The organism is Bacillus sp. EB106-02-03-XG38, assembly GCF_058792175.1.
In genome coordinates, this window is record NZ_JBYTED010000003.1 from 391,555 (window position 1) to 449,225 (window position 57,671).

Annotated in this window: 55 protein-coding genes, 1 pseudogene and 3 other annotated features (2 of these 59 only partly in view); of the genes and pseudogenes, 49 read left to right on the forward strand and 7 right to left on the reverse strand. The window is 37.2% G+C overall.

Annotated features, from left to right (window positions below):
- The 25 genes from ysxE to pheA all read left to right on the forward strand — a co-directional run.
- Positions 1–697 carry the 3' portion of a spore coat protein YsxE gene (gene ysxE, locus AC3WTI_RS16515; RefSeq protein ID WP_087957070.1) on the forward strand. Its footprint begins 329 nt before the window's first position, so 697 of the gene's 1,026 nt are visible here — the last part of the coding sequence; its start codon lies beyond the left edge, outside the window; it ends in the stop codon at positions 695–697.
- A gap of 170 nt (positions 698–867) precedes the next feature.
- Positions 868–1,099: a binding site (T-box leader), on the forward strand.
- 38 nt (positions 1,100–1,137) lie between these two features.
- A complete protein-coding gene (locus AC3WTI_RS16520; RefSeq protein WP_087957069.1) occupies positions 1,138–3,783 on the forward strand; it encodes a valine--tRNA ligase in 2,646 nt (881 codons plus the stop codon).
- 97 nt (positions 3,784–3,880) lie between these two features.
- A complete protein-coding gene (locus AC3WTI_RS16525) occupies positions 3,881–5,182 on the forward strand; it encodes a bifunctional folylpolyglutamate synthase/dihydrofolate synthase (RefSeq protein ID WP_087957068.1) in 1,302 nt (433 codons plus the stop codon).
- Positions 5,183–5,347: 165 nt separating this feature from the next.
- Positions 5,348–6,307: a stage II sporulation protein B gene (locus AC3WTI_RS16530; protein ID WP_087957067.1), complete on the forward strand. Its 960-nt coding sequence runs from the start codon at positions 5,348–5,350 to the stop codon at positions 6,305–6,307.
- Between the two features lie 373 nt (positions 6,308–6,680).
- Positions 6,681–7,256 carry a Maf family protein gene (locus AC3WTI_RS16535; RefSeq protein ID WP_087957066.1) on the forward strand — a complete coding sequence of 192 codons (576 nt, stop codon included), beginning with the start codon at positions 6,681–6,683 and terminating at the stop codon, positions 7,254–7,256.
- A 47-nt stretch (positions 7,257–7,303) separates the two neighbouring features.
- On the forward strand, positions 7,304–7,981 hold the full coding sequence (gene radC, locus AC3WTI_RS16540; protein ID WP_087957065.1) for a DNA repair protein RadC: 678 nt from the start codon (positions 7,304–7,306) through the stop codon (positions 7,979–7,981).
- A 157-nt stretch (positions 7,982–8,138) separates the two neighbouring features.
- Entirely contained in the window at positions 8,139–9,158 is a 1,020-nt protein-coding gene (gene mreB / locus AC3WTI_RS16545) for a cell shape-determining protein MreB (RefSeq protein WP_000466737.1), read from the forward strand.
- Positions 9,159–9,199: 41 nt separating this feature from the next.
- Complete coding sequence (mreC, locus tag AC3WTI_RS16550; RefSeq protein WP_097840799.1) at positions 9,200–10,051, forward strand: rod shape-determining protein MreC; 852 nt, start codon at positions 9,200–9,202, stop codon at positions 10,049–10,051.
- Between the two features lie 14 nt (positions 10,052–10,065).
- The gene (gene mreD / locus AC3WTI_RS16555; protein WP_087957062.1) at positions 10,066–10,611 is read left to right on the forward strand and encodes a rod shape-determining protein MreD; all 546 of its coding nucleotides are present in this window, start codon (positions 10,066–10,068) and stop codon (positions 10,609–10,611) included.
- Between the two features lie 35 nt (positions 10,612–10,646).
- The gene (gene minC, locus AC3WTI_RS16560; RefSeq protein ID WP_087957061.1) at positions 10,647–11,333 is read left to right on the forward strand and encodes a septum site-determining protein MinC; all 687 of its coding nucleotides are present in this window, start codon (positions 10,647–10,649) and stop codon (positions 11,331–11,333) included.
- 2 nt (positions 11,334–11,335) lie between these two features.
- Positions 11,336–12,133, forward strand: a complete 798-nt coding sequence (minD, locus tag AC3WTI_RS16565) for a septum site-determining protein MinD (RefSeq protein WP_087957060.1) — start codon at positions 11,336–11,338, stop codon at positions 12,131–12,133.
- A gap of 133 nt (positions 12,134–12,266) precedes the next feature.
- Positions 12,267–13,013 carry a stage IV sporulation protein SpoIVFA gene (gene spoIVFA / locus AC3WTI_RS16570; RefSeq protein ID WP_097840798.1) on the forward strand — a complete coding sequence of 249 codons (747 nt, stop codon included), beginning with the start codon at positions 12,267–12,269 and terminating at the stop codon, positions 13,011–13,013.
- Complete coding sequence (gene spoIVFB, locus AC3WTI_RS16575) at positions 13,006–13,866, forward strand: stage IV sporulation intramembrane metalloprotease SpoIVFB (RefSeq protein ID WP_087957058.1); 861 nt, start codon at positions 13,006–13,008, stop codon at positions 13,864–13,866. Before spoIVFA ends, spoIVFB begins: the two co-directional genes overlap by 8 nt.
- A gap of 67 nt (positions 13,867–13,933) precedes the next feature.
- Positions 13,934–15,322: an Rne/Rng family ribonuclease gene (locus AC3WTI_RS16580; protein ID WP_087957057.1), complete on the forward strand. Its 1,389-nt coding sequence runs from the start codon at positions 13,934–13,936 to the stop codon at positions 15,320–15,322.
- A 77-nt stretch (positions 15,323–15,399) separates the two neighbouring features.
- Positions 15,400–15,477: a sequence feature (ribosomal protein L21 leader region), on the forward strand.
- A gap of 14 nt (positions 15,478–15,491) precedes the next feature.
- A complete protein-coding gene (rplU, locus tag AC3WTI_RS16585) occupies positions 15,492–15,800 on the forward strand; it encodes a 50S ribosomal protein L21 (protein WP_000270907.1) in 309 nt (102 codons plus the stop codon).
- A gap of 11 nt (positions 15,801–15,811) precedes the next feature.
- Entirely contained in the window at positions 15,812–16,156 is a 345-nt protein-coding gene (locus tag AC3WTI_RS16590) for a ribosomal-processing cysteine protease Prp (RefSeq protein WP_001973720.1), read from the forward strand.
- A gap of 3 nt (positions 16,157–16,159) precedes the next feature.
- Positions 16,160–16,450, forward strand: coding sequence for a 50S ribosomal protein L27 (rpmA, locus tag AC3WTI_RS16595; protein WP_000944957.1), 291 nt, complete (start codon positions 16,160–16,162; stop codon positions 16,448–16,450).
- 63 nt (positions 16,451–16,513) lie between these two features.
- The gene (locus tag AC3WTI_RS16600) at positions 16,514–17,062 is read left to right on the forward strand and encodes a sporulation initiation phosphotransferase B (protein ID WP_001003587.1); all 549 of its coding nucleotides are present in this window, start codon (positions 16,514–16,516) and stop codon (positions 17,060–17,062) included.
- Positions 17,062–18,348 carry a GTPase ObgE gene (gene obgE / locus AC3WTI_RS16605; protein ID WP_048531424.1) on the forward strand — a complete coding sequence of 429 codons (1,287 nt, stop codon included), beginning with the start codon at positions 17,062–17,064 and terminating at the stop codon, positions 18,346–18,348. The genes AC3WTI_RS16600 and obgE overlap by 1 nt, the downstream gene beginning before the upstream one ends.
- Positions 18,349–18,639: 291 nt before the next feature.
- Positions 18,640–19,347, forward strand: coding sequence for a response regulator transcription factor (locus AC3WTI_RS16610; RefSeq protein WP_087957056.1), 708 nt, complete (start codon positions 18,640–18,642; stop codon positions 19,345–19,347).
- Positions 19,337–20,419 carry a HAMP domain-containing histidine kinase gene (locus AC3WTI_RS16615; RefSeq protein ID WP_087957055.1) on the forward strand — a complete coding sequence of 361 codons (1,083 nt, stop codon included), beginning with the start codon at positions 19,337–19,339 and terminating at the stop codon, positions 20,417–20,419. The genes AC3WTI_RS16610 and AC3WTI_RS16615 overlap by 11 nt, the downstream gene beginning before the upstream one ends.
- Before the next feature lie 93 nt (positions 20,420–20,512).
- A complete protein-coding gene (locus AC3WTI_RS16620; RefSeq protein ID WP_000114530.1) occupies positions 20,513–21,289 on the forward strand; it encodes an ABC transporter ATP-binding protein in 777 nt (258 codons plus the stop codon).
- On the forward strand, positions 21,264–23,186 hold the full coding sequence (locus AC3WTI_RS16625) for an ABC transporter permease (protein ID WP_097840797.1): 1,923 nt from the start codon (positions 21,264–21,266) through the stop codon (positions 23,184–23,186). The genes AC3WTI_RS16620 and AC3WTI_RS16625 overlap by 26 nt, the downstream gene beginning before the upstream one ends.
- Before the next feature lie 49 nt (positions 23,187–23,235).
- Entirely contained in the window at positions 23,236–25,149 is a 1,914-nt protein-coding gene (locus AC3WTI_RS16630; protein WP_097840796.1) for an ABC transporter permease, read from the forward strand.
- 96 nt (positions 25,150–25,245) lie between these two features.
- A complete protein-coding gene (gene pheA / locus AC3WTI_RS16635) occupies positions 25,246–26,097 on the forward strand; it encodes a prephenate dehydratase (protein WP_000621725.1) in 852 nt (283 codons plus the stop codon).
- A 62-nt stretch (positions 26,098–26,159) separates the two neighbouring features.
- Here pheA and AC3WTI_RS16640 read toward each other — a convergent pair whose 3' ends face one another.
- The 3 genes from AC3WTI_RS16640 to AC3WTI_RS16650 all read right to left on the reverse strand — a co-directional run bounded on the left by AC3WTI_RS16640 (position 26,160) and on the right by AC3WTI_RS16650 (position 28,571).
- Positions 26,160–26,807 carry an MOSC domain-containing protein gene (locus tag AC3WTI_RS16640; RefSeq protein WP_087957052.1) on the reverse strand — a complete coding sequence of 216 codons (648 nt, stop codon included), beginning with the start codon at positions 26,805–26,807 and terminating at the stop codon, positions 26,160–26,162.
- A 79-nt stretch (positions 26,808–26,886) separates the two neighbouring features.
- Positions 26,887–27,429 carry a transcription repressor NadR gene (locus tag AC3WTI_RS16645; protein WP_000812240.1) on the reverse strand — a complete coding sequence of 181 codons (543 nt, stop codon included), beginning with the start codon at positions 27,427–27,429 and terminating at the stop codon, positions 26,887–26,889.
- On the reverse strand, positions 27,429–28,571 hold the full coding sequence (locus AC3WTI_RS16650) for an IscS subfamily cysteine desulfurase (RefSeq protein WP_087957050.1): 1,143 nt from the start codon (positions 28,569–28,571) through the stop codon (positions 27,429–27,431). Before AC3WTI_RS16650 ends, AC3WTI_RS16645 begins: the two co-directional genes overlap by 1 nt.
- A gap of 152 nt (positions 28,572–28,723) precedes the next feature.
- Between AC3WTI_RS16650 and nadB the strand changes: the two genes are divergently transcribed.
- The 5 genes and pseudogenes from nadB (at position 28,724) to AC3WTI_RS16675 (ending at position 35,009) form a co-directional block, all read left to right on the forward strand.
- A complete protein-coding gene (gene nadB / locus AC3WTI_RS16655; RefSeq protein WP_097840795.1) occupies positions 28,724–30,253 on the forward strand; it encodes an L-aspartate oxidase in 1,530 nt (509 codons plus the stop codon).
- 19 nt (positions 30,254–30,272) lie between these two features.
- Positions 30,273–31,106, forward strand: coding sequence for a carboxylating nicotinate-nucleotide diphosphorylase (nadC, locus tag AC3WTI_RS16660; RefSeq protein ID WP_087957048.1), 834 nt, complete (start codon positions 30,273–30,275; stop codon positions 31,104–31,106).
- A gap of 30 nt (positions 31,107–31,136) precedes the next feature.
- A complete protein-coding gene (gene nadA / locus AC3WTI_RS16665; protein WP_087957047.1) occupies positions 31,137–32,243 on the forward strand; it encodes a quinolinate synthase NadA in 1,107 nt (368 codons plus the stop codon).
- A 225-nt stretch (positions 32,244–32,468) separates the two neighbouring features.
- Positions 32,469–32,625: pseudogene (safA, locus tag AC3WTI_RS16670) on the forward strand (SafA/ExsA family spore coat assembly protein); the annotation flags it as partial.
- 1,736 nt (positions 32,626–34,361) lie between these two features.
- Entirely contained in the window at positions 34,362–35,009 is a 648-nt protein-coding gene (locus AC3WTI_RS16675) for a YhcN/YlaJ family sporulation lipoprotein (RefSeq protein WP_087957045.1), read from the forward strand.
- A 186-nt stretch (positions 35,010–35,195) separates the two neighbouring features.
- On the opposite strand, the gene AC3WTI_RS16680 is transcribed toward AC3WTI_RS16675, so the two are convergent.
- Entirely contained in the window at positions 35,196–35,630 is a 435-nt protein-coding gene (locus AC3WTI_RS16680) for a branched-chain amino acid ABC transporter substrate-binding protein (RefSeq protein WP_142286680.1), read from the reverse strand.
- A gap of 445 nt (positions 35,631–36,075) precedes the next feature.
- Between AC3WTI_RS16680 and AC3WTI_RS16685 the strand changes: the two genes are divergently transcribed.
- The 3 genes from AC3WTI_RS16685 to AC3WTI_RS16695 all read left to right on the forward strand — a co-directional run bounded on the left by AC3WTI_RS16685 (position 36,076) and on the right by AC3WTI_RS16695 (position 38,044).
- Positions 36,076–36,396: an ArsR/SmtB family transcription factor gene (locus AC3WTI_RS16685; RefSeq protein WP_087957043.1), complete on the forward strand. Its 321-nt coding sequence runs from the start codon at positions 36,076–36,078 to the stop codon at positions 36,394–36,396.
- A 67-nt stretch (positions 36,397–36,463) separates the two neighbouring features.
- On the forward strand, positions 36,464–37,393 hold the full coding sequence (locus AC3WTI_RS16690; protein WP_087957042.1) for a DMT family transporter: 930 nt from the start codon (positions 36,464–36,466) through the stop codon (positions 37,391–37,393).
- A 120-nt stretch (positions 37,394–37,513) separates the two neighbouring features.
- Positions 37,514–38,044 (forward strand): BofC C-terminal domain-containing protein, encoded by a 531-nt coding sequence (locus AC3WTI_RS16695; protein WP_087957041.1) that lies wholly within the window; start codon positions 37,514–37,516, stop codon positions 38,042–38,044.
- Between the two features lie 10 nt (positions 38,045–38,054).
- Here the strand turns inward: AC3WTI_RS16695 and AC3WTI_RS16700 are convergent, their stop codons facing one another.
- A complete protein-coding gene (locus AC3WTI_RS16700; RefSeq protein WP_087957040.1) occupies positions 38,055–38,999 on the reverse strand; it encodes an iron-hydroxamate ABC transporter substrate-binding protein in 945 nt (314 codons plus the stop codon).
- 188 nt (positions 39,000–39,187) lie between these two features.
- Between AC3WTI_RS16700 and ruvA the strand changes: the two genes are divergently transcribed.
- The 6 genes from ruvA to yajC are packed head-to-tail and all read left to right on the forward strand — an operon-like array spanning position 39,188 to position 43,520.
- Positions 39,188–39,805 carry a Holliday junction DNA helicase RuvA gene (ruvA, locus tag AC3WTI_RS16705; RefSeq protein ID WP_000464511.1) on the forward strand — a complete coding sequence of 206 codons (618 nt, stop codon included), beginning with the start codon at positions 39,188–39,190 and terminating at the stop codon, positions 39,803–39,805.
- A gap of 5 nt (positions 39,806–39,810) precedes the next feature.
- Positions 39,811–40,812, forward strand: a complete 1,002-nt coding sequence (gene ruvB, locus AC3WTI_RS16710; protein WP_046197784.1) for a Holliday junction branch migration DNA helicase RuvB — start codon at positions 39,811–39,813, stop codon at positions 40,810–40,812.
- The gene (locus tag AC3WTI_RS16715; RefSeq protein ID WP_253621648.1) at positions 40,809–41,009 is read left to right on the forward strand and encodes a DUF2905 domain-containing protein; all 201 of its coding nucleotides are present in this window, start codon (positions 40,809–40,811) and stop codon (positions 41,007–41,009) included. The genes ruvB and AC3WTI_RS16715 overlap by 4 nt, the downstream gene beginning before the upstream one ends.
- Positions 41,010–41,028: 19 nt before the next feature.
- Positions 41,029–42,081 (forward strand): tRNA preQ1(34) S-adenosylmethionine ribosyltransferase-isomerase QueA, encoded by a 1,053-nt coding sequence (gene queA, locus AC3WTI_RS16720; RefSeq protein ID WP_087957039.1) that lies wholly within the window; start codon positions 41,029–41,031, stop codon positions 42,079–42,081.
- 12 nt (positions 42,082–42,093) lie between these two features.
- Positions 42,094–43,233, forward strand: coding sequence for a tRNA guanosine(34) transglycosylase Tgt (gene tgt / locus AC3WTI_RS16725; protein ID WP_000125362.1), 1,140 nt, complete (start codon positions 42,094–42,096; stop codon positions 43,231–43,233).
- 26 nt (positions 43,234–43,259) lie between these two features.
- Positions 43,260–43,520 carry a preprotein translocase subunit YajC gene (gene yajC, locus AC3WTI_RS16730; RefSeq protein ID WP_048531388.1) on the forward strand — a complete coding sequence of 87 codons (261 nt, stop codon included), beginning with the start codon at positions 43,260–43,262 and terminating at the stop codon, positions 43,518–43,520.
- Between the two features lie 36 nt (positions 43,521–43,556).
- Here yajC and AC3WTI_RS16735 read toward each other — a convergent pair whose 3' ends face one another.
- Entirely contained in the window at positions 43,557–43,940 is a 384-nt protein-coding gene (locus tag AC3WTI_RS16735) for a TIGR04086 family membrane protein (RefSeq protein WP_000349143.1), read from the reverse strand.
- 103 nt (positions 43,941–44,043) lie between these two features.
- Between AC3WTI_RS16735 and AC3WTI_RS16740 the strand changes: the two genes are divergently transcribed.
- Complete coding sequence (locus AC3WTI_RS16740; RefSeq protein ID WP_087957038.1) at positions 44,044–44,691, forward strand: DUF421 domain-containing protein; 648 nt, start codon at positions 44,044–44,046, stop codon at positions 44,689–44,691.
- Positions 44,692–44,720: 29 nt separating this feature from the next.
- Here the strand turns inward: AC3WTI_RS16740 and spoVB are convergent, their stop codons facing one another.
- Positions 44,721–46,280: a stage V sporulation protein B gene (gene spoVB, locus AC3WTI_RS16745; protein ID WP_087957037.1), complete on the reverse strand. Its 1,560-nt coding sequence runs from the start codon at positions 46,278–46,280 to the stop codon at positions 44,721–44,723.
- A 172-nt stretch (positions 46,281–46,452) separates the two neighbouring features.
- On the opposite strand from spoVB, the gene AC3WTI_RS16750 reads away from it, so the two are divergent.
- The 9 genes from AC3WTI_RS16750 to hisS all read left to right on the forward strand — a co-directional run.
- Positions 46,453–46,737: a post-transcriptional regulator gene (locus AC3WTI_RS16750; protein ID WP_048531380.1), complete on the forward strand. Its 285-nt coding sequence runs from the start codon at positions 46,453–46,455 to the stop codon at positions 46,735–46,737.
- Between the two features lie 270 nt (positions 46,738–47,007).
- Positions 47,008–49,272: a protein translocase subunit SecDF gene (gene secDF / locus AC3WTI_RS16755; protein WP_097841225.1), complete on the forward strand. Its 2,265-nt coding sequence runs from the start codon at positions 47,008–47,010 to the stop codon at positions 49,270–49,272.
- A 153-nt stretch (positions 49,273–49,425) separates the two neighbouring features.
- Positions 49,426–50,319 carry a cation diffusion facilitator family transporter gene (locus AC3WTI_RS16760; RefSeq protein WP_087957035.1) on the forward strand — a complete coding sequence of 298 codons (894 nt, stop codon included), beginning with the start codon at positions 49,426–49,428 and terminating at the stop codon, positions 50,317–50,319.
- Positions 50,320–50,420: 101 nt separating this feature from the next.
- Positions 50,421–52,760, forward strand: a complete 2,340-nt coding sequence (recJ, locus tag AC3WTI_RS16765) for a single-stranded-DNA-specific exonuclease RecJ (RefSeq protein WP_253621647.1) — start codon at positions 50,421–50,423, stop codon at positions 52,758–52,760.
- A 47-nt stretch (positions 52,761–52,807) separates the two neighbouring features.
- Positions 52,808–53,320 carry an adenine phosphoribosyltransferase gene (locus AC3WTI_RS16770; RefSeq protein WP_000346221.1) on the forward strand — a complete coding sequence of 171 codons (513 nt, stop codon included), beginning with the start codon at positions 52,808–52,810 and terminating at the stop codon, positions 53,318–53,320.
- Between the two features lie 211 nt (positions 53,321–53,531).
- Positions 53,532–55,715, forward strand: a complete 2,184-nt coding sequence (gene relA / locus AC3WTI_RS16775; protein WP_001262809.1) for a GTP diphosphokinase — start codon at positions 53,532–53,534, stop codon at positions 55,713–55,715.
- Positions 55,716–55,732: 17 nt separating this feature from the next.
- Complete coding sequence (locus tag AC3WTI_RS16780) at positions 55,733–56,173, forward strand: D-tyrosyl-tRNA(Tyr) deacylase (protein WP_076873213.1); 441 nt, start codon at positions 55,733–55,735, stop codon at positions 56,171–56,173.
- Positions 56,174–56,367: 194 nt separating this feature from the next.
- A complete protein-coding gene (locus tag AC3WTI_RS16785; RefSeq protein WP_048531368.1) occupies positions 56,368–56,544 on the forward strand; it encodes a hypothetical protein in 177 nt (58 codons plus the stop codon).
- 54 nt (positions 56,545–56,598) lie between these two features.
- Positions 56,599–56,827 (forward strand) — a binding site (T-box leader).
- Positions 56,828–56,896: 69 nt separating this feature from the next.
- Positions 56,897–57,671 carry the 5' portion of a histidine--tRNA ligase gene (hisS, locus tag AC3WTI_RS16790; protein ID WP_253621646.1) on the forward strand. Its footprint extends 497 nt past the window's final position, so only the first 775 of its 1,272 coding nucleotides appear in the window; the start codon lies at positions 56,897–56,899; the stop codon falls past the right edge of the window.

Here is a 57,671-nt window from a genome sequence, read left to right on the forward strand (position 1 = left end):
AATGTTTCAAACTCTCGGGACGTTGCATCAAAAAACGGTGAAAGAAGAAACGTATACAGAAGAAGATTTAGAAAAGCATTATACGAATATATCTGATCGCTGGGAGAATGATGGTGAAATGTTAGAAGAGTTCCTCGTAGAATCTGAAGCAAAGTGGTATATGTCTCCGTTTGAATTACAATATTGTACGTACTATCATCATGTGATGAGGGCGCGTGAGTTTGCAACGAAGCAATTAAATGAGTGGAACGATGCGATGAAAGAAAAAGAAAAAACACGCATTACTTTTGTGCATGGTAACGTATCACTTAATCACTTTTTATTTGATTATGAACGGAACGGCTATTTTATTAGTTTAGAAAAATCGAAGTTTGCGACACCTGTGCAAGATATAGTAGGTTTTTATTCTCGGTCTTTAAACACGTATCCAATTGCGCGAAGCGATCGGTTTGAATGGTATCAAATGTACCAAAAAAATTTCCCTTTTACGAAAGAAGAGCAACTACTTATGTTTGCGTATATGACGTATCCATCGCAGTTTATTCGGCAAATCCAGTCTTATAAGAAAAGAAGAGAGAGTCGTAATGAGGAAAATGAACTTATCGGAGTAAAGAGTTTGCAACAAGCGCATTGGCTAGTTAGTAATATAGAATATTTCCTATCGCAATTACAAGCTGCCCAGCAAGGGAACGGATAAAGTGAAACTTTAATTAGTACGGGTATGACTGCCTGCAAATAGCGGGATCAAAAGATAAGTAGAGGATGCTACTTATCTTTTTTGTTTGCCCGAAAATTCATAGACTTAAATTTATCTTGACGAATAAGGTTTCGTTTTTTACACTATTGTATATAATAATTAACAATCATATAAATGCCTTGAAGGGGAAGAGTATAACAAGAAACGTCTTCAGAGAGGAGAATCATTAGCTGGGAGATTCTCTAGATAGTTATGTTAGAAGGTAGCCCTGGAGCATCTTTTCTGAACGGAATAGTTCTCATTAGGAAAAGACGGATTTGTCCGTTATCAAATTAAGAGTATAAGCAAATTCTGAATTTGTTTGTAAATAAAGGTGGTACCGCGATGTCCCTCGTCCTTTTTTGGATGAGGGGCATTTTTTATTTTAAGGAGGGAAAATAATGTCAAACACGGAAAAGAATTTACCAACTAAATATGATCATATGTCCGTTGAAGAAGGCCTTTATCAGTGGTGGCTAGAAGGCAAATATTTTGAAGCAACAGGAGACGAGAAGAAACAACCTTATACAATTGTAATTCCACCTCCGAACGTAACTGGTAAGTTACACTTAGGTCACGCTTGGGATACAACTCTTCAAGATATTTTAACTCGTACGAAGCGTATGCAAGGTTACGATGTATTATGGCTTCCAGGAATGGACCATGCAGGTATCGCAACACAAGCGAAAGTAGAAGGGAAACTTCGTGAAGAAGGTATTTCACGTTACGATCTTGGCCGTGAGAAATTCCTTGAAAAAGCTTGGGAGTGGAAAGAAGAATACGCTTCTCACATTCGTCAACAATGGGGGAAAGTTGGTTTAGGACTAGACTATTCTCGCGAACGTTTCACATTAGACGAAGGTTTATCTGATGCGGTTAATAAAGTATTCGTTCAATTATACGAAAAAGGCTTAATTTACCGTGGTGAATATATTATCAACTGGGACCCAGCAACACGCACAGCCCTTTCTGATATTGAAGTAATTCATAAAGAAGTTCAAGGTGCATTCTACCACATGAACTATCCATTAACAGATGGTTCTGGTCATATTCGTCTTGCAACAACTCGTCCAGAAACGATGCTTGGTGATACAGCAGTAGCGGTTCATCCAGAAGACGATCGTTACAAGCATTTAATCGGAAAGACAGTTACACTTCCAATCGTAGGCCGTGAGATTCCGATTATTGCTGATGAGTATGTAGAAAAAGATTTCGGAACAGGCGTTGTAAAAATTACACCAGCTCATGACCCGAATGACTTTGAAGTAGGTAACCGTCATGACTTACCACGTATCTTAGTAATGAACGAAGATGGATCGATGAACGAAAAAGCTGGTAAGTATAACGGCATGGATCGTTTCGAATGCCGTAAAGCGTTAGTGAAAGATTTACAAGAAGCGGGCGTATTAGTAGAAATCGAGCCTCATATGCACTCAGTAGGTCATAGTGAGCGTAGTGGTGCAGTTGTTGAGCCTTACTTATCAACACAATGGTTCGTAAAAATGGCTCCTCTTGCTGAGAAGGCAGTAGCGCTTCAACAAAAAGAAGAAGAGAAAGTAACGTTCGTACCAGAGCGTTTCGAAAACACATATTTACGTTGGATGGAAAACATTCACGACTGGTGTATTTCTCGTCAATTATGGTGGGGACACCGCATTCCAGCTTGGTATCATAAAGAAACTGGTGAAGTATACGTAGGTACAGAAGCGCCAGCAGATATTGAAAACTGGAATCAAGATAACGACGTACTTGATACATGGTTCAGTTCAGCGTTATGGCCATTCTCAACACTTGGTTGGCCAAATGAAGATGCAGCAGACTTCAAACGTTACTATTCAACTGATGCACTAGTAACGGGTTATGACATCATCTTCTTCTGGGTATCTCGTATGATTTTCCAAGGTTTAGAGTTTACAGGCGAGCGTCCATTTAAAGATGTATTAATTCACGGTTTAGTTCGTGATGAGCAAGGACGTAAAATGAGTAAATCTCTTGGTAACGGTATTGATCCAATGGAAGTTATCGAGAAGTACGGTGCAGATGCAATGCGTTTCTTCTTATCAACGGGAAGTGCACCAGGTCAAGACTTACGTTTCAGCATGGAAAAAGTAGAATCTACTTGGAACTTCATTAATAAAATTTGGAATGCATCACGTTTCGTATTAATGAACATGGATGATATGAAGTATGAAGAAATCGATTTAACTGGTGAAAAATCAGTTGCAGATAAGTGGATTTTAACTCGTTTAAATGAAACAATCGAAAGCGTAACACGTAACATGGATAAATATGAGTTCGGTGAAGCTGGTCGTTCATTATACAACTTCATTTGGGACGATTTCTGTGACTGGTACATTGAAATGGCGAAACTTCCACTATACGGTGAAGATGAAGCAGCTAAGAAAACAACTCGTTCTATTTTAGCTTACGTATTAGACCAAACAATGCGTCTATTACACCCATTCATGCCATTCGTAACAGAGAAGATTTGGCAACATTTACCGCATGAAGGCGAGTCTATTACAGTAGCAGCATGGCCAACAGTTCGCGAAGATTTACAAGATACAGAAGCAGCGGCAGAAATGCACCTTCTAGTTGATATCATTCGCTCTGTTCGTAACATCCGTGCAGAAGTTAATACGCCAATGAGCAAAAAAGTTCAAATGCAAATTAAAGCAAAAGACGAGGCTGTACTTGCTCAACTTACGAAAAACAGCTCTTACATTGAGCGTTTCTGTAACCCAAGCGAATTAACAATCCAAACGGATTTACAAGCGCCAGAAAAAGCGATGACTGCAATCGTAACAGGTGCAGAGTTATTCTTACCGTTAGCTGATCTTATCAATCTTGATGAAGAGAGAGCGCGTCTTGAGAAAGAACTTGAGAAGTTCGACAAAGAAGTAGAACGTGTACAGAAGAAACTTTCAAACCAAGGTTTCGTAGCGAAAGCTCCTGCAGCAGTTATTGAAGGAGAGCGTGCGAAAGAGCAAGATTACCTAGAAAAACGCGAAGCAGTTCGCCAACGTCTAGTAGATCTTGAGAAATAAAAAATGTTTTTTAGAGACTCACTGTATTGGTGAGTCTCTTTTCTTTGCGTATAATAGAATAATGATGAAGGTTGTCTTTTGAAAGGGGAAAGCATACGTGATACATACATACGAAGAAGCAATAGGATGGGTTCATAGCCGATTGAAGTTTGGTATTAAACCAGGGTTAGAAAGAATGAGATGGATGCTAGAAGAGCTAGGAAATCCAGAGCGTCACATAAAATGTGTTCATCTTGCTGGTACAAATGGAAAAGGTTCAACGTTAACATATATGCGTTACATGTTAGAAGACGCAAAGTATAAGGTAGGGACATTTACCTCTCCTTATATTGAAACATTTAACGAACGTATTAGTGTGAACGGCACACCAATTGCAGATGAAGAGATTACTGAACTTGTAAAGATGGTAAAGCCAATTGTTGAAAAACTAGATGAGACGGATTTAGGGGAAGCGACTGAGTTTGAAATTATTACTGTTATGGCAATTTGTTATTTCGGTAAGATTAATTTCTGTGATGTTGTTTTATTTGAAACAGGGCTTGGAGGGCGCTTTGATTCTACGAATGTGATTCACCCTGTTCTCACGATTATTACAAATATCGGCCACGATCATATGCATATTTTAGGGAATACACTAGGAGAAATTGCATATGAAAAGGCGGGAATTATTAAGTCTGGTGTTCCGGTTATTACTGGTGTACGAGATGAGGAAGCGTTGCAAGTCATTCAAAAGGTTGCAAAGGAAAATCATGCAAACTTATACGAGATGGGTAACCATTTTACAGCGTTACATAAACAGTCTAGCGAAGATGGAGAACAGTTCGATTTCACTTGTCCTTTCGCCTCTTTTGAAGATGTGCGAATCTCAATGAAAGGCAGTCATCAAGTAGGAAACGCAGCACTTGCACTTATGGCAGTCATGTATGTAAAAACATATTTATCATTTTTAATTGAGGAAGAAGAAATAAGAACGGGATTACAGGAAGCGTATTGGATTGGGCGCTTTGAAAAACTGCAAAGTAATCCAGATATTATTATAGATGGTGCTCATAACCCAGAAGGTATTGAAAGTCTTGTGAAAACAGTAGAATCACATTACAAAGATAAAAATGTAATAGTTTTATTTACTGCCCTTGGTGATAAACAGTTGCATAATATGGTAGGTCAATTAGAAACAATTGCCGATGAAATTATTTTTACAACATTCGCCTTTGATCGCGCTATTTCAGCAGACGAGCTTGCATCGTATGCAAAGAAAGAATCAAAATTAGTTTTTGAAAATTGGAAAGAGGCAATTGATACGAAGATTGAAATGATTGGGGAAAATGATGTTTTTATCATAACAGGTTCTCTTTATTTCATTTCGGAAGTTCGAAAATATATTCGCGAGAAAAACTAGATAGTCTTTGCTATCTAGTTTTTTTGTTCTACAAATGAAGTCAAATGCATACATATAAGATAAATATATAGGGTTATTTGGCGAATTCCTCTGACAAATATCTCGTTTTTTTGTGAAATGAATATGGTATGATGCGGACAACGATAAGAGGTGAGGTGTGAGTGTATGGACAAGCAATCACGAACGATCTCAGTGAAAGTGAATGGAACAGAAGCGAAGTATGAGGAGAAGAAAGATGAATTTGAATGGATGGTAGTAGAAAGTGAAAGACCGAAAAACGTTGTTCCGTTTCAAAAAGCGAAATTAGTGTCTACAGAAAAAACACGGAAGAAGTGGAGCAATACGTTAATTGCAATCGTTGCAACGGCAATTATTATTGGTACGGCGTTTGGGATGGGCATGCTACAGTTACTGAAAGGACAAGGGGCGACAGGGGGAAGTGAAGTAACGGCTTCGAAGCAGACGCGAAATGAAGAATCAAAGGTGGGTGGAACAGCAGAACAAACACCAGCACAAAAAGAGGAAAAACCAAAAGCGCAGACAGGAACGTCATTAAATCCAATGAAATTATTTTTTGTTCAAGGAGGAATTTATTCTTCTGAAGAAAAAGGACAGGCTGCTCTTGAAGAGTGGAAAGGTAATGGAGGCGTGGCAGCTTTAAAACCGAGCGGTGATAAGTATGCATTAGTTGTTGGTATTGCTAGCGATGAACAAGGCGTAAACCAATTAATGACACAGTATAAAAATGATAATGTCTCCGTATTGAAAAAGGACTGGGATATAGCAGATAAAGCGTTACTTAAAGATGATAAAGAAGTTGGATCGTTTTTAACAAAAGTACAGCCATTATATACTCATTTAGCAAAATATACTTCTAGCGTACAAGGTAGTGGAAAAAGTAATGCGAAAGATATAGGTGTGATTGAAAAAGAGTGGAAAGCGATTGAAAAAGAAGGGAAAAGTATGAAGCAAGAAGAAGCGAAGAAATTGTATATGTATACGTCAGTAGCTGTGCAAACAGTGAAGGACGGAAAAGGTGATAAGGAATCTTTGGCGAAATTAAATCAAGTTATTATTGATGGTATGCTTTCGTATGAAAAAATTGTTTCACAAAAGGCGAAATAATAGGATAATGAAATATGAGGGAAGAAGTGTAGGTACTTCTTTCTTTTCTTTTGAATTTATCCCGCTTTAATGGGCAGTAAGACCCCCACCTCAAAATGCAGCGAAAGCAAAGAAGTTAGGTGGGGGTCGGGCTGCCCATAAAAGTCCGATTGGTGAGGGCTAATAATCAGTGGGGGATGAAGAAAACCCCCACTGATTAAAGTTTCACTTTATAGCAAAGTGCTTTCTCTATGGCAGAAATATAATCGTATGTTAGTAAAGAAGTATTATTTTATATAGAGAAAATAATATTTCTTTCATTTGTGGACAAACTATTCCTTTGATACGATTGATGTAAACGATTCTGCTTCATGTGAGAAAGGAAGGAGAAAATATGAGAAAAATTATTTTAGCTTCAGGATCACCACGCAGGAAGGAACTACTTGAGTTAGCTGGTGTACCATTTGAAATCATTGTAAGTGAAGTAGAAGAAACGATTGGTGCGTATTCATCGCCTTCTGATATTGTTATGTCACTTGCCTTGCAAAAAGCATCTGCGGTAGCAGAAACGAATAGTGATCAAATTGTGTTAGGTGCAGATACAATTGTTACATATGAGTCGCGTATTCTTGGAAAGCCTTCTAATGAGGCTGAGGCGAAAGAAATGTTGCAATTATTATCAGGGAAAACACATGAAGTGTATACAGGTGTTGCAATTATAGCGAAAGACAAAACAGTCACTTTTTACGAGCGTACAGAAGTTACGTTTTGGGAATTAACAGAAGAGGAAATTGACGCATACGTTGCATCAAAAGAGCCTCTTGATAAAGCAGGAAGTTATGGAATTCAAGGTAAAGGGTCTATTTTTGTTCAACATATTCAAGGGGACTACTATAGTGTAGTAGGGTTACCAATTGCACGTCTTGTTCGGGAATTAAAACAATTTGATATTGATGTAACCCATGCGTAAAATTGCATGGGATTTTCTTTGAGAGAACAAATAAAAGGGGTGGAGAAATGAACGGTATTCGTGATGTTGTCAAAGAAGAACAGCCACGGGAGCGTTTATTGTTAGAAGGAGCTGGAAGTTTATCAAATCGGGAGCTTCTTGCAGTGTTACTCAGAACAGGTTCTAAAGAAGAAACAGTTTTAAAGTTATCAGATAAAATTTTACATCATTTTGACGGTTTACGTATGTTGAAAGATGCAACGTTAGAAGAGCTTGTCAGTATACATGGTGTTGGGGTTGCGAAGGCAACCCAGCTTATAGCTGCGTTTGAACTCGGTAGAAGAATGGTGCGTTTAGAATATCAAAATAGATATAGCATTCGAAGCCCAGAAGATTGCGCGAGATATATGATGGAAGAAATGCGCTTTCTGCAGCAGGAGCATTTTGTATGTTTATATTTGAACACAAAAAATCAAGTTATACATAGGCAAACCATTTTCATTGGAAGCTTAAACACATCAATTGTACATCCAAGGGAAGTGTTTAAGGAAGCGTTCCGCCGTGCAGCAGCCTCTATCATATGTCTTCATAACCATCCCTCAGGAGACCCCACGCCGAGCCGAGAAGATATTGAAGTAACAAAACGCTTAGTAGAATGCGGCCGGATTATCGGAATTGAAGTACTTGACCATATTATAATAGGCGACCATAAATTCGTGAGTTTAAAGGAAAAAGGTCATATTTAAGACTATGCTTTTTACTTATTTTGTTTTATAATGTGATTTATGAGTTTTTTGTAGAAATTTATCTACAAAAAGGATAAAGATATAAAAAACGTACTGTTTTTATAATATAAAGTAAGAAAAAATGAGTCCGTGAAAACAAGAAAGGAAGATAAATAATATGTTTGGATTTGGTGGATTTACTCGCGATCTTGGAATAGATTTAGGAACTGCGAACACGCTTGTATATGTAAAAGGAAAAGGTGTAGTTTTACGTGAACCTTCAGTAGTAGCGTTACAAACTGATACGAAACAAATCGTTGCTGTAGGTAGCGATGCAAAACAAATGATTGGTCGTACACCAGGAAACGTTGTGGCACTTCGCCCGATGAAAGACGGTGTAATTGCTGATTACGAAACGACAGCAACAATGATGAAATATTACATTCAACAAGCTCAAAAATCAAATGGATTTTTCTCACGTAAACCATACGTAATGGTATGTGTACCATCTGGTATTACAGCTGTAGAAAGACGTGCAGTAATTGACGCGACTCGTCAAGCTGGTGCTCGTGACGCTTATCCAATTGAAGAACCATTTGCAGCAGCAATTGGTGCAAACTTACCTGTTTGGGAACCAACTGGTAGCATGGTTGTTGATATCGGTGGCGGTACAACAGAAGTTGCAATTATTTCTTTAGGTGGTATTGTAACAAGTCAATCAGTTCGTGTTGCTGGTGATGATATGGACGATTCAATCATTCAGTACATTAAGAAAAGCTACAACTTAATGATTGGTGAAAGAACAGCTGAAGCATTGAAATTAGAAATCGGTTCTGCAGGCGAGCCAGAAGGTATTGAGCCTATGGAAATTCGTGGTCGTGATTTAGTAAGTGGTTTACCAAAAACAGTACTAATTCAGCCAGAAGAAATTGCAGATGCATTAAAAGATACAGTAGATGCAATTGTAGAATCTGTTAAAAATACGTTAGAGAAAACTCCACCTGAATTAGCGGCAGACATCATGGACCGTGGTATCGTATTAACAGGCGGCGGAGCATTACTACGTAACTTAGATAAAGTGATTAGTGAAGAAACAAATATGCCAGTTCTTGTTGCAGAAGATCCATTAGATTGCGTAGCAATTGGAACAGGTAAAGCATTAGACAATATCGATCTTTTCAAAACTGCTGCTCGATAATATTGCAAAATAAAAATCAATGAAATTAAGAGGGTGTGAACGTGCCACAGTTTTTCTTAAACAAAAGATTAATTGTTTTGTTAGTTAGTATCATTCTTCTCGTGGCATTGATTGGAATCTCATTGAAAGAACGGAACAGTTTAACATGGCCAGAGCAGTTTGTTAAAGACACTGTCGGTGTTGTAGAACGTGTATTCCAAAAGCCAGCGAAATACGTAGCTGGATTCTTCGAAAATGTAGAAGATGTAAAGCGCACGTATGAAGAGAATAAAGAATTAAAAGCAAAATTAGATAACTATGCAAAGTTATCAGGTGACGTAAAGCAATTAGAAGATGATAAAAAGAAGTTACAAGAGTTAACTGGTAAAAAAGAGTTAAATAGCGATTATACTGAAATTCCAGCGACTGTTGTTTCTCGTAATCCAGATAAATGGTACGATTTAGTTGGAATTGATAAAGGAGCACAGCAAGGAATTAAAAAAGATATGGCTGTAGTAACTTCACAAGGTTTAGTTGGACGAGTGAAAAGTGTATCTCAGTTTACCTCATCAGTAGAATTGCTAAGCTCTATGAGCCGAACAAATCGTGTTTCTGCTATCGTACAAGGTGATGAGAAAATCTTTGGATTGATTGAAGGTTATGACAAAGAAAAGCACTTACTTCTTTTCACAAAGATTGGCTCTGATGCAGATGTAAAAACCGACCAACTAGTAGTAACATCTGGACTCGGTGATATTTTCCCGAGAGGTCTTGTAATTGGAAAAATCGTTGATGTTCAGCCAGATCCATACGGCTTAACAAAAACAGCTTATGTAAAACCGGCCGCTGACTTGAATGACGTAGAGCATATTACGGTTGCGAAACGTGCAACGCCTTCAGCGCCATTAGAATAGGAGGGGGAGAAGAGATGATGAAGATTCTAAAAAGAGCAGCTCTTCCTCTTTTGCTCCTTTTTGTTTTTCTATTTGAAAATATGTTTGCTACTATTGTTCCAACAGAGGTTTTTTGGAAAAATAGTATAGCAGCACCTCATTTCTTTATCATTGTTTTATGTTTTGTTACTGTGTACTATAGTCCGGTCCAAGGGATTTATTACGGACTTTTATTTGGTTTCTTATTTGATACCGTATACACAGAACTTGTCGGTATATATATATTTGCGTATCCGATTTTAGCTTATTTAGTTTATAGTGTGATGAAGGTACTACAATTGAATTTATTTATTGTTGCTTCTATCGTACTAGCTAGCATTGTAGCATTAGAGTATTATGTGTATGGATTTTTAACTTTGTTAGGACGTACTCATATGTCGGCGTATGTCTTTTTCACAGATCGTCTCCTGTCTACTTTATTGCTAAATGCAATTTTCTTATTGATAGTTTGTTTCCCACTGAGACGATATTTAGTGCGTCTTTCAAAAGCGATGGAAGAAAAAGAAAAAAGGATTTTCTAATTTTATGTCGAATTGAATCGGTGGGGTGAACTTTAGTGGAAGAAAAAAAGCAACAAAATGTAACAATAAAAGGGACAAAAGACGGAATCACGCTTCATTTAGATGATTGTTGTTCATTCTCTGAATTGTTGAAGGAGTTGGATGAAAAGCTTTCTACACATTACTATGATGGTGATGGGCGCTCTTTAATTGAAGTGCATGTGAAAGTGGGAAATCGTTATTTAACAGAAGTCCAACAAGAAGAGATTCGTACGTTAATTCGTAATAAAAAGAATCTTGTTGTGGATTCAATTGAAAGTGATGTTATAACGAAAGCAGAAGCAATAGCTTGGAAAGAAGAAACAGAAATTGTCCCTATTTCCAAAATTGTTCGCTCTGGACAAGTTTTACATGTAAAAGGAAATTTATTGTTAATTGGAGATGTTAATCCAGGCGGAACGGTTATCGCTGGGGGGAATATTTTTGTCGTAGGATCATTAAGAGGAATTGCGCATGCTGGGTACGATGGGGATTCGGATGCAGTAATCGCTGCATCTATTATGAACCCAATGCAACTTCGAATTAGTGATGTGGCAATGCGGGCTCCGGAAGAGAAAGAAGACGGAGCGGAGGCGGCAGAATGTGCGTATATTAATGAGAACAATCACATTGTTGTCGATCGACTGCAACTTCTCACTCATCTTAGACCTAATTTAACAAAGTTAGAAAGGGGAATTGTATAGCTGTGGGAGAGGCAATAGTAATTACATCTGGAAAAGGCGGTGTAGGTAAAACTACAACGTCTGCGAACATTGGTACAGCCCTAGCGTTATCTGGAAAGAAAGTGTGCTTAATTGACACAGATATCGGTCTTCGAAACTTAGACGTAGTAATGGGGCTGGAAAATCGTATTGTATTTGATCTTGTTGATGTCGTTGAAGGGCGTTGCCGTTTACCTCAGGCTCTTATTAAAGATAAACGTTTTGATGATCTTTATTTATTACCTGCAGCACAAACGAGTGATAAATCAGCGGTAACACCTGAACAAATGGATGAATTAATACAAGTATTACGTCAAGATTATGATTACATATTAATTGATTGTCCTGCGGGGATTGAGCAGGGATTTAAAAACGCGGTAGCTGGTGCGGATAAAGCAATCGTTGTTACGACGCCAGAAGTATCCTCAATGCGCGATGCGGATCGTATTATCGGGCTTTTAGAAAAAGAGGATATTGAACCACCGAAACTTGTTATTAACCGTGTGCGTAGTCATATGCTTCATGAACAGGATATGTTAGATGTTGATGAAATCGTACGTACATTGTCAATCGAGCTTCTTGGTGTTGTCGAAGACGATGATGAAGTGATTCGTGCTACAAATACAGGTGAACCTGTAGCGTTGCAACCGAACGGAAAAGCAGCGTTAGCTTATCGTAATATTGCAAGACGTTTGTTGGGTGAGAATGTCCCATTACAAGCATTTGAACAAGAAAAGGTATCGGTATTTACAAAGGTGAAAAACTTCTTTGGGATCCGTTAAAAGCACTTCGCATATTTGCGGAGTGCTTTCTTTTTTCTTCACACGAATATCTTCCTTCCCTAGCTCATACATATGTACAAACTGTATACAACTGTTTCTATGTAAATTAGCTTAACGAAAGAAAGGAGACAGTATGAAGAATAGACGTGTAGAAGAAATTAAAAAACGGATTGCGAAAAGGAAGGAAGAGCAAGAAAGGATGGAGGAAGAGCAGTATTTTGCTGGAGGGAATTTTGATAGTGAAACAGTATTTATTGAAGATGGAGAAAAGGAAATTCATCCTTTATTTCGGAAAGAAGTGTTTCTCTTCAAAGTTTTATTATCAGCAATATTAGTTCTTTCTGTCGCTATTTTATATAAGAATGCACCCTCTTCTTTCGACGGTGCGAAAGCAGTTACAGAAAAAGTGATGAAAGAAGAATTTCAGTTTGCTACTGTAGCGAAATGGTACGAAAAGCAGTTTGGAAAACCTCTCGTATTTTATTCGCCTAATGAGAAAAAAGAAGGAACGATTCAGCAAAAGGATTATGCAATTCCTGCTTCAGGAAAGGTAATGCAAGGGTTTCAAAAAAATGGCCAAGGTGTATTTGTCCAAACAGCTACAAATGCAACTGTTGAGTCAGTGAATGAAGGGCTTGTTGTTTTTGCAGGCAAGAAAGAGGAACTTGGTAATACAGTTCAAATTCAGCATGCAGATGGTACGGAGTCATGGTATGCGAATTTAAATGATATGTCAGTGAAATTATATGATTACGTTTCAAAGAAACAAAAAATTGGAACAGTGAATAATGACGCAAATAATAAAAATGGTAAGTTTTATTTTGCAATAAAAAAGAATGAAAAATTTATCGACCCGATTCAGGTGATTTCGTTTGATTAAATATAGAGATGTTTTAATGAAAATTTCAGTGCATCCGTTATTTTGGGTTATTATAGTCATTGGTATTTTTACGGCACGTTTTAAAGAGTTGCTGCTTTTATTTTGTATCGTTCTTATCCATGAACTTGGGCATGCTTTCGCAGCGGCACATTATAATTGGCGGATTAAAAAGATTCAACTTTTACCGTTTGGTGGTGTAGCTGAGCTTGAAGAACATGGGAATAAGTCATTGAAAGAGGAGCTTGTTGTCGTAATTGCAGGACCTATTCAACATATTTGGATGATGGCGGTAGGTTATATATTGTTTGAAACTGGTTGGCTAGGTGCGGAATTATATTATTTCTTTATGTGGAATAATATAATTATTTTAGCATTTAATTTACTTCCTATTTGGCCGCTTGATGGCGGGAAAGTATTGTTTAACGTATTATCATATCGTTTTCCCTATTTACAAGCACATGAAAAGATGATGAAATTATCATGTGTTTTTTTTAGTGTAATACTAGTGTGGCAGTTGCTTTGGAATAGTAACAATATTATGATGTGGGTACTTCTCATATTTCTAGCGATATCGTTATATCAAGAATGGAAACAAAGACGGTACGCTTTTATGCGTTTTTTGTTAGAACGATACTATGGGAACAAAAGAGGAATTGAAAAGATTGCACCCATTGAAGTGCAATCAGAAGATCATTTATACAAGATCTTCACAAAATTTCGTAGAGGGTATAAGCACTCTATTATCGTCCATGGAAAATATAAAGAACATTACACATTGGATGAAAATGAATTGCTCTATGCGTATTTTACTGAAAAGCGAACAACTTCATCTGTTGAAGAATTAATCGGTTAGTGTTGACGTTAGCACTAACCTTTTATTATTGTAAAAGCAAAGAAGAGTATAAAGTGAGGAAAGAATTTTGAAAACGTTATATATAAACTACGCTGGATCGGAAAAACGAGTTGCAATTGAAGAGAAGAAAAAAATGGTTGAGTTTTTATGGAAGCGAAATGAAGAACAAGAGATTGTTGGACATATTTATGTTGGACGGATCGCAAGAACGATTGCCGGAATGAACGCAGCATTTGTAAATATCGGTTTAGAAAAGCATGCGTATCTTTCATACGATGATGTGCCGTCTTCTTATCGTATACATGAAGGGCAGGCCGTACTCGTACAAGTTGTGAAAGAGGCAATTGATACGAAAGGGCCGAAATTGACAGCGAACATAGAATTTACCGGGAAATATGTCGTTTATATGCCATATGATGAAATGCGTGCCGTTTCTCGGAAAATAAAAAACAATAAAAGAAGGCAGCAACTACTCCAAATTGAAGTAGAAGGGACAGGTGGATATATTTTCCGTTCTGCTTCTGAAAAAGGAGAAATTGAAGAAATACAGGCTGAAATGCAAAGATTACAGCAGCTATATGAAGAGTTAAAAAGAAAAGAGGACCAAGGAAAGGCACCGTTATTACTTCATCGACCAGCCACCTTTTTAGATCGTGTATTTCAAGAGAATCCAATTGAAACGATTGAAAAAGTAGTTGTAGATACAAGAAGTATAGTAAAAGAATTAGAAGAAAAAGTCGGAAAAGAAAAAGTATCTTTCTATAATGAAAAATCTTCAATGTTTAGCCATTTTGGAATAGAGCGTGAGATCGAGAAAGCACTTCAAAAAATTGTGTGGCTCCCGAACGGTGCGTATTTAATTGTGGAACAAATGGAGACGATGACTGTAATTGACGTGAATACGGGCAAGTTTACTGGAAAACAGAATTTACAAGATACAGTCCTTCGTACAAATGAATTGGCTGCTGAAGAGATAGCACGTCAATTAAGATTACGTGATATTGGCGGTATGATATTAATTGATTTCATTAATATGAAAAGAAGAGAAGACAAAGAAAAGGTCAGAGAATGTCTCATCGCTGCTATGCAGAGTGATCGCACATATACGAGAGTACTTGGGTTTACGGAGTTAGGGATTTTGGAGATGACACGTAAACGTAAAAAACATTCTTTACGCGACGTATTACTAGAAGAGTGTGTACCGTGCAAAGGGACGGGGTATGTGATGTCATATGAAACAATTGCGTATGAGTTAGAGAGAGAGCTAATCGCATATGGAAATATAGAAGACGAAGCAGTATTAATTGCTGGACCTAAAGAATTACAAAAACAATTTTTTCAAAAAGAATTACAAAAAAATATTCCATTTGAAATTTATTTCAAAGATGATATGATCGAAAAGTACGCCATTATCCGTTTTGGAAGTAAAAAAGAAATTGTAGAACGGAAAAAATAGTTAGTAGAACTTTCATTGACAACCGTCTATGATTCATGATAACATCTTTATGTTATAGTTTATAGCACCTAAACGGCTATATGCTACAACCGCACAAGACAGGTTCCCTAAAGGCATTTATGTCTACCTCGTTTTTGGCGAGTCTTAGTAATTAAGAGGAGGTGCAAGTATGTACGCAATTATTGAAACAGGTGGAAAACAAATTAAAGTTGAAGCTGGTCAAGCAATCTACATTGAAAAATTAGATGTTGAAGCTGGTGAAACTGTTACTTTTGACAAAGTTCTTTTCGTTGGTGGCGAAAACGTTAAAGTTGGTAGCCCAGTTGTAGAAGGTGCAACAGTTACTGCGAAAGTTGAAAAACAAGGTCGCGCTAAGAAAATCATCGTTTTCAAATACAAAGCGAAAAAGAACAATCGTAAGAAACAAGGTCATCGTCAACCTTACACTAAGCTAGTTGTTGAAGCTATCAACGCTTAATTCAGGTTAACATGATTAAAATTACGATAAGTCGCACGAAATTAGGAAGTATCCAATCATTTAAAATGACTGGACATGCCGATTATGCGCCACATGGACAAGATCTTGTCTGTGCTGGAACTACAGCGGTTGTGTTTGGTTCTATAAATGCAGTGGAAGAACTTTGTAATGTGCAGGCAACTATTGAACTCGGAAGCGATGGCGGATTCTTAACGTATGAATTGCCTAATGATTTAGACGTTCATGCAGCAGAAAAAGCACAAACGCTTTTAGAAGGATTGGTTGTTTCGCTTAAGACGATCGAACTTGATTACGGAAAGTATATCCGTTTAATAGAAAAAGTGCAGGAGGTGTAACGTATGTTAAGATTAGATCTTCAGTTTTTCGCATCTAAGAAAGGTGTAGGTAGTACAAAGAACGGTCGTGACTCTCAGTCAAAACGTCTTGGTGCTAAACGCGCAGATGGTCAAACGGTTTCAGGTGGTTCAATTCTTTACCGTCAACGCGGTACAAAAATTTATCCAGGTGTTAACGTTGGTCGTGGTGGCGATGACACTTTATACGCGAAAGTTGACGGCGTAGTACGCTTTGAGCGTCTTGGCCGTGACCGCAAACAAGTGAGCGTATATCCTGTTGCTCAAGAAGCATAAGAACTCACGGAAAACTCTAACCTGAGTGCAGGTTAGAGTTTTTCTATATTAAGGGGTATCTAAATGAATGAAAAATGGACAATTATAGATGCATTGCGCCATTCAAGGCATGATTGGCTCAATCGTATGCAGATGGTGAAAGGAAACCTTTCCCTTGGAAAAGTGGAAGAAATTCATAGTCTCATCGATCGTTTTGTCCAAGAAGCGAGACAAGAATCCAATCTGATGGGGCTATCAATGCCTTTATTTTCAGAGTGGATTTTAACATATAATTGGAAACAGCAGCCGTGCTTATTGGAGTACGAAGTATTAGGGAAATTACATAACTTATCTCACTTAGATGAGACTGTATGTACATGGACGAATCAATTTTTCTCAATGCTTCAGCATAGTTTAGACGTATATGTTGAAAATTATGTTTGTATTACAATTGAATGTGACGCGGAGAATGCTCGTTTCTTTTTTGATTTTCGTGGTAAGCTAACGAGTGTAGAAGAACTACAGAATTGGCTTGCGACCCAAAACAATAAATGGTATTCCATTTCTTATACAGTAAGAGACGAAGAGGTCTCAGTTATATTACAACCAATTGAAAAAAGTGTGGTGAAATAATGTTTGTAGATCAGGTCAAGATATATGTAAAAGGCGGCGACGGTGGTAACGGAATGGTTGCGTATCGTCGTGAGAAGTATGTTCCAAAAGGTGGCCCAGCAGGTGGCGACGGTGGTAAAGGTGCAGATGTTGTTTTCGTTGTTGAGGAAGGCTTACGTACATTAATGGACTTCCGCTACCAACGTCATTTCAAAGCTGATCGCGGTCAGCACGGAATGAGTAAAGGTCAGCACGGACGTAAATCTGAAGATTTACTTGTAAAGGTTCCACCAGGAACAGTAGTAAAAGATGAAAAAACTGGTCAAATTCTTGCCGATTTAGTAACGCATGGGCAAACTGCTGTAATTGCAAAAGGTGGCCGCGGTGGCCGTGGCAACTCACGTTTCGCAACAGCTACGAACCCAGCGCCAGAAATCGCTGAGAACGGGGAACCAGGTCAAGAGCGTGATGTCATCCTAGAACTTAAAGTACTGGCAGACGTTGGACTTGTCGGATTCCCAAGTGTAGGTAAATCTACATTATTATCTGTCGTATCATCAGCACGTCCGAAAATTGCAGAGTATCACTTCACAACAATCGTTCCAAATCTTGGTGTTGTTGAAACTGGTGATAACCGCAGCTTTGTTATGGCTGACCTTCCTGGACTAATTGAAGGCGCACATGCTGGCGTTGGACTTGGACATCAATTCTTACGTCATATCGAGCGTACACGTGTAATCGTGCATGTTATTGATATGTCTGGTTTAGAAGGCCGTGATCCATTTGAAGATTACGTAACGATTAATAATGAATTAAAAGAATACAATCTTCGCTTAACGGAGCGTCCACAAGTTGTTGTTGCAAACAAAATGGATATGCCAGATGCAGAAGAAAACTTACAAGCATTTAAAGAGAAAGTGGGAGACGAAGTAAAAATCTTCCCAATCTCAGCTGTAACGAAACAAGGTGTTCGTGACTTACTGTTTGAAGTAGCGAACTTAATAGAAACAACACCAGAATTCCCGATACATCAAGTTGCGGATGAGTCTGACACAAGTGTAATGTACAAATTTGATACTGAAGGTGTTAAATTTGAAATTACACGTGAAAGTGATGGCACGTTTGTTATCTCTGGTTACGATATCGAGAAAACATTCAAGATGACAGACTTCTCACGTGATGAATCTATACGTCGTTTCGCTCGTCAAATGCGCGGAATGGGTATTGATGAAGCTCTTCGTGCACGTGGTGCGAAAGACGGAGATATTGTAAAAATTCTTGAATATGAATTTGAATTTATCGACTAAGACTGCCGAAATATGGCAGTCTTTTTTTATCCTACTTTAATGGACAGTAAGCCCCCCACCTCAAAATGCAGCGAAAGCAAAGAAGTTAGGAGGGGGTCGGGCTGCCCATTAAAGTCCGATTGGTGAGGGCTAATAATCAGTGGGAGATGAAGAAAACCCCACTGATTAAAATTTCACTTTATATCGTAAAAGTCTGATTTAAACAGGAAAAAATCCCCACTAATTAAATTTTCAATTTATAATAAAAAGAGGAGTGGTTTTAGAAGAATTTTTTATAGGGAGAAAGTAAACATGTATAAAATATTAATTGTAGAAGACGATGAAAAAATCGCGGGGATATTAGAAGAGCATTTAGAAAGGTATGGCTATCAGTCATTTAGAGCAAGTGATTTACGACATATAAAAGATGAGTTCGTAAAAGTAAATCCGCATCTCGTGTTACTTGATATTAATTTACCGTATTTTGATGGTTTTTATTGGTGTCGTCAAATCCGCAGTGTATCGAATGCACCAATTATTTTTGTTTCTGCAAGAACAGGGGAAATGGATCAAGTAATGGCGATTGAAAATGGCGGTGATGATTACATTACGAAGCCATTCCATTTAGATATTGTAATGGCAAAGGTGAAAAGTGCACTTCGCCGTGGGTATGGTGAGTATGCCTCTGTTGCTGAGAGTGATTGTTTAGGTGTAAATGGACTGTTGTTATTCCCATCTCAGCATGTTGTTGAGTGGCAAGGGCAACAAACAGAACTGACAAAAAATGAATTTTACTTATTAGAGTGTTTAATGAAACAAGCAAATCAATATGTAACGCGCGAAGAACTGTTAGAAGCCCTGTGGGATGAGATAGCTTTTGTCGATGATAATACATTAACTGTAAATGTAAAACGTGTAAGGAAGAAACTAGAGGAGCTAGGCATTAAAAATGCGATTGTAACGAAACGTGGATATGGTTATGCGCTTCTTACAGAGTGGGGAGAAGGGCATGAAGGTTAAAAATTACCTCATGGATCGCTTTTCTTTAATTCTTTCTTATATTGTTAGCCTTTGTTTATTTGGGCTCGTTTTGCAGTTACAAAGTCTTTTAGAAAAGCGATCCATTGATTGGAGTACGTGGTTATACGGACTTTTATTAGGGGTGCTTGTGTTTACTGTATACCTCATTTACGATTACCGAAAACGGAGTGTGTTTTTAAAGAGGATAGAAAAGTATGTTACTGACGGAAATACATTACATGATTCATTGTTTATTGATACTTCTTATACGTCAGAGCAAGAGATGGTCGTTGAATCGTTTACGTTATTAAGACAGCAATATATGAATGAAGTTCATAAACAACATGCCAAAGAACAGCAGCAAATGATATTTATGAATCAATGGATTCATCAAATGAAAACACCAGTATCTGTTATCGAATTACTATTACAGAAGTTTGGTAAAGAACATCGTGAAGCAAGAGTAACAGTTGAAAGTATTCGTGAAGAAAATAATCGTATATTAAACGGTTTAGATTTAGCGTTACATATGGCAAGGTTAGAGCAGTTTGCGAAAGATTATAAGGTAGAAGTAGTAAATGTGATAGATATCATTCGAGGTATTATTAATGAAAATCGAAAATCCTTTATTCAATCGTCTGTATTCCCGAAAGTAATGTTTGGGGAAGATACTTGTATGGTTGCATCTGACAGAAAATGGCTCAGTATTGCTATAAGTCAAATTGTTGTAAACGCAATTAAGTATACGAAAATTTCAGAGACAGAGAAAAAGGAAATTCAATTTCAAATTGAAGAAAAAGATCAAAAAGTATTATTACATATTAAGGACAATGGAATTGGTATTCCAAAGCAAGATGTAAAGCGTATATTTGATCCATTCTTTACGGGAATAAATGGCCGTAAAACGAGAGAAGCGACTGGAATGGGCTTATATATTACGAAGGAAATTTGTGATAATTTACATCACGGTATGTATGTGCAATCGGCTGAAGGGGAAGGGACAACATTCACGTTCCAATTTGCAAAAGATGAAGAATATCATACATTAATGAGAAAAATGACAAAACTGTAAGATAACAAAACGTTTTGTAAGGGAAATCACTCGTTTCTTTTTCTTATTTTTCTTATAGTAAATGTAAGAAGAAAACGCATAGGGGGATTAGAAATGAGTGTTCTTGAAGTAAAAGGATTAACAAAGGTGTATCAATCAAAAGGTTCAGTAGCGACGACTGCTTTAAATGATATAAATTTTAAAATAGAAGAAGGCGAATTTGTAGGGATTATGGGTCCTTCAGGAAGCGGGAAAACAACGCTTTTAAATTTATTAGCAACAATTGATAAGCAAACTTCAGGTCATGTGCTTGTAAATGGGGAAGAAATTAATCAAATGCGTGCTGCAAAATTAGCGGAGTTTCGCCGTACACATTTAGGATTTATCTTCCAAGATTTTAACTTGCTTGATACGTTATCGATTAAAGAAAATATTATTTTACCACTTGTCATGGCGAAGAAATCTGTAAATGAAATCGATGCAAAAGTGCTTGAGATTGCAAAGTTTTTAAATATCGAAGAAATTTTAAATAAAAAAGTATATGAAGTATCAGGCGGACAACAACAACGTGCAGCAGCTGCGAGAGCGATTATTCATGAGCCTACGTTAATTTTAGCAGATGAGCCGACTGGAAACTTAGATTCGAAGTCAGCAAAATCATTAATGAGCGCGTTGCAAGACTTACATGAACAAAAGAAAGTAACAATTGCAATGGTAACGCATGATCCAGTAGCGGCGAGTTATTGCGAACGTATTCTTTTCATTCGCGATGGAGAGATTTTCTCAGAAATTCATAAAGGAAGAACGAAGCAAGCCTTTTTCCAAGAAATTCTGGACGTACTTGCGATGCTAGGAGGAGAATATCATGAACTTTCGCCAGCTCGCGCTTAATAATGTAAAAGGAAATTGGCGTAATTATAAAGCGTTTCTTATAAGTAGTTGTTTATCGATAGTCGTATTTTTCATGTATGCTTCCTTCATTTATCATCCAGATGTTGTAGGCGGTAATATTAGTATGAGAGCGATGATTTCAAAAGGGTTAGAATCGATGAATTATATTGTAGTCATCTTCTCAGCACTCTTTATTTTATATGCAAATTCCACATTTTTACGAGCAAGGAAAAAAGAGTTTGGTCTATTAACATTAATAGGTGGAACGAAATCTCAACTTGGCCGAATGATTATATTAGAGCAACTTATGTTAGGTAGTATTGCAATTGTAGTAGGTATCGGGCTTGGCATGCTTTGTTCAAAATTATTTTTCCAAGCATTAAGTGTAATATTGAAAATAGATAAAACACTTCCACTCGTATGGAATAGTAAAGCAGTTTTGATTACAGCGGGTGTATACTTTATTCTATTTTTAATCCTATCATTGTTTAGCGTTTGGACAGTAGGACGCTTGCAAATTATTGATTTATTAAGAGAAGCAAGAAAACAAAAAGTAGAACCTTTTGCATTTACATGGTTATGTGTAGTTGGTATAGGATGTATTATTGTTGCATATGTACTTAGCTTCCAAGTGACATTTATGAATTTTATCATTCTGTTTTTACCGATTGTAGGGTTGACGATAGGCGGAACTTATTTACTGTTTACACAAGGTAGTACAGTCGTATTAAAGGCGTTACAAAAACGAACAAAATCTTTTTATACATATCCAAATATGTTCGTACTTAGCAATCTGATTTATAAAATGAAAGATAATGCTCGTTTTTTATTTGTAATTTCTATCATTACGGCCGTTGTATCGTCAGCAGTTGGTACACTGTACGTATTTTTTGAGGATATGAGTTATAAGGCAGTAACTAGTACCCCGCATGCTATTTCGTATGAGGAAAAAGGAATACATACGCATAATGTCATCAAAGAAGGAAAAACAAAAGAATTAATAAAAAAACATGGATTTAAAGAAGCGCGAGAAGTAACGTACGTAAAACTTCCTGGAACTCAAAAAATCACGATGTTTAACAGTGAACATGAGATGCCAATGGCGATTGTTTCAGAAAAAGAATATAACGCTGAAGTACGTAAACAAAAAAGAGAGCAAGTTAGAGAAGTTCATAATGCACCTGGTAGTGCAACGATGGTCATAACGGATATGGCGAACGATATGATGAAGGTAGATCTTGCGAAACCGTATGAATTTAAAATGAACGGACAAACGCAGTCTGTTCAATTAAATCAGCCAACTTCATTTTCTGTTTTTAATGATAGTGAATATCTCATTGTAAATGATCAAGATTTTGAGAAATACGCAAAGCTCGTACCGGATGAAGAAAAGACGAAATATTACGGTTATTATATAGAAGACTGGAAAAGTACAGAAGATCTTGTGTTAGATTTGAAAAAGGAAGTTGCACCAGATAAGCAAGAGGAATTGCATAACTCAGTGTTCGCTTATAAAAATATAAGAGAATCAGGGGCGATTACAATGTTTATTGGTTTCTTTGTAGCTGTACTGTTCTTCTTCTTCGCTTGTAGTATGACGTACTTTAAATGGTTTAACGATAAAGAACAAGATCGTATTCAGTTTAAATCGTTAAAGAGAATCGGTATGACAGATAAAGAAATTCGTAAAATTGCGATTCGACAAATGGGCGTTATCTTCTTTATCCCAATTGTAATTGGTGCCATTCATAGTGGATTTGCTCTTCATACGTTAGGGAAAATGCTTTATCTCGATTTATGGAAATCAGGTGCGATTGTAATTGGAGCATACATTGTAGCTTCTGCGATTTACTTTATAATCGCGCAAAGAGGATATTTGAAACACGTGCAAAGCTAGAGAAACCTCTAGCTTTTTGCCTATGTAGTAAGTTATAGGGGGACGATAGATGAACATTCGGCAACTAGCGCTACAAAATATAAAAGGAAATTGGCGTAATTATAAAGTGTTTTTCTTAAGTAGTTGTTTTGCAATATTTGCGTCTTTTGCATACATGTCTGTTATTGTACATCCGTATATGCAAGAGACACTGTGGTATCAAAACGTACGCTGGGGACTTGTTATATGTAATGTTATTATCATTTCTTTTTTTGTCATATTTATTTTGTACTCTACTTCTATTTTTATAGAGGCACGTAAGAAAGAATTAGGATTATATATGTTAATGGGAGCAACGAAATCTAACGTAATTGGCGTAATTATGACCGAACAAATGTTGATCGGGGTATTTGCTAATATTTTTGGTATTGGGATTGGCATGATCTTTTTGAAACTCTTTTTTATGGTGTTTAGCATGCTAATGCGTCTTCCGAAAGAACTCCCTGTCATATTTGACGTGAAAGCGATTTTGGTAACGTTTATTACATATATGGTTGTTTTTATTCTGTTATCTTTTATAAGTGCTTTACGTATATGGAACATAAAAATCATTCGGTTGTTGAAAGAATTTCGAACGGATAAAAAAGAGAAGAAAACATCAATATGGCTTTGTATATTCGGCTTTATTTGTTTAGGGGCAGGATATGCGTTAGCGCTACAAGTGACAATGGAAACGATAGGATTATATTTTTTCCCTGTGTCTATACTTGTTTTTTTCGGAACGTACTTTTCTTTTACACACGGTGCAATCCAATTGTTGGAAATGATTAAACGAAATAAAAAGATTATGTATACATATCCGTATTTATTTATAGTGAATCAATTGTCACATCGAATGAAGGAAAATGGTCGCTTTTTCTTTATGCTTTCTATGGCAACGACATTTGTAGTTACGGCAACAGGTACGGTGTTCTTATATTTTTCTAGCATGCAAGATATGTGGCGAGATGGGGGCGCACACTCATTTTCATACATAGAAAAAGGTGTTTCTACCCATGAAGTCTTTGCAGAAGGTACGGTTGAACAATTACTGCATCAATATGGATATGATGATTTTCAATTTATGAGTTTTGTTGGAGTGTATGCATCTTTTCAGTCCAACAAGGGAGAAGCAGAAGTAGCGCCGCTCATTAAAGAAAGTGAATACAATCAGGAGGCAAGAAAACAAAAACAGAAAACGTATCATCCTAAAAAAGGAACTGTTACACTTGTTTTTTATAATAAATACAATCGTTCGAATATATATAATCAAAAAGAGATTCAATTACAAGTAATGAATCAAACGTATCCATTCGTATTTAACGGTCAGAAAGAAGGGGTGCAATTTAACTATCATCTTGCGCACATTAACGGTCTGTTTTTCGTCATGAATGATGAAGATTTTGACAGTATAGCAAATCAGGTTCCTGATTCTGAAAAAATGATATATAGAGGTTATACATTACCAAATATCGAAAATACGAAAAAATTAAATGAAGATTTACGGAAACATATGAAACAAGATGATAATAACGCATTTCGAAGTAATATGGAGTTATATGTGAATATGAAAGAGTTCGGCAATATTACTCTATTTATAGGTTCATTCATTAGTATATTATTTTTTCTTACATCATGTAGTATCGTATATTTTAAATGGTTTCATAATATTTCATCGGATCGAAAGCAATACGGGGCACTTTCTAAGCTGGGAATGACGAAGGAAGAAGTGTGGAGGATTTCTCGCTGGCAATTGTGTATGCTATTTTTTGCACCAATTATAGTGGGGAGTATGCATAGTGCGGTTGCGTTATATACGTTTCATAATACGATCTTTATGGACGGTTCATTACGAAAAGTAGGCTTATTTATTCTGTTTTATATCGCTGCATGCATCGTTTATTTCTTCTTTGCTCAAAGAGAATATAAGAAACATTTAGACTAGCAAATGCTAGTCTTTTTTTAATATTCGAAATTTACATAGAAGAATATAAAAAAGTATGGTATAACAGTAAGAAAACGAAAAAGAGGGGAAAAGACGATGATTCGAGTAGGATATTTAGGACCAGAAGCAACATTTACAAATATGGCGGTGAGTCGTTTTTTTCCGGAAGCAGAGCATGTACCGTATCGAACGATCCCAGATTGTATGGATGCAGCTGCAAATGGAAATGTAGATTATGCAGTGGTACCACTAGAAAACGCCATAGAAGGTTCCGTGAATATAACAGTTGATTACCTCGTGCATGAGCAACCACTTTCTATTGTAGGAGAAATTACAGTACCAATTCAGCAACATTTACTTGTGCATCCGCAGTATGCAGAAGTGTGGGAAGAAGTATATGCAGTGCATTCTCATCCGCACGCTATTGCCCAATGTCATAAGTTTTTAAATGAAGAATTAAAAGGGATAACTGCTCGAGATATGACATCAACAAGTGCCGCTGCACAATATGTAAAAGAACATCCTGAAGAAAAAATTGCTGCCATTGCAAATGAAGCAGCTGCAGAGAAATACGGATTGACTATTGTAAGACGAAGTATTCATACACATAAAAATAATCATACACGTTTCCTCGTGCTCCATAAGAAAAAGAAAGCAATACTCTCAAATAACGGAGAAAACCGCGGAGAGAAAACGACGCTTATGATAACGTTACCTGCTGATTATGCAGGAGCACTATATCAAGTGTTATCAGCTTTCGCATGGAGAAAACTAAACTTATCAAAAATCGAATCGCGTCCGATGAAAACAGGACTTGGAAATTACTTTTTCTTAATCGATGTCGACAAAGCATACGATGACGTATTATTGCCAGGTGTAACGATGGAACTTGAAGCACTCGGTTTTTCTGTTACTGTGCTTGGGAGTTATTCTTCTTATTGGTTGTAAGGGGAGCTAGGTTATACCGCGTGATAGATAAATAAAATCCCACCTATAAATGGTGGGATTCTTTATTTTAACTTCGCAAGACGATCTTCTAGCTGACCTCGCCAAACATCAGCTAGTTCTGGAACAGCAAGAATTTTTTCAATAGCATCTTTATCTTTTCTATTATGAAAATAAATTTCGTTAGAGAACAAAACAGAAACATTGCTCGGTTGACGTTCTAGTAATGTAATTTTTGAATCTTTACGTACATTACCTTCTTGAAGAACGCGGCATAGGTAGCCAGTAAATCCGGTTGCTACAATGCGCGGCAGTATGCCAGGAATACCGAGGCGTTTTGAAATCGTGCTACAAGGTACGCGCGCTTGTGTCACTTGAATAATCGCTTCACCTAATTTGTATGTATCTCCGATGCAAACATCATGTTCTAACATATTTGTTACGGTAATGTTTTCGCCAAATGCGGAAGCTGGAAGTGTTGTTTGGAATTCTTTTTCCCATAGTGCGTAATGCTCATGTGAGTACACACAAACTGCGCGATCAGGTCCACCGTGGTGTTTTAAATCTGCTACATCATCACCAAGGAAGCCATCTTTTGATAGGAAAGCTTCTTCGGTAAGTTCTTTACATATACCGGTAATCATTTCTTTATCTTCGCTATATTTCATTTGTTTCGGCTTGCCAATGCTAAAGTGAACGAGTTCAATTCCCATATTTGATCTCCTTTACGATTGATTACAATATTATAGCATTAAAAAAGCACAGAGAATGATAAAAACTCTGTGCTTTACATTAATAAACGAGAAATCCTGCTTTATCTAGTGCCTCGCAAGCAGCGTCTAACTTTTCTTTTGAATCGGCCTCAATTGTATGTAAGTGAATACCATCCGTTAGTTGCGAAAGATAGGAAGCATTTGTGTTTTCGATTTTTTGTAAATATTGCTCTACATCAAAGCGATTGCTTACCATGATGGATGCTGTTAAGTCACCGTATACAGGATGCTCAACTTTTACATCTTTAATCGTAACGCCATGGTCAACAAGCATTGTAAGTTCTTGACGTACTTCCGCTGGTTTATGTTGGCATACAATTACGCGTTCGAAAGCTTGTTGTTTCTCTTGTGGTTTTAAATATAAATATCCTTGAGCAGTTGCAATAATCGGTTCGTTTCGTGCTTTAAGTAAGGAAATATCTTGCACGATCACTTGCCTACTTACGTTTGTCTTTTTCGATAGTTCATTCCCAGATAACGGCTCATTTGCAGCGAGAAGCCACTGAAGGATAAGCTGTCGTCTTTCTTCGCCTAAAATCTTTTTTTGGTCATTTTGTTTCATTATGATTTAACACCTCTATAAAATTGATTTCCAATTGTGTGTAGTGCATGAATAGTAGTATCAATTTGATCTTTCGTTGTTTGTTGCCCGAAAGAGAAGCGGACATATTGTTTTGCCTCTTCATACGTTTTTCCAATTGCAAGCATTGTTTTCGAAGGTTCTTGTTTACCAACTTGGCAAGCACTTCCGGTGGAAATGGCAATACCATGGCGATTACATTCTAGCATTGTATATTGACCTTCTATTCCTTTTATTGTAACCCCAATAATATGTGGTAAACAAGAAGTAGAATGACCTTCTACTTCAATTTCTAGAGGAAGTGCTTGTAATTGCTCTAAAAAGTAGGATCGTAACTCTTTAAAACGTAAGCTTTCTTCCTGTTGATTTTTTAATATATTCTCAGCAGCTGTTAAAAAAGATGCGATGCCAGGAACGTTTACTGTACCTGGGCGAAACCCTTTTTCGTGAGAAGTTCCCGGAAATATTTGTGCCCAGCGAACTTGTGGATTTATATAGCAAGCGCCAACACCTTTTGGGCCGTAAATTTTATGTGCTGAAACAGAAAAACTATCAATCCCCATCTCAAAAACATTGATAGGAAGCTTACCAAATGTTTGCACACAATCGGAATGAAATAAAACGTTATATTTTTTTAAAAGTGCTCCGATCTCTGTGATGTTTTGGACGGTTCCGATTTCAGAGTTTCCGTGCTGTATGCTTGCTAGAACAGTATTTTCTGTAATAGCTGTTTCTAAATCATCTAAATGAATTCGCCCATCTGTATCAACGGGAATTTCAGTAATTGTATACCCTTCTGATTGTAAGGATTGAAAATAACTTCGAATGGATGCGTGTTCCATAGGTGTCGTAATAATATGCTTCTTATTTCGGGCATTGAGAAGAGATTGAATCGCAAGATAGTTAGATTCTGAGCCGCCGCTCGTGAAGAATACCCCTTGTTCTTTTCCACCAATCATGTCAGCAAATGTTTTTCTGCAAACTTGTAATAAAGAAGAGGCTGTTCCTCCAATGTCATGTAAACTTTGCTCATTTCCGAAGTATTGTGATGCTGCCTTCATATATGTTTGTAATGCTTCCACGCTCATAGGTGTAGTAGCCGCATAGTCAAGATATATCATCATATAAGTTCCTCTCTCTAGTAAGAGTTACATTTCTATTATTTTTTAAATGGTAGTGAAAATAAGAATTATAAAAAAACTCTTGTCATTATTTTAAAACTATGTAAATATAGGTGTCAAGACAGTTGAAAAGTGTAAAGTAGGAGGCAACAATTATGCCAAGTGCAGATGTCTTAATTATTGGAAGTGGCGTTGCGGCACTTCGTGTTGCGAAAGAGATTTGTCACGAAAAGAATGTGATTATTATCACAAAGGAAACGAACCGTAATAATAATACATATTTAGCGCAAGGCGGAATTGCCGCAGCGGTTGCTACATATGACAATCCAAACGATCATTTTGAAGATACGTTAGTAGCAGGGTGTCATTATAACAATGAAGATGTGGTCCGTTATTTAGTCGAGGAAGGACCGAAAGAGATGAATAATCTCATGGAAAACGGAATGAAATTTGATGGAGATGAAATGGGCCCTCATCTTGGAAAAGAAGGTGCACATCGAAAGCGTCGCATTTTACATGCAGGCGGCGATGCGACAGGAAAGAATTTATTAGAGCATTTCATTCAAGAAGTAGCTCCGCACGTTACGGTAGTGGAACAGGAAATGGTGCTCGATTTTATTATAGAAAATGATAAATGTATTGGAGTTTTAACGCGAAATAGTGAGGGGAAGCTGAAGCGTTACGTTGCAGATTATACGGTGTTAGCAACAGGTGGAATTGGCGGTTTATATGCCTTTACTTCTAACGATAAGACAATTACAGGTGATGGACTTGCGATGGTATACCGCGCAGGCGGAGAGCTCGTAGATTTAGAGTTTGTACAATTTCATCCAACAATGTTATACGCGAACGGGCAATGCTGTGGTCTCGTCTCTGAAGCTGTCCGCGGTGAAGGAGCTGTCCTTATAAATGGAAAAGGGCAGCGTTTTATGATGGATATACACCATGATCACGACCTCGCGCCGCGTGATGTAGTGGCAAGAGCGATTCATGAACAGCTTTTGATGGGTGAACAAGTGTATTTGAATATCGAGTCTATCCAAAATTTTGAAGCACGTTTTCCAACTGTATCATCATTGTGTAAACAGAATGGTGTCGATATAACTAAAAAATGCATTCCGGTCGTACCAGGTGCTCATTTTCATATGGGTGGCGTGAAAACGAACTGTGATGGGGAGACATCTATTCCAAATTTATATGCAGTCGGTGAAGTAGCTTGTAACGGCGTTCATGGAGCAAATAGATTAGCAAGTAATTCATTATTAGAAGGTCTTGTGTTTGGGAAAAGAATAGGACAACATATTTTAACGAAAGCGGTAAAAGACAGATTGAACAACTTTGCTGAGAAGGAAAAGAAGTTTATCGTTCTGAATCATTTGCCGGCAAAAGAAGAAATACAAGAATGCATGATGAAGTACGTTGGGATTGTGCGAACAGAGCAAAGTTTATCTTATGCAAAGAGATGGCTTAGTAAATACGGTGTTCGAAATATGATATTGCAACATGATGCTCTTACAAATGAAGAGATAACGCTTATTAATATGTTAACAGTCTGTGAGCTTATAGTCGTATCAGCTTTGCAAAGAGAAGAAAGCATTGGTGGTCATTACCGAAGTGATTATCCAGATAGAAATAGCGTAAAAAAAGAGATCGTTCGAGTGAAAAGAAAACTAAAACTTGTGTGATGAAGGGAAGAGGGGCTTTATGAACACGATAAAAGTGAAAGAAGCATTAAATCGATTTTTTCTAGAAGATATAGGAGAACGAGATGTAACGTCTCAGCTTATTTTTCCAGACAATTTACTTTCAAAAGGAACGTTTCTTGCGAAGGATACAGGGGTCTTTGCGGGGCGTTTCGTAATTGAAGAAGGATTTAAATTAATTGATGAAAGAATTGAAGTAGAGCTTCATAAAAAAGATGGAGATCTTGTAGAAAAGGGCGAAATAATAGCAACTGCGCAAGGACCAATTGCTTCGTTATTAACGGCAGAGCGCGTTATATTAAACGTTATCCAGCGTATGAGCGGGATAGCGACGATGACACATAAAGCCGTTCGTACTTTAGATAGTAGCCATACACGCATTTGTGATACGCGAAAAACAATGCCGGGGCTACGTATGTTTGATAAGTATGCAGTCGTGTGCGGAGGCGGATTTAATCACCGTTTCGGTTTATATGACGGTGTCATGATTAAAGACAATCATATTGCTTTTGCTGGTTCTATTACGAAAGCTGTTACATCGGTGAAAGAAAAATTAGGACATATGGTGAAAGTAGAAGTGGAAACAGAAACAGAGGAACAAGTGAGAGAAGCTGTAGCTGCTGGTGCAGATATCATTATGTTTGATAACCGTACGCCAGATGAGATTCGAGAGTTTTCAAAGATTGTACCAAGTGCCATCGTTACGGAAGCATCAGGAGGCATTACAATTGAAGATTTATCGAAATATGGAAAAACAGGGGTAGATTATATTTCACTTGGAGCGTTAACACATTCAGTGAAAGCACTTGATATTAGTTTCAACATAGAGGCGTAAGGAAAGTGGCTTAGAGGGGGAGAAAGGGATATGAGTATTTTAGAAAAAGTGCAACCGATTGAAAAGATGTTACCGGAGCGTTATTACACGATGACAATAGAAGATATGGAAAAGCGTGTTCGTGAAATTAAAGAAAAAATGGGGAAAACACTATTTATTCCAGGACATCATTATCAAAAAGATGAAGTGGTACAATTTTCTGATGCAGCAGGAGATTCACTTCAGCTTGCGCAAGTTGCAGCGAGCAATAAAGAAGCAAAATATATTGTGTTTTGTGGTGTACACTTTATGGCAGAAACAGCAGATATGTTAACGACAGATGATCAAATCGTTATTTTGCCAGATATGCGTGCAGGTTGTTCAATGGCCGATATGGCAGATATCGAACAAACAGAAAGAGCGTGGAAAGAGCTCACAAAATTATTTGGAGATACGATGATTCCGTTAACATATGTCAATTCTACAGCTGCAATTAAAGCGTTTTGCGGTCGGAATGGCGGAGCGACAGTAACTTCTTCTAATGCAAAACAAATGGTATCTTGGGCCTTTACACAAAAAGAGCGTCTTGTCTTTTTACCGGACCAACATTTAGGAAGAAATACAGCGTACGATTTAGGTATCCCGTTAGATAAAATGGCAGTATGGGACCCGCATACAGATTCATTAGAGTATGGTGGAGATATAGAAGAAATTCAAGTGATTTTATGGAAAGGACATTGCTCGGTTCATCAAAACTTTACAGTGAAAAACATTGAGAACGTACGGAAAAATCATCCGGATATGAATATTATCGTACATCCAGAATGTTGCTACGAAGTTGTAGCTGCTTCGGATTATGCAGGTTCAACGAAATATATTATTGATATGATTGAATCGGCTCCATCTGGAAGTAAATGGGCGATTGGTACAGAAATGAATTTAGTGAATCGTATTATTCAACAACATCCAGATAAAGAAATTGTTTCGCTTAATCCATTTATGTGTCCGTGTTTAACGATGAACCGAATTGATCTACCTCACTTGTTATGGGCGCTTGAAACGATAGAAAGAGGAGAAGTAATTAACGTGATTAGTGTAGATAAAAAAGTGACCGAAGAAGCGGTTCTTGCATTAAATCGTATGTTAGAGCGAGTGTAAAGCAGCGGATTCCCGTTGCTTTTTTTCGTACATATAATCATAACGAGAACGAAAAGGGCATACATTGTTGTGAAGAAATCATTGCGATTTTTTTATGCTTATTCCACTTCAAACTATATTGGAAATAGAAGAAGTGTTAAAAGTGAAAAGAAGTTCATGTTATTTAGAAAGAGTTACTTCATGAGATTTGTTACTTATAGATAAGTTATACAGGAGGGGGAAAATTTGAAAATTCATATCGTGCAAAAAGGGGATACCCTTTGGAAAATTGCGAAAAAGTACGGAGTGGATTTTGATACGTTGAAAAATACAAATACACAACTTAGTAATCCAGATTTAATCATGCCAGGTATGAAAATTAAGGTGCCATCAAACAGCGTTCATGTAAAACAGCAGGCTGGAGCAGGTTCAGCACCTCCAAAACAATACGTAAAAGAAGTGCAACAAAAAGAATTTGCAGCAACTCCAACGCCGCTTGGAATAGAAGATGAAGAAGAAGTTACGTATCAATCAGCGCCAATTACACAGCAGCCTGCTATGCAACAAACACAAAAAGAGGTGCAAGTAAAACCACAGAAGGAAATGCAAGTGAAGCCGCAAAAAGAAGTACAGGTAAAGCCACAAAAAGAAGTGCAAAAAGAAAAGCCAATTCAAATAGAGAAACCAATTCAAATAGAAAAACCAGTTGAAAAACCGTCTGTTATTCAAAAACCACCTGTTATAGAAAAACAAAAACCAACAGAGAAAGAAAACACGAAGTTTTCAGTAAATGTGTTACCACAGCCGCCGCAACCACCAATCAAAGCGAAAAAAGAATATAAAATTTCAGATGTAATTAAAAAAGGAAGCGAGTTAATTGCTCCTCAAATTAATAAGATGAAACCTAATAACGTCATTTCTCCACAAACGAAAAAAAATAACATCGTATCACCGCAAGTAAAGAAAGAAAATGTAGGGAATATCGTATCGCCACAAACAAAGAAAGAAAATATAGGGAATATCGTATCGCCGCAAGTGAAGAAAGAAAATGTAGGAAACATTGTATCACCGCAAGTGAAGAAAGAAAATGTAGGGAATATCGTATCACCGCAAGTAAAGAAAGAAAATGTAGGGAATATCGTATCACCGCAAGTGAAGAAAGAAAATGTAGGAAATATCGTATCACCGCAAGTGAAGAAAGAAAATGTAGGAAATGTTGTGTCACCGCAAGTAAAGAAAGAAAATGTAGGAAATATCGTATCACCAAATGTATCGAAAGAAAATGTAGTTATCCCACAAGTAATACCGCCAAATATTCAAGTGCCAAACATCATGCCGATTATGGATAACAATCAACCACCAAACATCATGCCGATTATGGATAACAATCAACCACCAAACATCATGCCAATTATGGATAATAATCAAATGCCAAACATCATGCCAATTATGGATAATAATCAAATGCCAAACATCATGCCAATTATGGATAATAATCAAATGCCAAACATCATGCCAATTATGGATAATAATCAAATGCCAAACATCATGCCGATTATGGATAACAATCAACCACCAAATATGATGCCATATCAAATGCCATACCAACAACCTATGATGCCGCCGAATCCGTATTATCAACCACCAAATCCATATCAAATGCCATATCAGCAAGGAGCGCCGTTTGGACCACAGTACACGTCTATGCCAAATCCAAATATGATGCCAATGGATAATAATATGCCACCGCTCGTGCAAGGAGAGGAAGATTGTGGGTGCGGAGGAGAAAGCAGACTATATAGCCCACAACCTGGAGGACCACAATACGCGAACCCTTTATATTATCAACCGACTCAATCCGCATATGCACCACAGCCAGGAACGATGTATTACCAACCAGATCCACCAAATGTATTTGGGGAGCCCGTTTCAGAAGAAGAGGATGAAGAAGAAGTTTAAAAAAGGTGGGGTTATTCCCACCTTTTTTTGTATGTAGAGTTGTTTTGAAAAAGGAAGATCTACATCGAATGTTAGAAAATTCCCAGTGAAATATTAACAGTGTAAAAACCTTCTCTGTTACTCATCATAAGAGGGAGCTTTTCAGAAGAGAAGCTCATTCTAACAGAGGGGGTTTTTGTATTGAATACGAAAGTAAAAGTGATTGCTGCTTCTTTGTTAGTTACCAGTGCGTTAGCTGCATGTGGTACACCAAAAGATAACAATGCAATGGATGGACGTAACTACAATTACGAGCGTACATCTTATAATGATACACACCAGTATCGTGATAATGTAACGCGTAATGATCGTTATACAGATTATGTAACATATAGAAATGGCCGTAACGGTACAGGATATAACAATTATTACCGCGATGTAAATTACAACGGTCAAATTGCTAATCCGCATCCAACACGAAATATTACAATGAACAATTCATACATTAACAATGATGGTAAAACTGCAGAAAAAATTACAAATCGTGTGAAACGTATGAATAACGTAGACCGTGTGTCTACAGTTGTATATGGAAACGATGTGGCGATTGCGGTAAAACCACGTAATCCAGTAACAAATGAAACAGCGATGGCAAATGAAGTTCGTCAAGCTGTTGTAAATGAAGTTGGAAACAGAAACGTATATGTTTCTGTAAGAAATGATATGTTTACTCGTGTCGATGCAATGAGTACACGCTTACGTAATGGTACAGTTACAAACGATTTTAATCGTGACATAACAAATATGTTCCGAGACATTCGTTACGGTTTAACTGGTACTATGCGATAGCAAAGTAAAAGAGGAAGGGGTTGCCCTTCCTCTTTATCCCGCTTTAATGGGCAGTAAGACCCCAACCTCAAGATTCAGCGAAAGCAAAGAATTTAGGTGGGGGTCGGGCTGTCCATTAAAGTCCGATTGGTGAGGGCTGATAATCAGTGGGGGATGAAGAAAACCCCCATTGATTAAAGTTTCACTTTATTCATCGTCGCCTTGTAAACGACGTTTTTTAATAAAATAACTAACCGAATAAGAACCTAAAAAGCATATGAAGAGAATACCACCTGTGGAAATTGCTTCAAAGATAGGTCTTTCTGGACTGAAAATAATATAAATAATAGCCATAACGATTCCTACAATAAGAGAGCGTAAAACAATTTTATAATAAGGAGTTAATTTTATTTCCTTTTCGCTTTCTTCTACATCGATAGAAACGCTTAATTGTAAATAAGAAAGCACAATACTCGTAAGTATAAATAATAGCCATAATGGAGATTTTGTAATTTGATCCATTCCTTCAGTGAATCCGATATAGCCTAAAATGCCAATTATACCGAGTGATTGAAAAAGAAAAGCGATGCGTATGTTTTTTAATGTTTGTAGAATGAGACGTTCATCCTTTATTTTTTTCACAATATCCATCTCCTGTTTATTATGATTTCGCTGTTACATCAATTGTAACATATATATTGCATTTATCAATTTATAATTTACATATAATTCATTTGGATGAAAGAGGAAATAAAATATTTTTATAAACATGTTGCACTTATACGTTATTAATGTTATATTAGCAAAGCGATGAGCTAATTTACGTAAGACGAGAGATATGCTTAAGTGCTAAACACGCGAATGTGGTCGCCTGGTCTCTCGCCGTAAACGCATCAAGACGCCTGCTTTGCAGGCGTCTTTCATTTTATATGAATGTAATGGGAAGAATGGAGAAATCCAAGCTTCCCTTTTTTATTGGAATAAAAGTCGGAAAATAAAGTTATTTACAAGTGTATATGAAAGAGTTACTATTTAATGGTAATATATTACATGTTTTTCAGATATAAAAGATTGGGATGAATGGGATATGGAGAACTTTGAATGTAGAAATACAGAAGTTGTATTAGAGAAATTTCAGGTCGTAACCCCTATATTTCAGGCGTTGGGAGATGAGAATCGTCAGCAAATTATTATGCTGTTATTACAAAATAAACAGATGAATGTAACGCAAATAACAGATAAAATGGGGATTTCTAGACCGGCTGTTTCGCATCATTTGAAAATTTTAAGACAAGCAGAACTAATTGTAGCGGATCGAAATGGAAAAGAAATTTTTTATTCTATAATAGCTGGAGAATTTTTAAAACAGGTGAAGGATTTACTTCAAGCAATAGAATCAAATTATTAATTTTTTTTAACTAACACGTAAACAAGTTTAAACTTTTAAACCTGTTTACGTGAAAGGGGTAATAAAAATGAACAGGATAAATCGTATGTATGTCATTATGTTGCTTGTTCCGTTATTTTGGGGTGGATCTTTTGCAACAGCAGAGCATGTTATTACTGAAATTCCACCGATTACTGCGGCAACAATTCGTTTTGGTTTAGCGGGTTGTATTTTAATAGGCATCGTGTTTATGAAATCTGAGTGGAATACAAGTTTGTTATTAAAGAATTGGAAAGGCCTGTTATTTGTATCGTTAACAGGTATTTTTGGCTACAATGTTTTTTTCTTTATGGGACTTAACTATACTTCCACTCTGAATGGCTCGCTTATTATTGCTACAATGCCTGTTTTTGTAACATTGGGAGCAATATTGTTTTTTAAAGAGTCTTGGAGTATAAAAGTCGGAATAAGTTTAACTTTGTCACTTGTCGGTGTAATAGTGGTTATTACGGGTGGTTCAATGGATATACTTATGTCTTTGTCATTTAATAAGGGAGATCTTTTATTTATAGCTGCTTTAACCTGTGGGATTTTATATAGCTTAACAGGAAAAAAGGTTATGAGTGGTATCGCTCCTTTGTTAACAACAATGAGTATGACAGTATTGGGTACTGTGTTTTTAGCAGGCCTTTCTCTATATGAAGATGGGTGGGGAAAGGTTGCAACGCTCTCTTTACAGGGATGGATAGAAATGTTGTATATGGTCGTATGCGGAACGTTAGTTGGATATATCGTGTTTAATAAAGGGGTTGAAGAACTAGGTGCAAGCAAAGCGAGTATGTATTTAAATCTAACCCCTATTGTGGCTACTGGTATATCAGTTATATTGTATGGAGCAGATGTTACGTGGCAACAAATAGTTGGGATGATAATCGTACTAATTGGGGTTTATATAGCAACGGTACAATCAAATAAAGGTATAAAAAAGTTTTCACGTAATCAATACGTTTCGAAATAGGTAGAAATCATTGGACTCTATAAGTCTTAATGAGAGTAATCTATGAATTAGGGATAAAACCCCCACTTCCGGAAAAACTACTAATGAAAGTTTGATCTTGCCTAAAAGAGGTGAACGGAAATGAGATGGATACTGATTGCGATGCAAGCTTTCGTTATGATGTTTTGTTTCTTTTATGAAACGAATGTGAAGGCGGAAGGACCAGTACCAAAAATAACAGAAAAAGAGCCGGAAGTTACAATTTTATTAGAGCGAATGTATGTTGATGGAGAAGTAAGTGAGGAAATCTTTACAGAAAAAGTGGCGAATTTAGAAAAGTTTTTACAGCAATATAAAGAATGGCAGCTCGTTGATCGTGATGATGTACAAATCGTATTGCAAAAGAAAGTTGATGATATTTCTCCGTTATTAAAGACGAGCGGTTATTTTGGCGTGTCAGAGGAAGGGATATTACAAATTTTTAAAGGTGTACCGAAAAGTGATAATGCGATTCATTCCTTCTTTCAAATTGATATGAAAAAGCTTGAGAGTTATGATCGTGCGAAATTGAAGCGTGGCATTCGTATTAAATCAAAAGAAGGTTTTGTGAAGACGATTGAAAAAATGAAACAATACGCAGTGCAGAATAAGAAAAAAAGCAGCTCATGGTGAGCTGCTTTTTTTACTTGTTTTTATCTAAAATTTGTTTTGCAATTTCATCGATTAGCATGTCTTTTCCGATTGGATTGAATGCTTTCGTATTGAAGACTTCATTTGATACTTCATACACATGATTGTTTTTTACTGCTTTATTGTCTTTCCAAACGGCACTATTTTTGTAGTCTTCGTAAACTTTATCAGCTTCGCCGCCAAAGTTCACAATAAACATTTGATCAGGTTGGAATGCAACAAGACCTTCTAGCGATACTTGTGCCATCGTTTGTTTTAAATCTGTACCTTTTGTTGCTGGAAGTTTTAAGTCATTAAAGATGATGTCACCGTATCCGAAGCTACCGTATACACGGAAGTTTTGTGGTGTAACTGCGACGAACATAAAGTTCTCATCTTTTGTTTTGTCTTTAATTTTTTTAGATAAAGAGTCTGCTTTTTTATCGTAGTCTGCAATCCATTTGTCTGCTTTCTTCTCTTCGTCAAATAGTTTACCTACTTCTTTAAACTTACCACGCCAGTCTTCTAAGTTTGTTTCTAGAACAACTGTCGGTGCAACCTTTTCTAATTGATCATAAATCTTCAATTGACGATTATTTAAAATAATTAAGTCGGGTTTTAAAGCAGTAACAGCTTCTAAATCAACTTTAGGTGCCCAGTACCAACCTACTGCTTTTACGCCATCTAATTTCTCTGTTAAATGATTTTGGATTTTATCTTTATATGTATTTGCTGTACCAACGGGTTTGTGTCCAAGAAGTAATAATTCTTCTGTTGATCCAGATAAATCAACAATTCTCTTTGGATTTACTGGAATTGTTGCTTCCCCTTTAGCGTGTTTTACAACTTTTGTTTTCGGTTGTTCTTTTGTTTTTGTTTCTTCTTTTTGAGAAGAACAGCCAACGATAGAAAGAACGACTAGCATAATAGTACATAAAATAAATAGCTTCTGTTTCATCCTGATGTAACCCCTTTAATTAGTATTGATAATCATTATCGACTTCTGTATATTAAGGCGCTTTATACTTTCTGTCAATGGAAAATAACAGAAGTTTCAAACGGAGAACATTTGTTGGGGCAGTCTCGCTTTTCTATCATTAAATATGTTAAAATGGAATACATGATTTAAGAGGGAGAGATTGTATTTTGTTTGAATATGTTACAGGTTACGTGGAGTATGTAGGACCGGAATATGTCGTAATTGATCATAATGGAATTGGTTATCAAATTTTCACACCGAATCCGTATGTATTTCAAAGAAGTAAGCAAGAAATCCGTGTCTATACATATCATTATGTGAGAGAAGATATTATGGCACTTTACGGGTTTAAAACACGTGAAGAGCGTTTATTATTTACAAAATTGTTAGGTGTGTCTGGTATTGGACCAAAAGGCGCTCTTGCAATATTAGCTTCTGGTCAAACAGGACAGGTCGTTCAAGCAATTGAACATGAAGATGAGAAGTTTCTAGTGAAATTCCCGGGCGTCGGAAAGAAAACAGCGCGCCAAATGATTTTAGATTTAAAAGGAAAACTAGCAGATGTCGTGCCAGATGCATTTGTTGATTTATTCTCAGACACAGAACGTTTTGATGAGAAGAAAGGTTCATCAGCTGAGCTTGATGAGGCGCTGGAAGCTCTGCGCGCACTTGGATACGCAGAACGAGAAGTTTCTCGCGTTGTACCAGAGTTATTAAAAGAATCGTTAACGACGGATCAGTATATTAAAAAGGCACTTAGTCTTTTACTAAATGGTAAGAGGTGAGTATAATGGACGAACGTCTCCTTTCAGGGGAATCTGCATATGAAGATGCGGATTTAGAATATTCATTACGGCCACAGACGCTCCGTCAGTATATTGGCCAAGATAAAGCGAAACATAACTTAGAGGTGTTTATTGAAGCGGCGAAAATGCGTGAAGAAACGTTAGATCATGTGCTTCTATATGGACCACCAGGACTTGGTAAAACGACGCTTGCCAATATTATTGCCAATGAAATGGGCGTAAATGTTAGAACAACTTCAGGTCCGGCGATTGAAAGGCCAGGAGATTTAGCAGCTGTATTAACAGCGCTTCAGCCAGGGGATGTATTATTTATTGATGAGATTCATCGTTTGCATAGATCAATTGAAGAAGTACTGTATCCTGCGATGGAAGATTTTTGCCTTGATATTGTAATTGGAAAAGGGCCGTCAGCACGGTCTGTACGTTTAGATTTACCGCCATTTACATTAGTTGGAGCAACGACACGTGCGGGGGCATTATCAGCGCCGCTTCGTGACCGTTTCGGTGTACTTTCGAGATTAGAATATTACACAGTAGATCAGCTTTCTGAGATTGTCGAACGCACAGCAGAAGTATTTGAAGTTGAAATTGATTCGTTAGCCGCACTAGAAATTGCAAGACGTGCTCGTGGTACACCTCGTATTGCAAATCGTTTATTACGACGTGTACGTGATTTCGCGCAAGTTCGTGGTAACGGAACAGTTACGATGGAAATTACACAAATGGCGTTAGAACTACTGCAAGTAGATAAATTAGGCCTAGATCATATCGACCATAAATTATTGCTTGGTATTATTGAGAAATTCCGCGGTGGCCCAGTCGGGTTAGAAACGGTTTCGGCAACGATCGGAGAAGAATCTCATACGATTGAAGATGTGTATGAGCCGTATTTATTACAAATTGGCTTTTTACAACGGACGCCAAGGGGCCGAATTGTAACGCCGCTTGCATATGAGCATTTCGGGATGGAGATGCCAAAAGTATGACGGAGATGCCAAAATTGCTTATTACAGCAGGTACCTTGCTCATCGTTGTTGGATTAGCTTGGAAGTTCATTGGAAGACTTCCAGGCGATATTTTTGTGAAAAAAGGAAACGTTACCTTTTATTTTCCTATCATTACATGTATTGTGTTAAGTATTGTATTATCTTTTATTATGTATATAATAAATCGATTTAAATAAGAAATAGGTGGATATAGTTATGGATATTAATCTGTTTGATTTTCATTTACCAGAAGAACTTATTGCACAAGTCCCATTAGAAGACCGTGAAACATCAAGATTAATGGTGTTAGACCGTGAAACAGGCGATATTGAGCATAAACATTTTACGGACATTCTTTCTTACTTACATGAGGGGGATTGCTTAGTTTTAAATGAAACGAAAGTAATGCCTGCTCGTTTGCATGGTGTGAAAGAAGATACAGGTGCACACATTGAAGTACTTCTTTTAAAACAAGAAGAAGGCGATAAGTGGGAAACGCTTGTTAAGCCAGCGAAACGTGTAAAAGAAGGAACTGTTATCTCTTTTGGCGAAGGGAAATTAAAAGCAATTTGCACAGGAACTGCAGATCAAGGTGGACGTCAGCTTGAATTTTCATATGACGGCATCTTCTATGAAATTTTAGATGAACTTGGAGAAATGCCACTTCCTCCATATATTAAAGAGACGCTAGAAGATCGCGATCGCTATCAAACGGTATATGCGAAAGAGGTCGGTTCAGCAGCAGCGCCCACTGCAGGACTTCACTTCACAGAAGAGTTACTAGAGAAGTTAAAACAAAAAGGCGTCGAGTTAGCTTTCATCACACTTCACGTAGGGCTTGGAACATTTAGACCAGTTTCTGCTGATACGATTGAAGAACACCATATGCACGCAGAATATTACCATATGTCTGAAGAGACAGCGGCATTATTAAACCGTGTGAAAGAGAATGGTGGACGTATTATTACGGTAGGTACGACTTCAACTCGTACGTTGGAAACAATTGCGACAGATCACGATGGCAAGCTTTGTGCTGCTTCTGGCTGGACGGACATTTTTATGTACCCAGGTTATAAATTTAAAGCAATTGATGGTTTGATTACAAACTTCCATTTACCGAAATCAACATTAATTATGCTTGTAAGTGCATTTGCAAACAGAGATAATGTACTTCATGCTTATAATGAAGCAGTAAAAGAAAAATATCGTTTCTTTAGCTTCGGTGATGCAATGTTCGTTGCATCTCACGCTAAGATGGGAAACAAATAAAAGGAGTAAATTATGACAGCAATTCGTTATGAATTTATTAAAACTTGTAAACAAACAGGTGCCCGTTTAGGACGTGTACATACGCCGCACGGTTCATTTGATACACCAACATTTATGCCAGTTGGTACACTTGCAACAGTTAAGACAATGTCACCAGAAGAATTAAAAGCAATGGATTCTGGCATCATTTTAAGTAATACGTATCATTTATGGTTACGTCCAGGTCACGAAATCATTCGTGAAGCAGGCGGTTTGCATAAATTTATGAACTGGGATCGTGCAATCTTAACGGACTCTGGTGGTTTCCAAGTATTCAGTTTAAGTGACTTCCGTCGTATTGAAGAGGAGGGCGTTCACTTCCGTAACCACTTAAATGGAGATAAATTATTCTTATCACCAGAAAAAGCGATGGAAATTCAAAATGCATTAGGTTCAGATATTATGATGGCATTTGATGAGTGTCCACCATTCCCGGCTACTTTTGAATATATGAAGAAATCTGTAGAACGTACAAGCCGCTGGGCAGAACGTTGTTTAAAAGCGCATGAACGTCCACAAGACCAAGGTTTATTCGGTATTGTACAAGGCGGAGAGTTCGAAGAGCTTCGTCGTCAAAGTGCAAAAGACCTTGTTTCAATGGACTTCCCTGGTTACGCTGTAGGTGGTTTATCTGTAGGTGAGCCGAAAGATATTATGAACCGTGTACTTGAGTTTACAACACCACTTCTTCCAGATAATAAGCCACGTTACTTAATGGGTGTAGGTTCTCCTGACTCATTAATCGATGGTGCAATTCGTGGTATTGATATGTTTGACTGCGTACTTCCAACTCGTATCGCTCGAAATGGTACATGTATGACAAGTGAAGGCCGCCTTGTTGTAAAAAATGCGAAATTCGCAAGAGACTTCGGTCCGCTTGATCCAAATTGTGATTGCTATACATGTAAAAATTACTCTCGTGCGTACATTCGTCACTTAATGAAATGTGATGAAACGTTCGGAATTCGTTTAACGTCTTATCACAACCTTCATTTTCTGTTAAACTTAATGGAGCAGGTGAGACAAGCTATTCGTGAAGACCGTCTTGGCGATTTCCGCGAAGAGTTCTTTGAACAGTATGGCTTTAATAAACCGAATGCTAAAAACTTCTAATACATAATTTAAAAGGAGGAAAAAAGATGAATCCAGGTATGATGAATATCGTTATGATCGTTGCGATGTTTGCGATTTTCTATTTCTTATTAATTCGCCCGCAACAAAAACGTCAAAAAGCAGTTGCTCAAATGCAAAGTGAGTTAGCAAAAGGTGATGCTATCGTAACAATCGGTGGTTTACACGGTACAATCGAATCAGTAGATGATACGAAAATCGTTATTAAATCTGGTGGTTCACACTTAACTTTCGATCGCAATGCGATTCGTGAAGTTGTGAAAAACTAATGAGGAAGGCCCTGCATGAAATGTGCAGGGCCTTTTTTAATTGTTTTGTTTTGACATATTTACACCGAAAATACCACCGAGTGTACTCGCACCCATTAATGCTAATTGATAAAGTAACTGTGAGTTCGATAAAGTTTGAGAGAAACCTAAATAGTTAACTAGAAAAACAAGTATGGCGAATGTAAGTCCTGTTGTGAAGCCTACTAGCCAACCTTTACCTTGCGCTTTTTTACCAGCAGTAAATCCGGATATAAGCATAGATAGCAGAGCTAGTATGAAAATAGTAACAGCTAATGTCCCTTCGTTCATATCTGTAAACTTTAATAAAAGGGCCATAACCATGCTAATAATTGTTGCCAGAATTAATAAGGTAATGATACCAAAGCCGATTGCAGTTGATAATTTTTTCGTTCCATCCATATATACATTCCCCCTTTTTAATACAAGCATATTTTCCTTTTGCCTAAGTTAGACTAGTTTCTTTTTTATAGGGGAGTCTATACGTAAAAAAGGAGATGTAGAAATGGAATGGGTATCAATCATTGGCCGAACGATGCTTTTGTATATCATCATCTTAATTATTTTTCGTCTTATGGGTAAACGTGAAATTGGAGAGCTAAGTGTATTAGATTTAGTCGTATTCATTATGCTTGGTGAAATGGCTGTAGTCGCAATTGAAAATACCGATAAATCACTTTGGCATCAATTAGTTCCGATGACTTTTCTTATGTGTATACAGATCATTTTGTCAGTTATTTCGTTAAAGTATCAACGATTTCGGCATTTAATAGAAGGTGAACCGGCTATTCTTGTAAATGCGGGAAAGATTGATGAAAAGAAGATGAGAAAGCAACGTTATAATATAGATGATTTAATGATGCAATTAAGAGAGCAGGGAGTTGGAGATATCAGGGATGTAGAATACGCCATTTTAGAACCATCTGGGAAGTTATCTGTCTTTCAAAAACAAAAAGGTAAACAGGATGCCTTACAGTTTACCCTTCCTCTTATTATCGATGGAGAAATTCAATCGAGTCATTTACAAATGATTGAACATACGGATGAATGGCTTATTGGAAAATTAAAAAACTTAGGTTATAGCGATATTGCGCAAATTTTATATTGCAGTTTTCAAAATGGACAATTCTTTGTTGATTTGAAAGAAAACTAGAGGCTTACTATACGACATAGTAAGCCTGTTTACTTCAAAAATGACAATTTTCGAATGAGAGGGAGTCGACTTAACTCTTCTTTTCGAATGAGTTTGAAAATAAAGAGGAGTACAATATAAACGAGTGTTGTTAAAGTGATTTCCCATAATGTTTGTATGCCAAGTGAATGAGAGAAAATCATATACTTATGAAGGTAAAAACCGAAGGAGCCTGCAATACCGATGGCAAGTCCGCCGAAAATGTAGTCTTTTGCGTAAATGGTAAATGTAATTTTCTTTAAAACAGTAGCATAATGAAGAAATGTTACTGTTACGATATTTGCTGCAATTGCGAGGGCAACCCCCATCATTTGAAACTCTGGTCTTGAAGCTAGTACAAAAATAACGATTAATTTTACGATTGCGCCAATAAATGTATTCATCATCGCGGCACGTGCTAAGTTTAAAGCTTGTAAAACAGAGGTCAGTGGACTTTGGAAATAATGAAATAAAAAACAAGGTGCAAGAAGCTGGATGAATGCTGTTGCGCTATCTGATCCATACATCAGGGTCAAAACAGGAGAAGCAAATACGTATAATATAACAACTGACCACCCACCAGTAATTAATGAGATGCGTAGAGCTTGTTGTAAGCGATGTTCTACTAATTTGTGTTGTCTTTTGGCCATTGCTTCACTAATGGATGGAACGAGTGCTGTAGAAAGAGCGTATGTAATAAAGGCTGGCAGTGAAAGAAGTGGGAAGGCATACCCGTTTAATATACCGTATTGCTGGGTTGCGACGGAGGCAGCAACGCCGGCAATCGCTAAGCTTTGCATAACGACGATAGGTTCAAAAAAATAGGAAACGGAACCGATTAAGCGACTTCCTGTAGTTGGAAGTGCAATATCCATAAGAGAATAAAATGTCCCCTTGCTTTCCTTTACAGTAGTGAAAAATCCAGAGCGTATAGATAAATGTTTTTCGCGCTGGAATAAAGTGAGTAAAAATAATAAAGATGCAACTTCACCAAGAACGGCTGATAACATAGCGCCAGCTGCAGCGTATTCTACGCCATATGGTAAAAATAATTGAATACATATAGCGATAATTGTAATGCGGACAACTTGTTCTATAACTTGGGCGTAAGCGCTAGGTTTCATATTTTGTTTCCCTTGGAAATACCCGCGTAAAACAGAAGAAACAGCAATAACAGGAACGACAGGCAAAATGGCCATTAATGGATAGTACGTTCGTTCATCAGTTAATAATGTTTTTGCTAAAATAGGTGTGAGAAGCATAATTCCGATTGTTAAAATGATACTAATAACGGATGTAACAGCTAATGAAACTGTTAATATTTTTTTTACTCTTTGTTTATCGTTCACAGCTTCTGCTTCTGCTACAAATTTTGCGATTGCGACAGGGAGGCCGATTTGTGTTAATGTAATTGCTAGAATGAATGTAGGAACGGCCATCATATAAAGGCCAACGCCTTCTTCGCCTAAAATACGTGCCATTACAATCCGGTTAATAAATCCAAGGATTTTGGTAATAAAGCCGGCTATCATTAAAATAAATGCGCCTTTTAAAAAGCTTTGTCTCGTCATGGTCTTCTCCTACCTTCTCAAAATCAGTGGAATGATTTACAATAATTTATATGCACGTACGAGACAAGAATGACAAGCATTTAAGAGAGTGCTCTTGAAAGTAGTTATTGCTGTCCATTAAAGCGGGACTAAAAGCGACTTTTCGTGCTGAAATCAGAAGGAGATGTTATGTATGTTAGAAAAAGAGGCTTTGGTAGAATCATACCGCGGACAGTTACAAGTCGTTTTAGAAAGTAAAGTAGAAGAGTTCCACATGTTCGGTTATGATCGAGTAACAGATGATGACATTTGGAAGTTTCTTAAAACGAAAAAGTGGAAGAAGATAGACAGTGATGTTAGATTGTATGAATTAGTTAATGATGTATTAACAGTAAGTGCTAATGAATATATGACGTATTTAACTGTGGAAGCATATCAAGCGCCACTTTGGTCGTTTGATGAATATGAAAATAAATAACCGACTGCAATTGGTTTGTTCTTCCTTTTGCAGTATAATGATAGGTATTGATAATGAGGAAATAATTATGTCTAAGATCATATATAAAGGGGGTAGTGAAGAGAGAAAATAAATAATGAGAGTGTAGGTATTGTGAAAACTATATCGACACAGCTAGTGATGAACTAGCAAAATTATAGAAAGGAAGTCTACTAACTAGGTGTATGCACACGTGTAAAAGTGAATCGTAAGAGATTTATTTCAAGTGTTAGTAGCAGAAAGAGGGTACATATGGCAAAGCGTGGTACGAGAATTGCCGCCTTTTTCCTCATCGTATTATTGATCGGTGGAGTAATTGGTGCGGCAGGAAAAGACATAGCAAAAGGAATTAGTCTAGGACTAGACCTTCGCGGTGGTTTTGAAATTCTGTATGAAGTAAAACCAGCCAAAAAAGGTGATAAAATTGACCGAGAGGCACTTGTAAGTACAGTAGGAGCTCTTGAAAATCGTGTCAATGTTCTCGGTGTAAGTGAGCCGAATATTCAAATTGAAGGGCAAGATCGCATTCGCGTACAGCTTGCTGGTGTACAAGATCAGCAAAAAGCACGTGAAATGTTATCAACACAAGCGAAATTAACATTCCGTGATGTAGATGACAACCTTCTTATGGACGGAACGGATTTAAAAGGCGGCGGAGCGAAGCAAACATTTGATGACCAAGGCCGTGCGAGTGTAGGTCTTACACTAAAGAGCGCTGAAAAATTCCGTGAAGTAACTGAAAAAATTTCAAAAATGCCACCACCAACGAATTTAATGGTAATCTGGCTAGACTTTGAAGAAGGAAAAGATTCGTACAAAGCAGAATCTGCAAAACCGAATCCGAAGTTCTTATCAGCAGCAACAGTAAACCAAGTATTTAACCAAGCTGAAGTATCTATCGTAGGTGGAAACTTCACAGTTGAAAGCGCGAAACAACTTTCATCTTTATTAAATGCAGGTGCACTTCCTGTTGATTTAAAAGAAATGTATTCAACATCTGTTGGAGCGAAGTTTGGTCAACAAGCGTTAGAGCAAACGATTTTCGCTAGTGCGATTGGTATCGCTCTTATTTTCTTATTTATGCTTGTATTCTACCGTTTACCAGGAATTGTAGCGGTTATTATGTTAGGTCTATACATTTTCGTTACATTACTTGTCTTTAATTGGATGCATGCAGTTCTTACGTTGCCAGGTATTGCGGCGTTAGTGCTCGGGGTAGGTATCGCAGTTGATGCGAATATTATTACCTACGAGAGACTGAAAGAAGAGCTGAAAATTGGTAAGTCAATGATGTCAGCATTCCGTGCTGGTAACCATCGTTCATTAGCAACGATTTTAGATGCGAACATTACAACACTTGCAGCAGCTGGTGTGTTATTCGTTTATGGTAATAGCTCTGTAAAAGGATTCGCAACAAGTTTAATTGTAAGTATTTTAGTCGGTTTCATTACGAACGTATTCGGTACTCGTTTCTTACTAAGTCTACTTGTAAAGAGCCGTTACTTCGATAAAAAACCAGGATACTTTGGCGTGAAACAAAAGGATATTATTCCGTTAACAAAAGGTGTAGTACATCCACCGACAAGATTTGATCGTATTAACTTCGTAAATATCGGTCATAAATTCCTTGTTTTCTCGATTGTAGTTGTAATTGCAGGTGCAATTATCTTGCCAATTTTCAAATTGAATCTTGGTATTGACTTTGCGAGTGGTACGCGTATTGACTTGCAATCAAAACAGGCAGTGACTGTATCTGATGTTCATAAAGATTTTAAAGAATTGAAAATTGATGTGAAGGAAGAGAATATTGTACCGACTGGAGAGGACAATAAAGGATTCGCAGTTCGTACATTAGGTGTTCTATCAAAAGATGAAATTGCGAAAACAAAAACATTCTTCCACGATAAATATGGTACAGATCCAAACGTAAGTACAGTTTCGCCGACAATTGGGAAAGAAATTGCACGAAATGCATTTATCGCAGTATTAATCGCTTCTGCGGTTATCATTTTATACGTAAGTATTCGATTCCGATTTACGTACGCATTATCTGCAGTACTTGCATTATTACATGATGCATTCGTTATGGTTGTTATATTTAGTATTTTCCAATTAGAGGTAGACTTAACGTTTATCGCTGCGGTATTAACAATCATCGGTTATTCTATTAATGACTCTATTGTTACATTTGATAGAAACCGTGAATTATACAAACAGAAAAAACGAGTTCGCGATATAAAAGACTTAGAAGAAATCGTAAATGCAAGTATTCGTCAAACGCTTGGTCGTTCGATCAACACCGTATTAACAGTGTTATTCCCGGTAATTGCGTTACTTATCTTCGGTAGTGAGTCGCTACGTAACTTCTCGTTTGCATTACTTGTTGGATTAGTTGTAGGTACGTACTCTTCTGTTTTTGTTGCTTCTCAAATTTGGTTAATGCTTGAAAACCGTCGTTTGAAAAAAGCTAAAAACAAGAAGAAGGTTGAGAAAGTAGAATCTGAACCGCAAGTATAAAAAAGATGATGTCTCTTTATGAGGCATCTCTTTTTTCGTTTGTGGATACAATAAGGTAGCAACTTTTAAAAGTGAAGATGGAAGAAAGTGGTGATGTTATCGCTGTTTTTGTTACAATAAAAAGATAGGTTAAGAAAAGAAGGGATTTTAATTATGGAAAAAGATGAACGTTTTAAACAGGCCGAGTTTGGTGCTATTGTCGGGATCGTTGGTAATATTATATTAGCGATTGTAAAGGCAGTAATTGGTTATATTGGGAACAGTAAAGCGCTATTAGCGGATGCGGTGCATTCTGCGTCAGATGTAATTGGTTCACTAGCTGTACTGTTTGGATTGCGAGCAGCAAAGCAGCCGCCCGATGAAGATCATCCGTATGGTCATGGTAAAGCGGAATCGATTTCAGCGATTATTGTTGCAGTACTGTTATTTATTGTGGGGATCGAGATAGCGATTTCGTCTATAAAAGCTTTTTCGCAAGAACTAGAACCACCGAAAGGAATTACGATTTTTGCTGTTGTTCTTTCAATTATCGTGAAAGAAGGAATGTTTCAATATAAATTTCGATTAGGGAAGAGGGTAAATAGTGATGCAATTATTGCAAATGCATATGAGCACCGTTCGGATGTATTTTCTTCAATTGCAGCTTTAATCGGTATTTGTGCGGCGATTATCGGTGGTAAGTTCGGGTTAGATTGGCTTGTATATGCTGATCCAATTGCAGGATTATTTGTTTCACTTCTTGTAGCAAAAATGGCGTGGAGTATTGGGGCAGAAGCAATTCATGCAACGCTTGATCATGTTCTTCATGAGGAAGATGTTGTTCCTCTTAGAGAAGCAGTACTTCAAATAGATGGTGTGAAAAAAATTGGTTCTTTATATGCAAGGGAGCATGGTCATTACGTTATTGTTGATATTAAAGTTTCTGTAGATCCATACATTACTGTAGAAGAAGGGCACCGCATTGGAAAGCATGTGAAAGAAACGCTTATGAAACAAGATAACGTACAAAATGTGTTTGTACATATAAATCCGTATTCTCCAAATTAAATATTATTAACATTTTAGTATATAGATATTGCATCGTAGTTTGCATTATATTGTCACCCCTTAATCTGTCTTGTATAATGAACAGGTTAAGGGGTGATTTCGTGTTACAACCGAAGACGCGTTGGAAAGAAAAAGAATATAATGGCGAGCGAGTGAGTGAATTAGCAAGTAAATTACAATTATCACCACTTGTCGTTTCGTTATTCCTCGGCAGAGGATTAGATACAGAAGATAAAATTTTAGATTTTTTAAATACAGAAAATCAAGAATTTCATGATCCGTTTTTATTAGAAGGAATGGATCGAACGGTAGAACGTGTAAATAAGGCGATTCAAAATGGAGAACAAATATTAATATTTGGTGACTACGATGCCGATGGAGTAAGTAGTACGACTGTGTTATATCTTGCTTTGCAAGAATTAGGTGCAGACGTAGAATTTTATATTCCAAACCGTTTTACAGAAGGTTATGGACCAAATGAAGAAGCATTTCGCTGGGCGCATAGCGCAGGATTCTCACTAATTATTACTGTCGATACTGGTATTGCAGCAGTACATGAAGCGAAGGTAGCGAAGGAACTTGGAATAGATCTTATTATTACGGATCACCATGAGCCACCACCAGAATTGCCAGAAGCACTTGCGATTATTCACCCGAAATTAGATGGCGGTGTATATCCGTTTCACTATTTAGCTGGTGTAGGTGTTGCGTTTAAAGTTGCACATGCATTATTAGGCCGTGTACCAGAACATTTATTAGAAATTGCAGTAATTGGTACGGTTGCCGATTTAGTATCACTTCATGGTGAAAATAGATTGCTAGTGAAGCGCGGTTTAAAACATATGCGCATGACGAAAAATATCGGACTAAAGGCGCTATTTAAAGTTGCTAACGTTTCGCAAAGTGAAATTACAGAAGAGAGTATCGGCTTCTCAATCGCACCTCGTATTAATGCTGTTGGACGTTTAGAAGATGCTACGCCGGCTGTACATCTTTTATTATCAGAGGATCCAGAAGAAGCGAAAGAGCTTGCTGAAGAAATTGATGAGCTGAACAAATTACGAAAAGATATTGTAAAGAAAATTACAGAAGAAGCTATCGCTGAAGTGGAAAATAATTTCCCGCCAGAAGACAATAAAGTATTAGTGCTTGCAAAAGAAGGATGGAATCCAGGTGTAATTGGAATTGTCGCTTCTAAATTAGTTGAACGTTTTTATCGTCCGACGATTGTATTAAGCATTGATCCTGTAAAAGAAACAGCAAAAGGTTCAGCACGTAGTATTGCGGGATTTGATTTGTTTGCAAACTTGTCAGATTGTAGAGAGTTATTGCCACACTTCGGAGGGCATCCGATGGCAGCGGGAATGACGCTACATATGAATGATGTAGATGAATTACGCCGCCGCTTAAATGAACAAGCAGATACAATTTTAACGGAAGACGATTTTATTCCAATTACATCAGTTGATGTCTTTTGTAAAGTGGAGGATGTAACGCTTGCAGCAATTGAAGACATGCAAAAGTTAGCGCCATTTGGTGTTGGAAATCCAAAACCACGTATTGCGGTTAAGGATGCAGAACTAGAAAGTATTCGAGCAATCGGATCCGACGGTTCTCATTTGAAAATGGCTCTTCGTGATGGACAAGCAACACTGGATACAATCGGATTTGGTTTTGGTGCGTATGCGAAAGAAATTTCTCCAGTTGCAAAGGTATCTGTAATAGGGGAAGCATCTATCAATGAATGGAATAATTTTAAGAAGCCGCAATTAATGGTACAAGATATTGCTGTAGAGGCGTGGCAATTATTTGATTGGCGTAGTATGCGTAACGTAGAAGCGAATGTAGCAGAACTTCCGAAAGAAAAAATAACGATGGTGTATTTTTCTGAAGAGGTATTGAATAAATTTTCTTTAGAAGACTATAAAGAGCATATGATGCATGCATCCGAAGTCACCCAATTAGATGATCAATACATCGTGTTACTTGATTTACCAAAAGGAACAGATGAATTACGAGATTTATTTAAAGTGGGGTTCCCGTCACGAATTTATACGCTATTTTATCAAGAGAATAATCATTTATTTAGTACTGTTCCAACGAGAGAACACTTTAAATGGTACTATTCGTTCTTGAGCCAAAAAGCACCATTTTCTTTAAGACAATACGGAGCACAACTCTGTCAACATAAAGGTTGGTCAAAAGATACAGTAAATTTCATGACACAGGTGTTTTTTGAGTTAGAATTTGTTACAATAAAAGATGGCGTCATTTTTATGGCAGACAAAAAACAAAAGCGTGATTTAATTGAATCGAACACATATCGTGAGAAAATGAACCACTTACAATTAGAAAAAGAATTGGTTTATAGCACATATCAGCAACTATATACATGGTTTGAAACGATTCGTAATCATAAAGAAGTAGAACAGCTAGGGTAAAGGATTTGTATTTACAAACCTTTTAGATCTGAGGAGGATTCAGAAATATGGATTTCAAGCAACATATCGCAATTGTACCGGATTATCCAAAAGAAGGTATTGTATTTAAAGACATTACACCGTTAATGAACGACGGTAAAGCATACAAAGCAGCAACAGATGCAATCGTTGAGTATGCAAAGAAAAGAGACATTGACGTTGTAGTAGGGCCAGAAGCACGTGGCTTTATTATTGGTTGCCCAGTTTCTTATGCGTTAGAAGTAGGTTTTGCACCAGTTCGTAAATTAGGAAAATTACCACGTGAAGTAATTACAGTTGACTACGGTAAAGAATATGGTAAAGATGTTTTAACAATCCATAAAGATGCAATTAAGCCAGGTCAACGCGTATTGATTACAGATGATCTATTAGCTACAGGTGGAACAATTGAAGCGACAATTAAGCTAGTTGAAGAACTTGGCGGAGTTGTAGCTGGAATTGCATTCTTAGTAGAGCTTACTTACTTAGATGGTCGTAAAATGTTAGATGGTTACGATGTATTAGTATTAGAAAAATACTAATCACTATATAGGTAAAACTACGGTGATAAGAAGTACCCGTGAATCTCTTGGAGAGGAGCGGGTACTTTTGTATAATTGAACAAAAAATTATAGTGAAATGTCAGTAAAATCTTTTCCTTTTCACAATTCACAATCATTGGGTTATAATGATAGAATATAATTTATTCTATTTAATTAAAGATAAAGTCAATTTTCAATAAAAGGTGATTCGATGGCAAATGAGCAGGTACTAACAGCTGAACAGGTACTCGAGAAAGCAAGTCAATATTTAGTGGATGAAGATATTGAGCTAGTAGCACGTGCCTATGAATATGCACGCGATGCGCATAGCGAACAATACAGAAAATCGGGTGAACCATACATTATTCATCCAATTCAAGTTGCAGGTATTTTAGTTGATTTACACATGGATCCAGCTACGGTATCGGCAGGTTTCTTACATGATGTAGTAGAAGATACAGAGATTACATTAGAAGATATTGAACGGGAATTTAACAAAGAAATTGCTATGCTTGTTGATGGTGTGACAAAGCTCGGAAAGATTAAATATAAATCTCATGAGCAACAACAAGCAGAAAACCATCGCAAAATGTTTATTGCAATGGCTCAAGATATTCGAGTTATTTTAATTAAACTAGCTGACCGTCTTCATAACATGCGTACATTGAAACATTTGCCCCAAGAGAAGCAGCGTCGCATTGCGAATGAAACGTTAGAAATCTTTGCACCTTTAGCACATAGACTCGGAATTAGTACTATTAAATGGGAGCTAGAGGATACGTCACTTCGCTACTTAAATCCACAGCAATATTATCGTATTGTAAATTTAATGAAGCGTAAACGTGCGGAACGTGAAGAGTATTTAGACGAAGTAATGACTGGTATTCGTGAGAAATTAGATGAAGTTGCAATTCAACCTGAAATTTCTGGAAGACCAAAACATATTTACAGTATTTATCGTAAAATGGCACTGCAAAATAAACAGTTCAATGAAATTTACGATTTATTAGCTGTACGTGTCGTTGTAAATAGTATTAAAGATTGTTATGCGGTACTTGGAATTATTCATACGTGTTGGAAGCCGATGCCAGGGCGTTTTAAAGATTATATAGCAATGCCAAAGGCAAACCTATATCAATCTCTTCATACGACTGTAATTGGGCCAAAAGGTGATCCGCTTGAAGTACAAATTCGTACGAAAGAAATGCATGAGATTGCAGAATTCGGAATCGCGGCACACTGGGCGTATAAAGAAGGAAAAACAGCAGAAACAACGGGTACATTAGAGAAGAAACTTACATGGTTCCGTCAAATATTAGAATGGCAAAATGAAGCTTCTAATGCGGAAGAGTTTATGGAGTCATTAAAAATTGATTTATTCTCTGACATGGTATTCGTCTTTACACCGAAAGGCGATGTAATGGAATTGCCACTTGGATCTGTTCCGATTGACTTTGCATATCGTGTGCATTCAGAGATTGGGAATAAAACAATTGGTGCAAAAGTAAACGGGAAAATGGTGACACTTGATTATAAATTAAAAACAGGTGACATCATTGAGATTTTAACATCGAAACATTCGTATGGACCAAGTCAAGACTGGGTGAAACTTGCTCAAACATCTCATGCAAAAAATAAAATACGTCAATTCTTTAAGAAGCAACGTAGAGATGAAAATATTGAAAAAGGCCGTGAACTTGTTGAGAAAGAAGTGCGTAGCCTAGAGTATGAGATGAAAGAAGTATTAGCTCCTGACAATTTAAAACGTGTTGCTGAGAAATTCAACTTTGCAAATGAAGAAGATATGTTTGCAGCAGTTGGGTATAACGGCATCACTGCATCGCAAATTGTTACACGACTAACGGACAAGTTCCGTAAGCAACGTGAAGAAGAAGAGATTGTTGAAGTTAAAGAAGTTCGTAAACCGATGAAAATTCGAAAATGGGATTCTGGTGTTAAAGTAAGTGGGGCGGATAATTTACTAATTCGCTTATCAAAATGCTGTAACCCAGTACCAGGTGATGACATCGTTGGTTATATTACGAAAGGCCGAGGCGTCTCGATTCACCGCCGTGATTGTGTAAATGTTCATACAGAAGAAGCTATAGAACGTTTATTAGAAGTAGAGTGGGAAGGTAGCCCTGAAAAAGAAATTGAGTATAACGTTGATATTGAAATTTCAGGTTACGATCGCCGTGGTTTATTAAATGAAGTGTTGCAAGCTGTTACAGAGACGAAAACGTACATTTCGGCAGTTTCTGGTAGAAGTGACCGTAATAAGATGGCGACAATTAATATGTCAATCTCTATTCGTAACTTACAGCACTTGAAAAAAGTAGTTGAGCGCATTAAACGCGTTCCAGAAATTTATGCAGTACGACGCATGATGCATTAATAGGGAGTGTAGAAAAGATGAGAGTTGTTTTACAACGATCAAAAGAAGCGTCTGTCACAGTAGACGGTGAGATCGTAGGACAAATTCCGTTCGGTTTAACATTACTAGTTGGCATTACGCATGAAGATACAGAAAAAGATGCAACTTACATTGCAGAAAAAATTGCGAACTTACGTATTTTTGAAGATGAGAGCGGAAAGATGAACCATTCTGTACTTGATGTAGAAGGACAAGTTTTATCAATTTCGCAATTCACATTATACGGAGATTGTCGCAAGGGAAGACGTCCAAACTTTATGGATGCTGCCAAACCTGACTATGCAGAGCGTTTATATGATTTCTTTAATGAGGAAGTACGTAAGCAAGGATTGCGTGTAGAAACAGGGAAATTCGGAGCAATGATGGATGTTTCTTTAATCAATGATGGTCCGGTGACCTTAATTGTGGAAAGTAAATAGTGTTGCTTAAGAAGAGAGGATGAAATCATCCTCTCTTTTTTATACATTGTTGTATGTTTTGTTCATTTATCCTTCTTGTGGATTAAAGGTTCACTTTCTTTGGAATCAATAGCTTTTTCGTTTATGTATAACTCTCGGATCAATATGGAACAATAAAAAGTAAAACATCCATATTGAATGTGAGGGATATACGTATGCGTATGAATGAAAAAGGGCACTCTGTTACAAATGGTGCAAATCAACTGTTTAACGTGAGTTTTCATGATTTTATTTCGAAAGAGCAAAACAATACTTCAATGGAGCTTGCTTCTGAGTTTGGAATTTCTCTTCAAGATGTAAAGCGTCTAAAGAAGCAAATTGAACGCTCTTAGAGCACTTGACAATCCTACTGAACAAACGTATAGTAATTTTATATTTACATATGAATATAACCGTTGATAGAGAAGAGTAAATGAGACACACATGGAAAGAGAAGAAATGTCTTAGGCTGAAAACATTTCTACATGATGACGAATTGAATGACACTCTGGAGGTTTCAACTTGAACGGCATATGCTTAGTAGAGATGAACGCATATTTAAGCGTTATTAAAAAAGTGGAAGCATACGTGCTTCAATTAGGGTGGCACCACGGGTATAATACTCTCGTCCCTACTGTTCAAACAGTAGAGACGGGAGTTTTTTTATTTTTATTAAGATTAAAACAATTTGAGGAGGAACTGAATATGTCTATTCAAATCCCACGCGGAACGCAAGATATTCTTCCAGGCACTGTTGAGTTATGGCAGTATATCGAAGGGCAAGCACGCGAAATTTGCCGTCGTTACAATTATAAAGAAATTCGTACACCAATTTTTGAACACACTGAGTTATTTTTACGTGGTGTTGGTGATACGACAGATATCGTACAAAAAGAAATGTACTCATTCCAAGATCGTGGAGAGCGTAGTTTAACATTACGTCCAGAGGGTACTGCGCCTGTTGTACGTTCTTACGTTGAAAACAAAATGTTCGGTGATGCAACACAACCAACGAAATTATACTATATCGGTCAAATGTTCCGTTACGAAAGACCACAAGCAGGTCGCTATCGTCAATTCGTACAATTCGGTATTGAGGCAATCGGTAGTAACGATCCTGCAATTGATGCAGAAGTAATTGCACTTGCTGTAGAGTTTTACCGCGGCATGGGCTTAAAAAATATTAAAGTTGTATTAAACAGCTTAGGTGATGCGGCGAGCCGTCAAGCGCACCGCGATGCGTTAATCGCACACTTTGAGCCACGTATCGGCGAGTTCTGTTCTGACTGTCAAGCTCGTTTAGAAAAGAACCCTCTTCGTATTTTAGATTGTAAGAAGGACCGTAACCATGAATTAATGGGAACAGCACCATCTATTACAGAATACTTAAACGAAGACTCAGCAGTATACTACGAAAAAGTTCAAGAACTATTAACGATGATGGATGTTCCATTTGAAAAAGATCCGAACTTAGTACGTG

Excerpts from the sequence above, each read along its gene's own strand:
- rplU (WP_000270907.1), top strand. The coding sequence starts at position 15,492 with ATGTACGCAATTATTGAAACAGGTGGAAAACAAATTAAAGTTGAAGCT.
- AC3WTI_RS16535 (WP_087957066.1), top strand. The coding sequence starts at position 6,681 with ATGAGAAAAATTATTTTAGCTTCAGGATCACCACGCAGGAAGGAACTA.
- AC3WTI_RS16700 (WP_087957040.1), bottom strand. The coding sequence starts at position 38,999 with ATGAAACAGAAGCTATTTATTTTATGTACTATTATGCTAGTCGTTCTT.
- AC3WTI_RS16715 (WP_253621648.1), top strand. The coding sequence starts at position 40,809 with ATGACGGAGATGCCAAAATTGCTTATTACAGCAGGTACCTTGCTCATC.
- AC3WTI_RS16645 (WP_000812240.1), bottom strand. The coding sequence starts at position 27,429 with ATGAAACAAAATGACCAAAAAAAGATTTTAGGCGAAGAAAGACGACAG.
- obgE (WP_048531424.1), top strand. The coding sequence starts at position 17,062 with ATGTTTGTAGATCAGGTCAAGATATATGTAAAAGGCGGCGACGGTGGT.
- mreD (WP_087957062.1), top strand. The coding sequence starts at position 10,066 with ATGATGAAGATTCTAAAAAGAGCAGCTCTTCCTCTTTTGCTCCTTTTT.
- AC3WTI_RS16600 (WP_001003587.1), top strand. The coding sequence starts at position 16,514 with ATGAATGAAAAATGGACAATTATAGATGCATTGCGCCATTCAAGGCAT.
- mreB (WP_000466737.1), top strand. The coding sequence starts at position 8,139 with ATGTTTGGATTTGGTGGATTTACTCGCGATCTTGGAATAGATTTAGGA.
- AC3WTI_RS16610 (WP_087957056.1), top strand. The coding sequence starts at position 18,640 with ATGTATAAAATATTAATTGTAGAAGACGATGAAAAAATCGCGGGGATA.
- AC3WTI_RS16590 (WP_001973720.1), top strand. The coding sequence starts at position 15,812 with ATGATTAAAATTACGATAAGTCGCACGAAATTAGGAAGTATCCAATCA.
- AC3WTI_RS16520 (WP_087957069.1), top strand. The coding sequence starts at position 1,138 with ATGTCAAACACGGAAAAGAATTTACCAACTAAATATGATCATATGTCC.
- AC3WTI_RS16740 (WP_087957038.1), top strand. The coding sequence starts at position 44,044 with ATGGAATGGGTATCAATCATTGGCCGAACGATGCTTTTGTATATCATC.
- AC3WTI_RS16620 (WP_000114530.1), top strand. The coding sequence starts at position 20,513 with ATGAGTGTTCTTGAAGTAAAAGGATTAACAAAGGTGTATCAATCAAAA.
- AC3WTI_RS16625 (WP_097840797.1), top strand. The coding sequence starts at position 21,264 with ATGAACTTTCGCCAGCTCGCGCTTAATAATGTAAAAGGAAATTGGCGT.
- AC3WTI_RS16650 (WP_087957050.1), bottom strand. The coding sequence starts at position 28,571 with ATGATGATATATCTTGACTATGCGGCTACTACACCTATGAGCGTGGAA.
- spoIVFA (WP_097840798.1), top strand. The coding sequence starts at position 12,267 with ATGAAGAATAGACGTGTAGAAGAAATTAAAAAACGGATTGCGAAAAGG.
- relA (WP_001262809.1), top strand. The coding sequence starts at position 53,532 with ATGGCAAATGAGCAGGTACTAACAGCTGAACAGGTACTCGAGAAAGCA.
- ruvB (WP_046197784.1), top strand. The coding sequence starts at position 39,811 with ATGGACGAACGTCTCCTTTCAGGGGAATCTGCATATGAAGATGCGGAT.
- AC3WTI_RS16695 (WP_087957041.1), top strand. The coding sequence starts at position 37,514 with ATGAGATGGATACTGATTGCGATGCAAGCTTTCGTTATGATGTTTTGT.
- AC3WTI_RS16760 (WP_087957035.1), top strand. The coding sequence starts at position 49,426 with ATGGAAAAAGATGAACGTTTTAAACAGGCCGAGTTTGGTGCTATTGTC.
- AC3WTI_RS16690 (WP_087957042.1), top strand. The coding sequence starts at position 36,464 with ATGAACAGGATAAATCGTATGTATGTCATTATGTTGCTTGTTCCGTTA.
- nadA (WP_087957047.1), top strand. The coding sequence starts at position 31,137 with ATGAGTATTTTAGAAAAAGTGCAACCGATTGAAAAGATGTTACCGGAG.
- pheA (WP_000621725.1), top strand. The coding sequence starts at position 25,246 with ATGATTCGAGTAGGATATTTAGGACCAGAAGCAACATTTACAAATATG.
- AC3WTI_RS16780 (WP_076873213.1), top strand. The coding sequence starts at position 55,733 with ATGAGAGTTGTTTTACAACGATCAAAAGAAGCGTCTGTCACAGTAGAC.
- AC3WTI_RS16770 (WP_000346221.1), top strand. The coding sequence starts at position 52,808 with ATGGATTTCAAGCAACATATCGCAATTGTACCGGATTATCCAAAAGAA.
- queA (WP_087957039.1), top strand. The coding sequence starts at position 41,029 with ATGGATATTAATCTGTTTGATTTTCATTTACCAGAAGAACTTATTGCA.
- AC3WTI_RS16735 (WP_000349143.1), bottom strand. The coding sequence starts at position 43,940 with ATGGATGGAACGAAAAAATTATCAACTGCAATCGGCTTTGGTATCATT.
- spoVB (WP_087957037.1), bottom strand. The coding sequence starts at position 46,280 with ATGACGAGACAAAGCTTTTTAAAAGGCGCATTTATTTTAATGATAGCC.
- radC (WP_087957065.1), top strand. The coding sequence starts at position 7,304 with ATGAACGGTATTCGTGATGTTGTCAAAGAAGAACAGCCACGGGAGCGT.
- AC3WTI_RS16750 (WP_048531380.1), top strand. The coding sequence starts at position 46,453 with ATGTTAGAAAAAGAGGCTTTGGTAGAATCATACCGCGGACAGTTACAA.
- nadB (WP_097840795.1), top strand. The coding sequence starts at position 28,724 with ATGCCAAGTGCAGATGTCTTAATTATTGGAAGTGGCGTTGCGGCACTT.
- AC3WTI_RS16615 (WP_087957055.1), top strand. The coding sequence starts at position 19,337 with ATGAAGGTTAAAAATTACCTCATGGATCGCTTTTCTTTAATTCTTTCT.
- AC3WTI_RS16640 (WP_087957052.1), bottom strand. The coding sequence starts at position 26,807 with ATGGGAATTGAACTCGTTCACTTTAGCATTGGCAAGCCGAAACAAATG.
- yajC (WP_048531388.1), top strand. The coding sequence starts at position 43,260 with ATGAATCCAGGTATGATGAATATCGTTATGATCGTTGCGATGTTTGCG.
- AC3WTI_RS16685 (WP_087957043.1), top strand. The coding sequence starts at position 36,076 with ATGGAGAACTTTGAATGTAGAAATACAGAAGTTGTATTAGAGAAATTT.
- secDF (WP_097841225.1), top strand. The coding sequence starts at position 47,008 with ATGGCAAAGCGTGGTACGAGAATTGCCGCCTTTTTCCTCATCGTATTA.
- nadC (WP_087957048.1), top strand. The coding sequence starts at position 30,273 with ATGAACACGATAAAAGTGAAAGAAGCATTAAATCGATTTTTTCTAGAA.
- AC3WTI_RS16530 (WP_087957067.1), top strand. The coding sequence starts at position 5,348 with ATGGACAAGCAATCACGAACGATCTCAGTGAAAGTGAATGGAACAGAA.
- tgt (WP_000125362.1), top strand. The coding sequence starts at position 42,094 with ATGACAGCAATTCGTTATGAATTTATTAAAACTTGTAAACAAACAGGT.
- AC3WTI_RS16785 (WP_048531368.1), top strand. The coding sequence starts at position 56,368 with ATGCGTATGAATGAAAAAGGGCACTCTGTTACAAATGGTGCAAATCAA.
- rpmA (WP_000944957.1), top strand. The coding sequence starts at position 16,160 with ATGTTAAGATTAGATCTTCAGTTTTTCGCATCTAAGAAAGGTGTAGGT.
- AC3WTI_RS16630 (WP_097840796.1), top strand. The coding sequence starts at position 23,236 with ATGAACATTCGGCAACTAGCGCTACAAAATATAAAAGGAAATTGGCGT.